This window comes from Streptomyces sp. TSRI0281 (assembly GCF_001905125.1).
Classification (GTDB): Bacteria; Actinomycetota; Actinomycetes; order Streptomycetales; family Streptomycetaceae; genus Streptomyces.
This window is the reverse complement of record NZ_LWLE01000007.1, coordinates 111,321-165,599: the sequence shown is the minus strand read 5'-3', so window position 1 is coordinate 165,599 and position 54,279 is coordinate 111,321. Positions and strand designations below refer to the sequence as shown.

At 71.0% G+C, this 54,279-nt stretch carries 55 protein-coding genes and 7 pseudogenes (2 of these 62 running past the window's edge); 31 read left to right on the top strand and 31 right to left on the bottom strand.

What is annotated here, in order from left to right; translation table 11 throughout:
- The 10 genes and pseudogenes from pstC to A6A29_RS14605 all read right to left on the bottom strand — a co-directional run.
- A protein-coding gene (gene pstC / locus A6A29_RS14650) for a phosphate ABC transporter permease subunit PstC (RefSeq protein WP_073720501.1) crosses the window boundary here: on the bottom strand, positions 1–306 show its 5' portion. The gene continues 690 nt to the left of window position 1, outside the view; the window shows 306 of its 996 coding nt (coding positions 1–306); it begins with the start codon at positions 304–306; the stop codon falls past the left edge of the window.
- Between the two features lie 273 nt (positions 307–579).
- Positions 580–1,719: a phosphate ABC transporter substrate-binding protein PstS gene (gene pstS, locus A6A29_RS14645; RefSeq protein WP_073720500.1), complete on the bottom strand. Its 1,140-nt coding sequence runs from the start codon at positions 1,717–1,719 to the stop codon at positions 580–582.
- A 298-nt stretch (positions 1,720–2,017) separates the two neighbouring features.
- The gene (locus A6A29_RS14640; protein WP_073720545.1) at positions 2,018–2,419 is read right to left on the bottom strand and encodes an NUDIX hydrolase; all 402 of its coding nucleotides are present in this window, start codon (positions 2,417–2,419) and stop codon (positions 2,018–2,020) included.
- Between the two features lie 167 nt (positions 2,420–2,586).
- Positions 2,587–3,636, bottom strand: a complete 1,050-nt coding sequence (locus tag A6A29_RS14635; protein WP_073720499.1) for a CHAD domain-containing protein — start codon at positions 3,634–3,636, stop codon at positions 2,587–2,589.
- Positions 3,602–5,848 (bottom strand): RNA degradosome polyphosphate kinase, encoded by a 2,247-nt coding sequence (locus tag A6A29_RS14630; protein WP_073720498.1) that lies wholly within the window; start codon positions 5,846–5,848, stop codon positions 3,602–3,604. Before A6A29_RS14630 ends, A6A29_RS14635 begins: the two co-directional genes overlap by 35 nt.
- Positions 5,849–6,300: 452 nt before the next feature.
- A pseudogene (locus tag A6A29_RS43960) lies at positions 6,301–6,420 on the bottom strand (ABC transporter permease); the annotation flags it as partial.
- Between the two features lie 173 nt (positions 6,421–6,593).
- Positions 6,594–6,817 (bottom strand): annotated as a pseudogene (locus A6A29_RS46480) (ATP-binding cassette domain-containing protein); the annotation flags it as partial.
- Positions 6,814–7,225 (bottom strand): annotated as a pseudogene (locus A6A29_RS14615) (GntR family transcriptional regulator). The pseudogenes A6A29_RS46480 and A6A29_RS14615, both read right to left, overlap by 4 nt.
- 93 nt (positions 7,226–7,318) lie before the next feature.
- Positions 7,319–8,242: a mycothiol synthase gene (gene mshD, locus A6A29_RS14610; protein WP_073720544.1), complete on the bottom strand. Its 924-nt coding sequence runs from the start codon at positions 8,240–8,242 to the stop codon at positions 7,319–7,321.
- 35 nt (positions 8,243–8,277) lie between these two features.
- On the bottom strand, positions 8,278–9,348 hold the full coding sequence (locus A6A29_RS14605; protein ID WP_073720496.1) for a PDDEXK nuclease domain-containing protein: 1,071 nt from the start codon (positions 9,346–9,348) through the stop codon (positions 8,278–8,280).
- 224 nt (positions 9,349–9,572) lie between these two features.
- Here A6A29_RS14605 and A6A29_RS14600 point away from each other — a divergent pair, with 224 nt between their 5' ends.
- Positions 9,573–11,396, top strand: a complete 1,824-nt coding sequence (locus A6A29_RS14600) for a bifunctional metallophosphatase/5'-nucleotidase (protein WP_073720495.1) — start codon at positions 9,573–9,575, stop codon at positions 11,394–11,396.
- Between the two features lie 380 nt (positions 11,397–11,776).
- Here the strand turns inward: A6A29_RS14600 and A6A29_RS14595 are convergent, their stop codons facing one another.
- Complete coding sequence (locus A6A29_RS14595) at positions 11,777–12,229, bottom strand: ATP-binding protein (RefSeq protein ID WP_073720494.1); 453 nt, start codon at positions 12,227–12,229, stop codon at positions 11,777–11,779.
- Between the two features lie 250 nt (positions 12,230–12,479).
- On the opposite strand from A6A29_RS14595, the gene A6A29_RS14590 reads away from it, so the two are divergent.
- The 8 genes and pseudogenes from A6A29_RS14590 (at position 12,480) to A6A29_RS14555 (ending at position 17,740) form a co-directional block, all read left to right on the top strand.
- A complete protein-coding gene (locus A6A29_RS14590; RefSeq protein ID WP_073720493.1) occupies positions 12,480–13,331 on the top strand; it encodes a helix-turn-helix domain-containing protein in 852 nt (283 codons plus the stop codon).
- A gap of 10 nt (positions 13,332–13,341) precedes the next feature.
- Positions 13,342–13,539 carry a DUF397 domain-containing protein gene (locus A6A29_RS14585; RefSeq protein WP_073720492.1) on the top strand — a complete coding sequence of 66 codons (198 nt, stop codon included), beginning with the start codon at positions 13,342–13,344 and terminating at the stop codon, positions 13,537–13,539.
- 93 nt (positions 13,540–13,632) lie between these two features.
- Positions 13,633–13,854 (top strand): annotated as a pseudogene (locus A6A29_RS46475) (Scr1 family TA system antitoxin-like transcriptional regulator); the annotation flags it as partial.
- A gap of 13 nt (positions 13,855–13,867) precedes the next feature.
- Positions 13,868–14,062 (top strand): DUF397 domain-containing protein, encoded by a 195-nt coding sequence (locus A6A29_RS14575; RefSeq protein ID WP_073720490.1) that lies wholly within the window; start codon positions 13,868–13,870, stop codon positions 14,060–14,062.
- A gap of 203 nt (positions 14,063–14,265) precedes the next feature.
- Complete coding sequence (locus A6A29_RS14570) at positions 14,266–15,372, top strand: hypothetical protein (RefSeq protein WP_073720489.1); 1,107 nt, start codon at positions 14,266–14,268, stop codon at positions 15,370–15,372.
- 363 nt (positions 15,373–15,735) lie between these two features.
- Positions 15,736–16,134, top strand: coding sequence for a hypothetical protein (locus A6A29_RS14565; RefSeq protein WP_073720488.1), 399 nt, complete (start codon positions 15,736–15,738; stop codon positions 16,132–16,134).
- Positions 16,135–16,188: 54 nt separating this feature from the next.
- Positions 16,189–16,797 carry a GNAT family N-acetyltransferase gene (locus A6A29_RS14560; RefSeq protein ID WP_079182757.1) on the top strand — a complete coding sequence of 203 codons (609 nt, stop codon included), beginning with the start codon at positions 16,189–16,191 and terminating at the stop codon, positions 16,795–16,797.
- A 40-nt stretch (positions 16,798–16,837) separates the two neighbouring features.
- Positions 16,838–17,740 (top strand): phosphatidylinositol-specific phospholipase C, encoded by a 903-nt coding sequence (locus tag A6A29_RS14555; protein ID WP_073720486.1) that lies wholly within the window; start codon positions 16,838–16,840, stop codon positions 17,738–17,740.
- 52 nt (positions 17,741–17,792) lie between these two features.
- On the opposite strand, the gene A6A29_RS14550 is transcribed toward A6A29_RS14555, so the two are convergent.
- The 5 genes from A6A29_RS14550 to A6A29_RS14530 form a co-directional block, all read right to left on the bottom strand.
- Positions 17,793–19,154, bottom strand: coding sequence for a HAMP domain-containing sensor histidine kinase (locus tag A6A29_RS14550; RefSeq protein WP_107468212.1), 1,362 nt, complete (start codon positions 19,152–19,154; stop codon positions 17,793–17,795).
- Positions 19,155–19,204: 50 nt separating this feature from the next.
- Positions 19,205–19,936 (bottom strand): response regulator transcription factor, encoded by a 732-nt coding sequence (locus tag A6A29_RS14545; protein ID WP_073720485.1) that lies wholly within the window; start codon positions 19,934–19,936, stop codon positions 19,205–19,207.
- A gap of 75 nt (positions 19,937–20,011) precedes the next feature.
- Positions 20,012–21,109 carry a S1C family serine protease gene (locus A6A29_RS14540; RefSeq protein ID WP_073720484.1) on the bottom strand — a complete coding sequence of 366 codons (1,098 nt, stop codon included), beginning with the start codon at positions 21,107–21,109 and terminating at the stop codon, positions 20,012–20,014.
- 146 nt (positions 21,110–21,255) lie between these two features.
- Entirely contained in the window at positions 21,256–22,296 is a 1,041-nt protein-coding gene (locus A6A29_RS14535; RefSeq protein ID WP_073720483.1) for a LacI family DNA-binding transcriptional regulator, read from the bottom strand.
- A 24-nt stretch (positions 22,297–22,320) separates the two neighbouring features.
- Positions 22,321–23,154: a response regulator transcription factor gene (locus tag A6A29_RS14530; RefSeq protein ID WP_073720482.1), complete on the bottom strand. Its 834-nt coding sequence runs from the start codon at positions 23,152–23,154 to the stop codon at positions 22,321–22,323.
- A 273-nt stretch (positions 23,155–23,427) separates the two neighbouring features.
- Between A6A29_RS14530 and A6A29_RS14525 the strand changes: the two genes are divergently transcribed.
- From A6A29_RS14525 to A6A29_RS14495, 8 genes are all read left to right on the top strand, one after another.
- The gene (locus A6A29_RS14525; RefSeq protein WP_079182748.1) at positions 23,428–24,387 is read left to right on the top strand and encodes an alpha/beta hydrolase; all 960 of its coding nucleotides are present in this window, start codon (positions 23,428–23,430) and stop codon (positions 24,385–24,387) included.
- A 41-nt stretch (positions 24,388–24,428) separates the two neighbouring features.
- Positions 24,429–24,683 carry a MoaD/ThiS family protein gene (locus tag A6A29_RS14520; protein ID WP_073720481.1) on the top strand — a complete coding sequence of 85 codons (255 nt, stop codon included), beginning with the start codon at positions 24,429–24,431 and terminating at the stop codon, positions 24,681–24,683.
- A gap of 10 nt (positions 24,684–24,693) precedes the next feature.
- Positions 24,694–26,205, top strand: a complete 1,512-nt coding sequence (locus A6A29_RS14515; protein ID WP_073720480.1) for a hypothetical protein — start codon at positions 24,694–24,696, stop codon at positions 26,203–26,205.
- 201 nt (positions 26,206–26,406) lie between these two features.
- Positions 26,407–27,096 (top strand): LmeA family phospholipid-binding protein, encoded by a 690-nt coding sequence (locus A6A29_RS14510; protein WP_073720479.1) that lies wholly within the window; start codon positions 26,407–26,409, stop codon positions 27,094–27,096.
- 274 nt (positions 27,097–27,370) lie between these two features.
- The gene (locus A6A29_RS48015) at positions 27,371–27,451 is read left to right on the top strand and encodes a putative leader peptide (RefSeq protein ID WP_350310325.1); all 81 of its coding nucleotides are present in this window, start codon (positions 27,371–27,373) and stop codon (positions 27,449–27,451) included.
- A gap of 164 nt (positions 27,452–27,615) precedes the next feature.
- Positions 27,616–28,455 carry a sulfurtransferase gene (locus A6A29_RS14505; RefSeq protein ID WP_073720478.1) on the top strand — a complete coding sequence of 280 codons (840 nt, stop codon included), beginning with the start codon at positions 27,616–27,618 and terminating at the stop codon, positions 28,453–28,455.
- A gap of 55 nt (positions 28,456–28,510) precedes the next feature.
- Positions 28,511–28,798: a DUF1416 domain-containing protein gene (locus A6A29_RS14500; RefSeq protein WP_003968135.1), complete on the top strand. Its 288-nt coding sequence runs from the start codon at positions 28,511–28,513 to the stop codon at positions 28,796–28,798.
- Between the two features lie 139 nt (positions 28,799–28,937).
- The gene (locus A6A29_RS14495; RefSeq protein ID WP_385730094.1) at positions 28,938–29,309 is read left to right on the top strand and encodes a DUF3099 domain-containing protein; all 372 of its coding nucleotides are present in this window, start codon (positions 28,938–28,940) and stop codon (positions 29,307–29,309) included.
- Between the two features lie 24 nt (positions 29,310–29,333).
- Here A6A29_RS14495 and A6A29_RS14490 read toward each other — a convergent pair whose 3' ends face one another.
- The gene (locus tag A6A29_RS14490) at positions 29,334–29,696 is read right to left on the bottom strand and encodes a DsrE family protein (protein ID WP_073720476.1); all 363 of its coding nucleotides are present in this window, start codon (positions 29,694–29,696) and stop codon (positions 29,334–29,336) included.
- Between the two features lie 225 nt (positions 29,697–29,921).
- Here A6A29_RS14490 and A6A29_RS14485 point away from each other — a divergent pair, with 225 nt between their 5' ends.
- From A6A29_RS14485 to ygfZ, 6 genes are all read left to right on the top strand, one after another.
- A complete protein-coding gene (locus A6A29_RS14485) occupies positions 29,922–30,629 on the top strand; it encodes a hypothetical protein (protein ID WP_241838465.1) in 708 nt (235 codons plus the stop codon).
- Entirely contained in the window at positions 30,626–31,618 is a 993-nt protein-coding gene (locus A6A29_RS14480; RefSeq protein ID WP_338012873.1) for a hypothetical protein, read from the top strand. The genes A6A29_RS14485 and A6A29_RS14480 overlap by 4 nt, the downstream gene beginning before the upstream one ends.
- On the top strand, positions 31,615–32,544 hold the full coding sequence (locus A6A29_RS14475; RefSeq protein WP_073720474.1) for a hypothetical protein: 930 nt from the start codon (positions 31,615–31,617) through the stop codon (positions 32,542–32,544). Before A6A29_RS14480 ends, A6A29_RS14475 begins: the two co-directional genes overlap by 4 nt.
- A gap of 235 nt (positions 32,545–32,779) precedes the next feature.
- The gene (locus A6A29_RS14470; RefSeq protein ID WP_073720473.1) at positions 32,780–33,352 is read left to right on the top strand and encodes an FABP family protein; all 573 of its coding nucleotides are present in this window, start codon (positions 32,780–32,782) and stop codon (positions 33,350–33,352) included.
- 46 nt (positions 33,353–33,398) lie between these two features.
- A complete protein-coding gene (locus tag A6A29_RS14465) occupies positions 33,399–33,839 on the top strand; it encodes a Fur family transcriptional regulator (RefSeq protein ID WP_073720472.1) in 441 nt (146 codons plus the stop codon).
- A gap of 110 nt (positions 33,840–33,949) precedes the next feature.
- The gene (ygfZ, locus tag A6A29_RS14460; protein WP_073720471.1) at positions 33,950–34,915 is read left to right on the top strand and encodes a CAF17-like 4Fe-4S cluster assembly/insertion protein YgfZ; all 966 of its coding nucleotides are present in this window, start codon (positions 33,950–33,952) and stop codon (positions 34,913–34,915) included.
- Positions 34,916–34,977: 62 nt separating this feature from the next.
- Here the strand turns inward: ygfZ and dtd are convergent, their stop codons facing one another.
- Complete coding sequence (dtd, locus tag A6A29_RS14455; RefSeq protein ID WP_073720470.1) at positions 34,978–35,427, bottom strand: D-aminoacyl-tRNA deacylase; 450 nt, start codon at positions 35,425–35,427, stop codon at positions 34,978–34,980.
- Positions 35,428–35,542: 115 nt separating this feature from the next.
- Here dtd and A6A29_RS14450 point away from each other — a divergent pair, with 115 nt between their 5' ends.
- The 3 genes from A6A29_RS14450 to A6A29_RS14440 are packed head-to-tail and all read left to right on the top strand — an operon-like array spanning position 35,543 to position 38,537.
- Positions 35,543–36,223, top strand: a complete 681-nt coding sequence (locus A6A29_RS14450; RefSeq protein ID WP_073720469.1) for an RsiG family protein — start codon at positions 35,543–35,545, stop codon at positions 36,221–36,223.
- Positions 36,224–36,272: 49 nt separating this feature from the next.
- Positions 36,273–37,259 carry an asparaginase gene (locus A6A29_RS14445; protein WP_073720468.1) on the top strand — a complete coding sequence of 329 codons (987 nt, stop codon included), beginning with the start codon at positions 36,273–36,275 and terminating at the stop codon, positions 37,257–37,259.
- Positions 37,260–37,283: 24 nt separating this feature from the next.
- Complete coding sequence (locus A6A29_RS14440; protein WP_073720467.1) at positions 37,284–38,537, top strand: GNAT family N-acetyltransferase; 1,254 nt, start codon at positions 37,284–37,286, stop codon at positions 38,535–38,537.
- 108 nt (positions 38,538–38,645) lie between these two features.
- On the opposite strand, the gene A6A29_RS14435 is transcribed toward A6A29_RS14440, so the two are convergent.
- Positions 38,646–39,419, bottom strand: a complete 774-nt coding sequence (locus A6A29_RS14435; RefSeq protein ID WP_073720466.1) for an ABC transporter permease — start codon at positions 39,417–39,419, stop codon at positions 38,646–38,648.
- On the bottom strand, positions 39,412–40,425 hold the full coding sequence (locus A6A29_RS14430; RefSeq protein ID WP_079182747.1) for an ATP-binding cassette domain-containing protein: 1,014 nt from the start codon (positions 40,423–40,425) through the stop codon (positions 39,412–39,414). The genes A6A29_RS14435 and A6A29_RS14430 overlap by 8 nt, the downstream gene beginning before the upstream one ends.
- A 98-nt stretch (positions 40,426–40,523) precedes the next feature.
- Here A6A29_RS14430 and A6A29_RS14425 point away from each other — a divergent pair, with 98 nt between their 5' ends.
- Positions 40,524–41,294 carry a TetR/AcrR family transcriptional regulator C-terminal domain-containing protein gene (locus tag A6A29_RS14425; protein WP_073720465.1) on the top strand — a complete coding sequence of 257 codons (771 nt, stop codon included), beginning with the start codon at positions 40,524–40,526 and terminating at the stop codon, positions 41,292–41,294.
- 111 nt (positions 41,295–41,405) lie between these two features.
- Positions 41,406–42,059: a TetR/AcrR family transcriptional regulator gene (locus tag A6A29_RS14420; protein WP_073720464.1), complete on the top strand. Its 654-nt coding sequence runs from the start codon at positions 41,406–41,408 to the stop codon at positions 42,057–42,059.
- A 170-nt stretch (positions 42,060–42,229) separates the two neighbouring features.
- Here the strand turns inward: A6A29_RS14420 and A6A29_RS14415 are convergent, their stop codons facing one another.
- The 7 genes and pseudogenes from A6A29_RS14415 to A6A29_RS14385 all read right to left on the bottom strand — a co-directional run bounded on the left by A6A29_RS14415 (position 42,230) and on the right by A6A29_RS14385 (position 48,792).
- On the bottom strand, positions 42,230–43,036 hold the full coding sequence (locus tag A6A29_RS14415) for a phosphotransferase (protein ID WP_073720463.1): 807 nt from the start codon (positions 43,034–43,036) through the stop codon (positions 42,230–42,232).
- A complete protein-coding gene (locus A6A29_RS45800; protein ID WP_385730125.1) occupies positions 43,033–43,731 on the bottom strand; it encodes an HAD-IA family hydrolase in 699 nt (232 codons plus the stop codon). The genes A6A29_RS14415 and A6A29_RS45800 overlap by 4 nt, the downstream gene beginning before the upstream one ends.
- Positions 43,711–44,373 (bottom strand): annotated as a pseudogene (locus A6A29_RS46470) (HAD family hydrolase); the annotation flags it as partial. The gene A6A29_RS45800 and the pseudogene A6A29_RS46470, both read right to left, overlap by 21 nt.
- Before the next feature lie 208 nt (positions 44,374–44,581).
- Positions 44,582–44,998 (bottom strand): annotated as a pseudogene (locus A6A29_RS46465) (pyridoxamine 5'-phosphate oxidase family protein); the annotation flags it as partial.
- Positions 44,999–45,175: 177 nt separating this feature from the next.
- Positions 45,176–46,531 (bottom strand): annotated as a pseudogene (locus A6A29_RS46460) (MFS transporter); the annotation flags it as partial.
- A 317-nt stretch (positions 46,532–46,848) separates the two neighbouring features.
- Positions 46,849–47,337 (bottom strand): MarR family winged helix-turn-helix transcriptional regulator, encoded by a 489-nt coding sequence (locus A6A29_RS14390; protein WP_073720462.1) that lies wholly within the window; start codon positions 47,335–47,337, stop codon positions 46,849–46,851.
- A 150-nt stretch (positions 47,338–47,487) separates the two neighbouring features.
- The gene (locus A6A29_RS14385) at positions 47,488–48,792 is read right to left on the bottom strand and encodes an MFS transporter (RefSeq protein ID WP_073720461.1); all 1,305 of its coding nucleotides are present in this window, start codon (positions 48,790–48,792) and stop codon (positions 47,488–47,490) included.
- Between the two features lie 65 nt (positions 48,793–48,857).
- Between A6A29_RS14385 and A6A29_RS14380 the strand changes: the two genes are divergently transcribed.
- Entirely contained in the window at positions 48,858–49,364 is a 507-nt protein-coding gene (locus A6A29_RS14380; RefSeq protein ID WP_079182744.1) for a MerR family transcriptional regulator, read from the top strand.
- Positions 49,365–49,411: 47 nt separating this feature from the next.
- Here A6A29_RS14380 and A6A29_RS14375 read toward each other — a convergent pair whose 3' ends face one another.
- The 3 genes from A6A29_RS14375 to A6A29_RS14365 form a co-directional block, all read right to left on the bottom strand.
- Complete coding sequence (locus A6A29_RS14375; protein ID WP_073720460.1) at positions 49,412–50,008, bottom strand: DUF4240 domain-containing protein; 597 nt, start codon at positions 50,006–50,008, stop codon at positions 49,412–49,414.
- Between the two features lie 174 nt (positions 50,009–50,182).
- Positions 50,183–51,061 carry an ABC transporter permease gene (locus A6A29_RS14370; RefSeq protein WP_073720459.1) on the bottom strand — a complete coding sequence of 293 codons (879 nt, stop codon included), beginning with the start codon at positions 51,059–51,061 and terminating at the stop codon, positions 50,183–50,185.
- Entirely contained in the window at positions 51,058–51,957 is a 900-nt protein-coding gene (locus A6A29_RS14365) for an ABC transporter ATP-binding protein (protein WP_073720458.1), read from the bottom strand. The genes A6A29_RS14370 and A6A29_RS14365 overlap by 4 nt, the downstream gene beginning before the upstream one ends.
- A 290-nt stretch (positions 51,958–52,247) precedes the next feature.
- Between A6A29_RS14365 and A6A29_RS14360 the strand changes: the two genes are divergently transcribed.
- Both A6A29_RS14360 and A6A29_RS14355 read left to right on the top strand, forming a co-directional pair.
- On the top strand, positions 52,248–53,204 hold the full coding sequence (locus tag A6A29_RS14360) for a GbsR/MarR family transcriptional regulator (RefSeq protein WP_073720457.1): 957 nt from the start codon (positions 52,248–52,250) through the stop codon (positions 53,202–53,204).
- 226 nt (positions 53,205–53,430) lie between these two features.
- Positions 53,431–53,886: a DUF3995 domain-containing protein gene (locus A6A29_RS14355; protein ID WP_198953067.1), complete on the top strand. Its 456-nt coding sequence runs from the start codon at positions 53,431–53,433 to the stop codon at positions 53,884–53,886.
- Positions 53,887–53,897: 11 nt separating this feature from the next.
- Here A6A29_RS14355 and A6A29_RS14350 read toward each other — a convergent pair whose 3' ends face one another.
- Positions 53,898–54,279, bottom strand: the final stretch of a protein-coding gene (locus tag A6A29_RS14350; RefSeq protein WP_073720456.1) for a saccharopine dehydrogenase family protein. 650 nt of this gene lie beyond the right edge of the window; the window shows 382 of its 1,032 coding nt (coding positions 651–1,032); the start codon falls outside the window, past its right edge; it ends in the stop codon at positions 53,898–53,900.

Here is a 54,279-nt window from a genome sequence, read left to right as displayed (position 1 = left end):
GAGCATCGCGATGATCGAGCTGACGACGGTGCCGAAGAGCAGGACCGCGATACCGAAGACCGGCGGGTCACCGGCCGGGTTCCAGTCGAAGGTCGTGAGGAAGTTGCCCTCGTCCTTCGAGACGGCCAGGACGGCGCGGTAGCTGAGGAACACGGCGATCGACGCCATGAGCACGAGCAGCAGAATGCCCGAACCCCGCGAGAGGCCCAGGAAGATCTTGTCGCCTGCGCGCCCGGTGGACTTGGCGGGGGGCGTTCGTCGGACCGGCGGGGCCGGTGGCGTGTCTATCGGTGTGGTGGAAGCCATGGTTTTTCCGGTCTGTGTGGGGGAGCGGTGCGCTCCCCTGGCGGCGGTGCACCGGATGGAGTGGGGCGGATGGAGAGGGGGGGTGGAGCAGGTGGAGCGTGTGGGGCGGGTGGTGCGGTGGGGCTGGTGTCGCGGTGTTGCTGCTGGAGAGGGGGTGGCGGGCCGGTCCGGAGGGGTGCGCCGGACCGGCCTGCCGGGTGGTGCGTGTCGTGCAGGTCGTGCAGGTGGTTCAGGTGGTTCAGGTGGTTCAGGTGTTGCGGGGGTGCCGTTCGGTTAGGAAAGGCTGCCGATGGTCTCGCGGACCTTGGCGTTGATCTCGGCGGGGATCGGGGCGTAGCCGGCCTCGGTGAGGACCTTCTGGCCCTCGTCGGACGCGGTGTAGGTCAGGAAGGACTTGACCGTGCCGAGGGTGTCGGCCTTGTTGCCGGTGTCGCAGACGACCTCGTACGTCACCAGGACCAGCGGGTAGGCACCCTCGGCCTTGGTGGTGTAGTCCAGGTCGAGCGCCAGGTCCTTGCCGGTGCCCTTGACCTTGGCGGCGGCGATGGCCTTGGAGGCGTTCTCCGAGGTGGCCTTGACCGGGGCGGTGCCGCCGGTGTTGATGTCGACGGTGGAGATGCTCTGCGAGGCGGCGTAGGAGAGCTCGAAGTAACCGATCGCGCCGTCGACCTGCTTCACCTGGGCGGCGACGCCGGAGGAGCCGGACGCGGCCTGGCCACCGGGGGCCGGCCACTTCTTCTCGGCCTCGTACTTCCAGTCGCTCGGGGCGGTGGCGGCGAGGTACTTGCCGAGGTTCTGCGTGGTGCCGGAGTCCTCGGAGCGGTGGAAGGCCTGGATGGCCTTGTCCGGGAGCTTGGCGCCGTCGTTGAGCTTGGCGATCGCCGGGTCGTTCCACTTCTTGATCTTGTTGTTGAAGATCTTGGCGAGCGTGGGGGCGTCCAGCGTGAGGCTGTCGACACCCTCCAGGTGGAAGCCGATCGCGATCGGGCCGCCGACCATCGGGAGGTTGATGCCCTGGCCGGTCTTGCAGGTCTTCTTCGAGTCGGCGACCTCTTCGGGCTTCAGCGCCGAGTCGGAGCCGGCGAAGCCGACGGTGCCCTGGTTGAAGGCGATGATGCCTTCGCCGGAGGAGGAGGACTTGTAGTTGATCTCCACACCGGAACAGGCGGCCATGTAGTTCTTGACCCAGAGGTCCATGGCGTTCTTCTGTGCGCTGGAGCCGGACGCGCGCAGCTGGCCCTTGGCGTCGTCGCACTTGATGTTCGACGCAGCGCTCGTCTTCTCGCCGCTGCCGCCGGTGCTGCCGTCGCCGCTGTTGTTGTCCGAACCGCACGCCGTGAGGACCAGGGCGCCGGAGACGGCGAGGGCACCGAGCGCGGTGGCACGAAGCCGGTTCTTGCGCTGAAGCTTCACTTTCGGGTGTTCCTTCCAGGAGCCGCCGTGGTTTGTTCGTTCTACGACGGCGTGCGATGAGGATCGGTGTTGCGGCTTGGCGCCGCGCACCTTGTACGTCCGAAATTAGGCAGAACAGGTGAAGCGGCCCACGGAAGGGAGTGAACGGAAGGTGAACCGTGTCGGACAGACGGGGGGCGGCCCACGAGGAGCCGGTCCGAGGCCGGTCAGGAATCGGCTCAGGAGCGGCTGAGCAGCTGCCCAGGAGTGCGGCCCAGGTGCGGGTCGGGAGCGGGTCAGGTGCGAGGTCAGGCGCGGGTCAGGCGTGCCGGAGGAGGTCCGGGAGGGCCGCTTCCAGCTGGTCCCGGTCCCGCGGGCGGGTCAGGCGGTTGCGCGCCGCCGTGGGGGAGAGCCAGGCGAGGCGGTCCACCTCGTCGTTGGGGGCGAAGGCGCCATTTGTGGCCTCGGCCGCCCAGTACGCGACCTCCTTGGGCCGGCCGTTGACCAGGTACCGCGACGTCGGGAGCCGGGTCCCCGGGGTGCAGTGGTGGCCGGTCTCCTCCAGGACCTCGCGCAGGGCGCCGTCCAACGCGGCCTCGCCCCGCTTCAGCTTCCCTTTGGGGAACGACCAGTCGTCGTATTTCGGCCGGTGCACGAGACAGATCTCCGGCCCACCGTCGTACGGGGACCGGCGCCACAGCACACAGCCCGCGGCCAGCACGGGCGCCGGGTCCTGCGCCGGGCCCGCGTCGCCCGCCGCGTGGTCACCGTCGCCGTCCGGCACCCGGCCCGCGTAGCCCGCCGCGTGGTCGCGGTCGCCGTCCGGTAGCGGCCCCGCGTAGCCCGCCGCGCCGTCACCGCCGTCGTCCGGGTGGGACGCCGCCCCGCTCATGGCGCGGTCGCGGCCGCCGCGTACGGCCAGGCCCCCCGGAACACCCCGCGTGCCGCCTCCACCTCGTGCCGCTGGTCCGCGTGGAGCACCCCGAGGGCGTACGCCGTCGCCGGGGCGATCCGCGGGGTGCGGGCCGCCGCTGCCGCCGCCGCTGCCGCCGCCGCCGCGTCCCGGTGCAGATCGAGGGCGTTCCCCGCCCCGGCCAGGACCGGATCGGGCGCGCCCAGCACCACCTCGTGGGCGTACCGGTGCAGCCGCAGCAGCAGGCGGGCCTGGTGCCAGGGCGCGTCCTGCGCCTCGTTGTACGGCTCGGCCGTCTCGTCGGGCGGCAGCGCCGCCACCGCACCGAGCAGCCGCTGCTCGGCCCGTTCGGCCGACTCCAGGAGGGCTTCGGTGGCCGGACCCGTGGCCCCGGCCGCCAGCGGGACCTCGGAGGCCAGCAGCGCGACGGCGTCGGCGACCGCGTGGAAGCGGGAGGAGCCCAGCGCCTGGAGGGCGGCGGAGTGGGCGCGGGTCCGGGCCAGGGTCAGCTGGCGTTCCAGGAGCGCCCCGGCCCGTGCCGCCCCGACGCCGAGCGCGGCCCGTTCCTGGCCGGGGGCGGCCGGGGACGCGGATGCCGGGGCCGTGGCGGAGCCGGCGGAGGAGCGTGCCGCGGGCAGGGCGGCGCCCGAGAGCTGGTGCAGGGCTTCGAGCAGCCGGACGAGCCGGGTGGAGTAGGCGTGCTCGCGGGCGAGCGTGCCGGAGAGCCAGGCCAGTTCCGTACGGAGCTGGTCGGCCCAGACCGGGTCGAGCACCCCCCGGAAGGTGTGCAGCGAGCCGCTGATCCGGCGGGCGGACCGGCGCAGCGCGCTCGCGGCCGCGTCGGCTCCCCCGGTACCGGGGTCCGTGGGGGCGCTGTGCTCGCGGTGCAGGCGCAGGCTGCGCAGGAAGTCCGCGGCCTGCGCCCGGAGGTAGGGCGCGAGGGCCGCCTCCGCGCTCAGGTCCGCGGGGTCCCGCGTCGTCGTCTGGTGGTCAGGGCGTCGCACGCCGGCGCCTCCGGGCATCAATGAGCATTTCCTGTACGTGCCGCAGCGGCTGGCCGTCCACGTCCGTGGCGTGCCGGGTCCAGTTGCCGTCGGGACCCAGGTGCCAGGAGGCGGTGGTGTCGGCCATGCCGGTCTCCAGGAGCCGGCTGAGCGCGGCGCGGTGGGCGGGGTCGGTGACCCGGACCAGTGCTTCGATCCGGCGGTCGAGGTTGCGGTGCATCATGTCGGCGCTGCCGAACCACACCTCGGGTTCGCCTCCGTTGCCGAAGGAGAAGACCCGTGAGTGTTCGAGGAAGCGGCCCAGTATCGAGCGGACCCGGATGTTCTCGGAGAGGCCGGTGACACCGGGGCGGATCGCGCAGATCCCGCGTACCCAGATGTCGACCGGCACGCCCGCCATCGCGGCCCGGTAGCAGGCGTCGACGATCGCTTCGTCGACCATCGAGTTGACCTTGAAGCGGACGTAGGCGGGGCGCCCGGCGCGGTGGTGGGCGATCTCCTTGTTGATGCGGGTGATCAGTCCGTCGCGCAGGGACTTCGGGGCGACCAGCAGCCGGCGGTAGGTCTCGCGGCGGGAGTAGCCGGAGAGCCGGTTGAACAGGTCGGAGAGGTCGGCGCCCACCTGCGGGTCCGCGGTGAGCAGGCCGAGGTCCTCGTACAGCCGGGCGGTCTTGGGGTGGTAGTTGCCGGTGCCGACGTGGGAGTAGCGGCGCAGCGTGTCGCCCTCCTGGCGGACGACGAGCGAGAGCTTGCAGTGGGTCTTCAGCCCGACGAGGCCGTACACGACATGGCAGCCGGCCTCCTCCAGCTTGCGGGCCCACTTGATGTTGGCCTGCTCGTCGAAGCGGGCCTTGATCTCGACGAGGACGAGGACCTGTTTGCCGGACTCGGCCGCGTCGATCAGGGCGTCGACTATCGGGGAGTCGCCGGAGGTGCGGTACAGCGTCTGCTTGATCGCGAGCACGTCCGGGTCGCCCGCCGCCTGTTCCAGGAACGCCTGGACGGAGGTGGAGAACGAGTCGTACGGGTGGTGCAGCAGGACGTCGCGTTCGCGCAGGGCGGCGAATATGTCGGGCGCGGAGGCGGATTCGACCTCGGCGAGATCGCGGTGGGTGCCCGCGATGAACTTGGGGAACTTCAGCTCCGGCCGGTCCAGGGACGCGATGGCGAAGAGTCCGGTGAGGTCGAGCGGGCCGGGCAGCGGGTAGACCTCGGCGTCGGACACCTTCAGCTCGCGGACCAGCAGATCCAGGACGTACGGGTCGATGGACTCCTCGACCTCCAGCCGGACCGGCGGGCCGAAGCGGCGCCGCATGAGCTCCTTCTCCAGGGCCTTGAGGAGGTTCTCGGTGTCGTCCTCCTCGACCTCCAGGTCCTCGTTCCTGGTGACCCGGAACATGTGGTGGGCGAGGACCTCCATGCCCGGGAAGAGCTCCTCCAGGTGGGCGGCGATGATGTCCTCGATGGGGACGTAACGCTGCGGGGAAGCCTCCAGGAAGCGGGTCAGCAGCGGCGGCACCTTGACGCGCGCGAAGTGGCGGTGGCCGCTGACCGGGTTGCGTACGACGACGGCGAGGTTGAGCGAGAGGCCCGAGATGTACGGGAAGGGGTGCGCCGGGTCGACGGCCAGCGGGGTCAGGACCGGGAAGACCCGCTGGCGGAAGAAGGTGAACAGGCGGGCCTGTTCCTTCTCGGTCAGCTCCGGCCAGCGGATCAGCTGGATGCCCTCGTCGGACAGGGCGGGCGCGATGTCCTGCTGGTAGCAGGCGGCGTGCCGGGCCATGAGTTCGCGCGAGCGGGTCCAGATCAGTTCGAGGACCTCGCGGGGCTGCAGCCCGGACGCGGAGCGGGTGGCGACGCCGGTGGCGATGCGGCGCTTGAGTCCGGCCACCCGGACCATGAAGAACTCGTCCAGGTTCGAGGCGAAGATGGCGAGGAAATTAGCCCGTTCGAGTACCGGTGTCGTCGGATCCTCGGCCAGTTCGAGGACGCGTTCGTTGAAGGCGAGCCAGCTGCGCTCCCGGTCGAGGAAACGGCCCTGGGGAAGTTCGTCGCCGTCCCGGTCGGGCTCGTACGCGTCCGCGTCGGCGTCGAGGTCGGGATCCAGGTCGGCGGCGGTGGAGAAGCCGACGTTGTGGGACGTGGCGGTGGCATGCGGCCGGTGCGCGGCGAGGGAACCGACGGACGGCTGGGCGGGCTGGGCGGGGACCTCGGAGCTGGGCTGCTGGCTCATGTACCTATTGTTCCGCGCGGACGGCCCTCCAGGCTCGTCGGAGCCGGGAAAGATCGCGGAAGGTCCGGGGAAGCCGGGTTCGGTTCCGCGCGCTGTTCCGGGCGCTCTCCCGGGTTCCTTCCGGGGGACTCTCCCGTTGCGGGGGGTGGGCACAGCTGGCTGCATCCCGTGAGGGTCGCAAGCGTGTCTGAATGGCCGGTAACGGCGACATGACATGCAGGATGCGGTGTGCCTGCCGGTGGGGCTCGGACGCACGGTACGCGGAGGCCGTGCGGCTCGAATCCACCGTACGCGGCGGCGGCCGTGCGGCGGTCCGCGCGGCTCGAATCCACGGTACGCGGCGGAGGCCGTGCGGCGGTCGGCCGGGGGCCAGCGCCCACCGCACGCGCACCGGTCCGGGCCCTCCCCTCGTGGGGGCCCTGACCGGCCCGCGGAACGGGTGGGCGCTCTCCTCAGCCGTGCAGACGGCGCAGCACCCGGAAGGCCACGAACACGGCCAGGGCGGAGAGGGCGAGCAGGATGCCGGTCTCGACGAGCTGGAGCGGCCAGAAATGGGAGGAGGGGTGGACATCGGTGAACGGGGTGACGCCGCCGCGCTCGCGCATGCACACGGACATGTCCCCGCCGGGGGACGCCTCGTGGGCGCAGTCGTTCCAGTACACCGCTCTGCCGGTGGCGGTCAGCATGCCCGAGTCGATGAACCAGGCGAAGTCGTCCGGGTTCGGCTTCCCCGAGAACCGGACGACCGGACCTCGGCGGGGGACGAGCCCAGGACGCGCAGGGTGCCCTCACCCGGTGTGCGCAGCCCTGCCGCCAGTGCGAGCAGCGCGGACTTGCCGGCCCGTTGGGCCCGACGAGCGCGCAGACCCGTCCGGCGGGTAACCGGAACGTGAAGTCGCGCAGGGCTCATTGCCTCCTGCGCCCGTACGTCATTCCGAGGCCGTCCGCCTCGATCGCAGCGCCAGTCATGCGTGCTGGTCCCCCTTGAATGTGCTGTCCAGTACGGCGGTGAAGAGGGCGCTCACGTCGTCCCTCTCCAGACCGGCCTTCCGGGCCCGGCGGGCCCAGTCGGTGAGTTCGGCGCGCAGCGGCGCGTCGGTGTCGGCCGCGGCGCCGCCGAGGGTCCGGCGCACGAAGGTGCCGAGCCCGCGACGGGCTTCCACGAGCCCTTCGCGCTCCAGTTCGCGGTAGGCCTTGAGCACGGTGTTCGGGTTGATGGCCGTGGCTTCGACGACCTCCCGAGCGGTGGGCAGCCGGTCGCCCGGCTCCAGCACGCCCAGCCGTAGGGCCTGCTTGGTCTGCTGGACGATCTGGAGGTAGGTGGCGACGCCGCTTGGGCCGGTCGATGCGGAACTCGACCGCTGCGGGCTCTGCCATGTTCACCGCCCTTTCACTAATTGAGTAGTGAAAGGGCGGTGCAAAGAAGGGGCGGCGTCAAGTGACGCCGCCCCTGCCGGAGATGAGGCCGGGTCAGGACTCCGTGCGGTACATCAGGTCCACCTCGTGGGTGGTGAAACCCATCCGCTCGTACACCGTCACGGCCGCCGTGTTGTCGGCGTCGACGTAGAGCATCGCGGTGGGCAGCCCCTCGGCGGCCAGGTGGCGCAGCCCGATCGCGGTGAGCGCCTTGCCGAGGCCGCCGCCCTGCGCGTCGGGCCTGATGCCGACGACGTACACCTCGCCCAGCTGCTCCTGGGCGTGCACCTTCGTCCAGTGGAAGCCGATGATCTCGCCCTCGCGCTCGGCCAGGAAGAAGCCCTTCGGGTCGAACCAGGACTCCGCCTTGCGGTCGTCCAGGTCCTGCTGGGTCAGGGAGCCCTGCTCGGGGTGGTGGGCAAAGGCGGCGCTGTTCACGGCGAGCCAGGCGGTGTCGTCCTGTCCGGGCACGAAGGTGCGGACGGTGACGCCCTCGGGCAGGACCGGGTCGGCGAGGTCGAGGGGGATCAGCGTGCGCCGGAGCTGGCGCAGCTCGCGGAAGAGGGAGAGGCCGAGGACCTGGGCCAGATGCCGGGCGGCGGACCCGCCGCCGTGCGCCCACACCCGCAGCCGTTTGCCGGTCGTGGCGAGGAGGGCGGCGCCCAGGGCCCGCCCGTGCCCGTGGCCCCGGTGGGCGGGGTGCACGACGAGTTCGGCGGCGGGGGCCTCGACGGGGTCGGTGTCCTCCAGCTGGGCGTACCCGGCGAGGGTGCCGCCGGTGGTGAGCAGGAGGTGGCGCACGCCCGCGCGGTGTCCGCCCCCGAGCCGGAGCCGCCCCTGCTCGGAGACCGCTTGCCTGCCGTCGGACCGGGCCGCCTCGCCGAGCAGGCCGAGGACGGCTTCGGCCTGCGCGGGGTCGAGCGCGTCGAGGGTCTGAATCTCGCGTCCGGGGGCGGGGAGGGGCACATCAGTCGTCATGCGTACGAGCGTACGGCGGACAGCTTCGAGGCGGGTCACATGGCTCCGGGCGGGGCGTGCAGCACCTGATCCGCGATCCGCGACAGGTCCTCGGCACTGGGCAGCAGCCCGCGGACCCGCTCGGGCAGACCGGCGTACGTACTGACGGCCAGTGGCTGGTGGGAGCCGCGCAACGCGTACTCGACCATGGCCCGGTCGCGGCTCTCCGCGATGAGGATGCCGATGGTGGGCTCGTCGCGTTCCTTGTCCCGGACCAGGTCGTCCACCACCGCCACGTAGAACCCGAGCTGCCCGAAGTGCTCGGGCCGGGCCTTTTGGGTCTTGAGCTCCAGCACGACGTAACAGTGCAGCTTGCAGTGGTAGAAGAGCAGGTCGATGCGGTACTCGCTGTCGCCCACCACGACGGGGTACTGACGCCCGACGAAGGCGAACCCGACGCCCAGCTCCGTCAGGAACCGGATCAGGTGGGTGACGAGTGCGTCCTCCAGCTCCCGCTCGGCCGGCCGGCCGTCCAGTTCGGTGAAGTCGAGGCGGTACGGGTCCTTGAGGATCTGCTTCACCGCGTCGGAGGTGTCGGGCAGGCTGACGTCGAAGTTGTTGGCCGCAGCGCCCTGGGCGAGGTGGAACTCCGTGTGGATCATCGAGCCGAGCTCGTCCCGGGACCAGCCGTGGTGGACCGCGTGCTGGGCGTAGAAGTCCAGCTCAAAGCGGGTTTTGCACTTGCTCATGAGGAGGACGATGTGGCCCCAGGGCAATTGTCCAACAGCTTGTTGGACAATTGAGCCGGGCCAGGTCCGGGCCATCTGCTGCATGTAGTGGAGATTGCTGCGGCTGAACCCCCGCTGGTTCGGGAACTCCGTCCGCAGCTCGGTGGCGATGCGGTCGATGACCTTCGTCCCCCACCGCTCCCCGCTCTGCCGCTCCAGGATCGTCCGCCCGATCTCCCAGTACATCAACAGCATCTCGGTGTTGACCTTGAGCTGTGCGCGCACATGCGCGCCCCGCACGATCGACTTCAGCTGGTCGACCATCTCGTTGAAGCCCGGCGGCAGGTCCGGCGTCCGTGCGCCCGGTACGACGGCCTTGGCCGTGAGTTCGCTGTCCATGCCGTACAGGCTTGCGCCACACGTGCGTGCCGTGACGTTTCTGCCTGCATATGTAAGCCAAACGAGTTATATGCACCCTTAGGCCCTCCGTGCGGCCTCAAGGGCAACCAGCTCGTAACCCGAAAGCCCCTGTTGCGCTACGCGCGTTGACTCTAGGCTGCGGCAGGCAGGATTCAGACTTTTGACCACTTCCCAACCCTCCCGCTGAACTCACAAGGGGACCGATGTCAGCGACTCCGCAGAAGAACCGTGCGTCCCGGCGGGTGCTCGCCGCCGCAGCCGGGCTGGCCACCGTGGGCGCGCTCGTCGCCGCGCTGCCGGCCGGCGCCCAGGACCGGGGCAACGGCCACGGTCATGGCCACGGGCACGGGCACAAGCCCCGCACCGTCGACGTGCAACTGCTGTCCTTCAACGACCTCCACGGCAACCTGGAGCCCCCGGCCGGTTCCGCGGGCACGGTCTCCGAGACGCAGGCCGACGGCACGGTGAAGTCGGTTCCGGCCGGTGGCGTCGAGTACCTGGCCACCTCGCTGCGCAAGGCGCGCGAGGGCAACCGCTACTCCGTCACGGCTGCGGGCGGCGACATGGTGGGCGCGAGCCCGCTGCTGTCGGGGCTCTTCCACGACGAGCCGACGATCGAGGCGCTGAACGGGCTCGACCTCGATGTCACGTCGGTCGGCAACCACGAGTTCGACGAGGGCGCCACCGAGCTGGCCCGTCTCCAGAACGGCGGCTGTCACCCGACCGAGGGCTGCTACGAGAAGGGCAAGAAGTTCAAGGGCGCGGACTTCCCCTACCTCGCGGCCAACGTGACGAAGGAGAAGACGGGCAAGCCGCTTCTCAAGCCGTACACGGTGTGGAAGAAGAACGGCGTCAAGATCGGCTTCATCGGAGTGACCCTGGAGGGCACCCCGAACATCGTCACGGCCAACGGCGTCAAGGGCCTGAAGTTCCACGACGAGGTCGAGACGATCAACAAGTACGCCAGGGAGCTGGACCGCAAGGGCGTCAAGTCGATCGTCGCGCTGATCCACGAGGGCGGGGCCCCGGCCTCCACCTCGTACAACTACGACTGCGACAGCCCCGGGGCCGGTGACGGCATCTCCGGGCCGATCGTCGACATCGCCAAGGGCATCACGCCGAAGGTGGACGCGCTCGTCACGGGCCACACCCACCAGGCGTACGTGTGCACCGTCCCCGACCCGGCGGGCAAGCCCCGCATGGTCACCTCGGCGTCCTCGTTCGGCAAGGTCTACACCGACACGACGCTCACCTACGACCGTCGCACCAAGGACATCGTCCGTACGTCGGTGAAGTCCGCGAACCACGTCGTGAGCCGGGAGCAGTCCAAGGCCACCGACATGACGAAGCTGATCGCCCGCTGGAACGCCCTCGCGGCTCCCATAGCCAACAGGCCGCAGGGCTGGATCACCGCCGACATCAACGGCCGCGGCTCCACGGCCCCCGAGAAGCCGCTCGGCAACCTGATCGCCGACGCCCAGCTGGAGGGCCTGGCCCCGGCCGACAAGGGCGGCGCCCAGATCGCGTTCATGAACCCGGGCGGCATCCGCTCGGACCTGGTGCACAAGGCGTCCGGCAGTGAGGGCGACGGGGTGGTGACGTACGGCGAGGCGTTCACCGTGCAGCCGTTCACCAACATGATGAACGTGGTCGACCTGACCGGCGCACAGCTGGTCGAGGCCCTTCAGCAGCAGGTCAGCGGCTCCAACGAGGCCAGCCCGAAGATCCTCCAGGTCTCCAAGGGCCTCACCTACACGCTGGACATGACGAAGACGGGCGCGGCCCGCGTGGTCACCGACACCATCAAGCTCGACGGTGCGGCGATCGACCCGGCGAAGAGCTACCGCGTCGCGATGAACGAGTTCCTCGCGGGCGGCGGCGACGGCTTCGCGGCCCTCGGCCAGGGCACGAACAAGCTGGTCGGCGCGTCCGACCTGGACGTGTTCAACACCTACCTGGCGGCCCACTCCACGGCGACGGCCCCGCTGGCCCCGCCGGCCACGGACCGGATCACGATCATCAAGTGACCCCGTGACGCGGGTGACCGCATGAGTGCGTGAGTGAGTGGGTGGGGGCGGTGGCCGGAAGGCCTGCCGCCCCCACCTTCTTGGTCTCCGTACGTCCGCCGCTTGCCCCGGCCGTGGCGGCGGAGCCCAGGCCCGCAGGGCGTCCGCCCCGCACCCCGCCAGGACCCGGGACCGCACGTGCCCGGCTCCCGATCTGTCTGACGGCCATAACTCGGATCCGCCCCGCCTGCGCGGTGGTCGCCGTCCGCGCCCTCCGGCCGCGTCTTCCGGTTGCGTACGCGGCACCGGCGCGAAGGCCAGCGCTGCGGCGAGCGCGCCGAGGACGACGGCGACGACCACGAAGTCCCCGTGCGGTACGCCGCCGCAGGGTGCGGGAGGCGTCACGGCTGCGGATCGGGCCGGCCCAGCGTGAACCAGACGGCCTTGTGCCCCGGCAGGCAGCCGTCCAGCGTGTCGGTGCCCCACGCGAGCGCGAGGCTCTCCACCAGCAACAGGCCCCTCCCGCCACTGTGTTCAGTCCCCGGCCGCAGTGCGGCGAGCGCGTTCCCGGCGCAGGCTTCATCATCCGCGACGGAGACGGTGACCCGCTTCCGGTTGACCGCGACCTGGACGCGGATCAGCGACGTACGGGTGTGCCGGTGTGCGTTGGTGACCACCTCCGAGACGCAGAGGCGTGCGTCGTCCACGAGGCTGAGATGCCGGCTCACCCGCAGCAACGAACCGACGAAGTCCCGCGCGATCCTGGCGGCGTTGGCGGTACTGGGAAGGGTGAGGCGGTAGCTCTCCCCGCCAAGCGGGTTGATGGGAACGGGAGTGGTGGCGGTAGCGGTCATGTCGTTCTCCCCACACGGTCTGGTGTGTCCGAGCGTGTGCGCTGCGCGTCGGCCCGTGGCGGTGGCCGCACGGACGCACGCCTCAACGCACGCCTGTACGGCTGCACTTCGGGCTTCCCGATGTGTAGCGCGTGGTGGGAGCACCGTAGCGCAATGTCTAACGCGTTAGCCGTGAATCTGTATAGCGTTAGCCCTTTTGGATAGGGTCTCAGTCAGGGGCCACACTGGGACCCGACAAGAGGAGGGCCCGATGCCATCGAGGAAGGCGCCCACGGCACGACAGCGCCGCCTGGGTACTGAGTTGCGTCGGATTCGTGAGCGCACCAGTCTGTCGCTCACCGAGGCGGCGGCCATGCTGGGCACCGATCGCACCACTATCAGCAACGTCGAATCCGGAAGGTTCGGCGTGAGCGCCGAGCGGGTGAGAGCGTGGGCCGGTCACTACGGATGTCCCGACGATGTGTATGTCGACGCGCTGGCCGACATGGCTACCGAGCGCATAAGCGGCTGGTGGGAGGACTACCGGGGCCATCTGACCAGTGACGCTCCCGACCTGGCCGAGTTGGAGCACCACGCGGTGGCCATCAGGTCGGTGCAGATCATGTATATGCCTGGCCTGCTCCAGACCGAGGACTACGCGCGTGCGGTCTTCGGCGAGAGCGTGCCGCCCCCGAGCCCTGCCCGTCAGCGGCGCCAGTTGTCGCATCGGCTGCGGCGCCGCGACGTGCTCGATCGGGACGACCTCGCCTCGTGCACGTTCCTCATCCATGAGGCCGCACTCCGAATGACGTATGGCGGCGCAACGGTTGCCCGCAGTCAACTCGACTACCTGATGAGGCAGTCGGAGCGTGAGAACGTCACCGTTCGTGCGATCCCGTTCGCGGCAGGCGGTTTCCCGTACGCGAGCAGTTCGGCACACTACCTCTACGGTGTGGTGCCGCAGCTGGACACGGTGCAGACGGATACGTCGACCGGGTCGGGATTTCTGGATTCCGAGACGAGTCTGGAGAATTGGCGAGTCGCTCTGGACCGGACCGAAGAGAAGTCGCTTGATCCGGTGAGCTCGCGGGACTTCATTCGCCAAATCGCACAACAAGTATGAAGGCGTGAGAATGTTGGAAATTCAGTGGCGCAAATCCTCGAAATCCTCCAATGCCGAAGGCTCTGACTGCCTTGAGCTCGCCGAGGTCGGTGGCGAGATCCTGATGCGTGAGAGTGACAATCCCGACGTGATCATCCGCACCACGCGTGCCAAGCTGCGCGCGTTCCTGGGTGGGGCGAAGGGCGGCGAGTTCGACGATCTGGCCTAGCCGGCCGCGTCTCGCTTGCTTCGGGCGGCACCCACCGCGCAGGGTGGGGGCCGCCCGTTCGGCTGTGGGTGTCGTTTCCTGCCCCTCGGGGGCGCGGCAGGCGGTCACCTGGAGACCGGCAGTTCGACGCACCATGTGTACGGGCCCGCGCCGCAGCTCGACACCGTGCAGACGGACTCTGCAACCGGGCCCGCGTATTCGGATGCCGAGACTCGGCTCGTGAACTATCGGGCAGTGCTGGATCGGGTCGAGGAGTTGTCGCTCGACCCGAAGATGTCGAGAGACTTCATTCGAAAGATCGCACAACAAGTGTGAAGGCGTGAGAACCATGGAAATTCAGTGGCGCAAGTCCACGAAGTCCTCGGGAGCCGAGGGCAACAACTGTCTGGAGCTTGCTGAGTTCGGAGGAGAGATCCTGATGCGCGAGAGCGACAACCCCGACGTCGTCATCCGCACCACGCGGGTCAAGCTGCGCGCGTTCCTGGGTGGGGTGAAGGACGGCGAGTTCGACGATCTGGCCTAGCCGGCCGGTCGCGTTCGCTTCGGGCGGTTCCCGCCGCGCAGGGTGGGGGCCGCCCGTTCGGCCATGGCACGGCACAGGGTGGACTTGCCGACGCCGGGGCTGCTTCCCGATCACGGAGACGAGATGCGCGGTCCTGACGGCAGTCTCTCCTTCTCGGTGCGGGCGCGTGAACCATCGGTATCCGAACCGGAAGAATGCGGAGGGTGAGCACGCGCAGAAAGTTCCTCGGCTCCGCCACCGCAGCCGGTGCCATGGCATTCCTCGGCGCTCCTCAGGCCGCAGTCGCAGAGGGTGGGAGCACGTCTCCGGGGCCGGATCCGGTGGCCTGGAAGCTCCCGGCCCGCGACACGATCCTTGCGGCCGAGACCGGAACGCAGAAGCATTACGGCGCGCTCCGGGCCGAGTTGATCAACCACCTGAGCCCGGTCATCGTCATTCAGAACGACGACCAGGGCGGCCTGTACACCCTGGTCCACAACGGAGAACAGGAGTCGTTGCACCCTGTCTCCGAGATCTTCGAGCTGGCCAAGTCCATCGCCCACATTCCGCTGGGCATCTACTCGATCATCGCGCCGTACCTCGGCCGCAGGCTCCCGGACCTCCCCAGCTCCGCCCGTCTCGACCAGCACGACGTGGACATGGTGGCGTTCAAGGGGCCGGAGGCGAAAGACTGGATCGGTCCGCTCCGGGATTTCGGTACGACCCTGACGACAGCCAGGCAGCAGCTCGGCAACGCGGACCTGGCGCAGCGGCTGGAAGCGTCGAGTGCGCAGATCCTTGACGGCGCGCTCGACTTCATCCACCGGTCCGTGCGGCACGGGCAATTCGACATGGAGTCCTTCGAGAACTTCACCGGCCCGTTGAGCGACGCCATCCGCACCAACATGTGGCACGCGTCCAAGGCGCAGATCGAAGGCGTGGAAAACCTCATGGGGCGGTGGCGGGAGAGGATCGGCGAGGAGGACTGGCCCGGCCTGTACGTCGTCGTTCTGTCGATCTGGACGACGTCCGCCCTGAACCAGAACTCGATCATCGTCAGACAGCTCATGGATCCCGCGAAGGCGGACTCGCACCTGATCGACCTGCCGACGGCCCAACTGCCCGCCGACCCCGTCTTCGTCGCTTTCGACAACCTGGCCCGGATCGTGCAGGACAACGTCGCGGCGGAGATGGTGTTCCCCGTCGACCAGGACCTGGCGGACGCGCTGAAGGGGCCCGAGGATCTGCTGGCGCAGGAGATCCTGCATCAACTCGCCTGCCCCTACCGGAGCGCGACAGCGGCGAGGAAGGCCGCAGGAGCGGCGTCGTAGGCCGCAGTGTTTTCGCGGCCCCGTCGCCCTGTCGCCCTGTCGCCTCGTCGCCCCGTCGTCCTGTCCGTTTCCGGCGGCCTCCGTCAGCATGGTCGGGGGCCGCTCAATCCCCTGCGTATCACTTGTCGGCAATCATCGCCTCACTCGTTAGACGTCAAACACTTGATACGGCTCGGCATCACGCGCTAGCTTCGTGACGTAGCGCCAGGCGGCGCGTGCCCTGTCCGGGACGCGTCAATGGTGCCCAACTCCCTTTGCCTCTGCGCTGGTTGAGGGATTCCGAAGGGGCTCCCCTTGTTCGCCGCTCGTCACGCCGGCTCTGTGGACAAGGGGTGGTCCTGACGTGACGCCAGGAGGCAACGCATGCCCGACGACCCTGAACCGTCGCCCTTCGCCGTACAGGCTTTCTGGAGCGAGAGGGTCACATACCGGTCGATGGAGGCGGACGAGATCGCGGACTTGGCCCGGTGCTCCGTAACTGTTCCCGGAGAGGCGATCCGGCGGGTCCGTTCGGAGGTACGTGCGCTGGCCGTCGGACTGTCGCCCATCGAGCGGCACCGTGCGCTGTCCTGGTTGGACGGGGGCGGCTGCATCGGGGCGTTGGCATCCCTGCACCGGGGCGAACCCTGCGGGTTCTCGCTGAGCCATCGGGGCGCGTGGATCGAGTGGACCGTACGCCCCTACCTCGCGTTCCACATCGGTGACAGGACGCGGCTCCCCGCCCCGTCCGAAGTGGCAGACGCGGCGCGGTCCGATGCGTGACCGGTAGGAAAACGCGTGTGCGGTCCGTCCGTGGTGCGTGATAGGCACCAGGGCATGGACGACCTTGAGACAGCGCGGCTCCTCCTCCATCCGCTGAGCGCCGATGAGGCCCATGAACTGGTGGCGTACGCCGAGGGCGGGCCGGACGGGCCGGGACGGCGCGACTCCTGGGCGGCCGGGTATCCCCTGGACGGGGACGTGTCCGCCGCCCGGCGTTTTCTGAACTCCCGCACGGGCGACGGTGATACCCGGACCCGGTGGCACCCCGGGGTGTACGAGATCCGCCGTCGTGACGACGGGGCGGCCATCGGCGGTATGGACTTCCACGGTCCCGCCGACGACACCGGCAGCGTCACGATCGGGTACGGGCTCGTTCCGGCGGCGCAGGGCAGGGGGTACGCCTCCGAAGCGCTGCGCGCGCTGCTGGAGTTCGCGCGGGTGAGCGGTATCGCCCGCGTGAAGGGTGACGCCGACCACGGCAACATCGCGTCCCGGCGCGTCATGACGGCCGCCGGTATGTGGCAGGCCGGGGAGGACGAGCGCGTGACGTACTACGAGGTCTCGTGGGGCGACGGCGTCCTGGCCGACGGGAGCCCGGCCGCTCCTGTCGCTCGGCCCTCGTCTCTCCGGCCTTGTTCCTCTAGTGACGTGCACCCGTCATAATTCGTGGGCTGACCCCCACGGCATACGGAGGCACCCCCGCATGAGCCCGTACACCGCTACCCGCAGGAACTTCCTGGCGGGCGCGCTCGCCGTCTCCGCCACCGCGCTGGTCGGCGTCGCGCCCGCCGTCGCCGGGGCGCGTGCGTCCCGTACGGTCCGCACCCCGCAGGACTGGATGGGCTCCATCCCCGACGCGACCGGCCTTCAGCGGCTCACGATCCCGGGCTCGCACGATTCGGGCGCGCGGTACGGCGGCCCCTGGACCGAGTGCCAGAACACGACGGTCGCCGAGCAGTTGAACAGCGGCATCCGCTTCCTCGACGTGCGGTGCCGGATCACCGGGGACTCGTTCGCCATCCACCACGGGGCCTCGTTCCAGAACCTGATGTTCGGCGATGTCCTCGGCGCCTGCTGGGACTTCCTGGCCGCGCGGCCGAGCGAGACCGTGCTGATGCGGGTCAAGCAGGAGTACTCGGAGGAGAGCGACGCCGCGTTCCGGCGGATCTTCGACCTCTACCTCGACACCAAGGGCTGGCGGCCACTGTTCCGCCTCGACCCCACGCTGCCCACGCTGGGCCAGGCGCGCGGCAAGGTGGTGCTGCTCGCCGACAACGGAGGGCTGCCCGGGGTCCGGTACGCCGATCCGGAGGTCTTCGACATCCAGGACGACTACATGGCCGAACCGTTCGGGAAGTACCCGAAGATCGAGGCCCAGTTCCGCAGGGCCGCCGAGCGGCCGGGCAAGCTGTTCATGAACTACGTGAGCACCGCCGCCCTGATGCCGCCCCGCTGGAACGCCGACCGGCTCAACCCTCAGGTGCACTCCTTCCTCGACGGCTCGGGAACCGCGGGCTGGACGGGCCTGGGCATCGTCCCCCTGGACTTCCCCGCGACCCGGTCCGGGCTGGTGGAATCCCTGATCCGGCACAACCCGGGGGCCTGAGGCACGGGGCGCGGACCGCGCACGTCGCCTGAGTAAGGTGCGACGCGCCCGGTCACAGCTCCGGCGGCGGTTGCGGTGCCCCCGGCACCCGGATCGACGCGACCGTGCCGGGGCCGTCGTCCGTCGCCGGGGTCAGGGTGATGGTGCCGCCCGCCTGCTGGACCGTGCGGGCCACGATGGACAGGCCCAGGCCCGAGCCGGGGAGCTGGCGGGCCGACGGGGAGCGCCAGAAGCGTTCGAAGACGTGGGGGAGTTCGTCGGCGGGGATGCCGGGGCCCCGGTCCCGTACCGTCAGCTCGCCCCGGTGCAGGATCACGTCGATCGTCGCGCCGGGCGGGCTGAACTTCACCGCGTTGTCCAGGACGTTGACGACCGCCCGTTCCAGCGCGGCCGGTTCCGCCCGTACATACCAGGGGGCCAGCTCCGCCGTGATCGTCAGCTCGGGGCCGCGCAGCCTGGCCCGTTGCAGGGCGGTGCGGGTGATGTCGTGGAGGGCGACCACCTGGAGCGGGCCGGGCTGGGCGGCGTCCGGGCGGGCCAGTTCCTGGAGGTCGCCGATGAGCGAGGCCAGCTCCGTCATCTGGGCCTTGACCGACGTCATCAGGGCCTTGCGGTCGTCCGGCGGGATCGCCCGGCCGGTCTCCTCGCTGCGGGCGAGCAGTTCGACGTTCGTACGCAGCGAGGTGAGCGGGGTCCTCAGTTCATGGCCCGCGTCCGCGATCAGCTGGGCCTGGAGGTCGCGGGAGGTGGCGAGCGAGGCGGTCATGGAGTTGAAGGAGCGCGAGAGCCGGGCGATCTCGTCCTCGCCCTCGACCGGGATACGGACGGTGAGGTCCTCGGTACGGGCCACGTGCTCCACGGCCTCGGTGAGCTCGTCCACCGGGCGCAGCCCGGACCTGGCCACCCACAGCCCGGCGGCGCCCGCGCCGACGACGCCGATGCCGGAGACGATGAGCAGGACCAGGGCCAGCTGGTTGAGCGGGTCGGTGACCTGGTCCATGGGGATGGCCACCGAGACCGCGACGCCGCGCCGCTCCTGGTTGGGGATCGTCGTCGTGTAGACGCGCATGGCCGTGCCGTTGTCGGCGTCCGTGGTGTGCGTGGCGCTCTTGCGCACACCCGCCGCGACCACCCGGTCGGCGGGCTGCACCGGGATCGCGGACTTGTCCGGCTGTGTGCAGGGCTCCGTACCGACCGCCGTCACCAGCTGGATCGTGTAGGGGCCGGTCACGATCTGGACGTCACCGGGCAACTGGTTCGTGCAGGACGCCGTGAGCAGCCTGATCGCGTCGTCGTTCGGCTTGACCTGGCTCAGGGTCGTGTCGAGCTGCTCGGTGAGCCGTTCTCGGGTCGTCACCCAGCAGGCCAGGGCGACCGCCGCCACCGCCACCGCCACCGCCGTCGCCACCAGCATTGCCAGCCTCGACCGCAGGGGCAGCGCCCGAAGCCGCCGCAGCGGGCCGCTCACCCCTCACCGCCGCCGGACCGCAGCGCGTATCCCACGCCGCGCACCGTGTGGACCAGACGCGGTTCGCCGCCCGCTTCCGTCTTGCGGCGCAGGTACATCACGTACACGTCCAGGGAGTTGGAGCTCGGTTCGAAGTCGAAGCCCCAGACCGCCTTGAGGATCTGCTCCCGGGTGAGGACCTGGCGCGGGTGCGCCAGGAACATTTCCAGGAGGGTGAATTCGGTACGGGTCAGCTCGACCCGGCGCTCTCCCCGGGTGACCTCGCGGGTGGTGAGGTCCATCCGCAGGTCGGCGAAGGACAGGACGTCGTCGTCGGTGATGTCCGCGCCCGCCGCGGCCGCGTAGGAGCTGCGGCGCAGCAGGGCCCGGATGCGGGCGAAGAGCTCGTCCAGTTCGAAGGGCTTGACCAGGTAGTCGTCGGCGCCCGCGTCGAGGCCGGTGACCCGGTCACCGACGGTGTCGCGGGCGGTGAGCATGAGGATGGGGGTGGTGGTGCCGGTGGACCGGATGCGGCGGGCGGCGGTGAGGCCGTCCATGCGCGGCATCTGGATGTCCAGGACGATCAGGTCGGGGGCGTACGCCTCCGCCTTGGTGAGGGCGTCGTAACCGTCCACGGCGACCTCGGTCCCGTACCCCTCGAAGGCGAGGCTGCGCTGCAGCGCCTCGCGCACGGCGGGCTCGTCGTCGACGATCAGGATGCGCTGCGGATCGTCTTCGGCGGGGCTCATCGCTGCTCGTCCTCTTCTCGTTCCGGCCTGATACGGATGCTCTCAGCCTCGCACGGTCAGCACCTGGACCGGTGATCAGGAGCCGGCGCCGGACCGCAGGGTGTCCAGGTCGGCCTTGACCGTGTTGACGGGGATGGCGAAGCCGAGGCCCACGCTGCCCGCGGCGGAGCCGCCCGTGCCGCTCGCGGAGCTGGGCGAGTACATCGCGGAGTTGATGCCGATGATCTCGCCGTTCATGTTGATCAGCGCGCCGCCGGAGTTGCCCGGGTTGAGGGAGGCGTCGGTCTGGAGGGCCTTGTACGTGGTCTTCGACGTACCCGTGTCGCCGTTGAACTGCTGCCCGCCGAACTCGAACGGCCACTGCCCGCCGCCCTGTTGACGCTGGTCCTGCCCCTGGCCGTTGCCGGAGTCGTCGTCCTTGGCCACCGTGACGTCGCGGTCGAGCGCGGAGACGATGCCACTGGTGACCGTGCCGGTCAGGCCCTCGGGGGAGCCGATCGCCACGACCTGGTCGCCGACCTTCACAGCGGAGGAGTCGCCGAGCGAAGCCGTCTTCAGCCCGCTCGCGCCCTGGAGCTTGATCAGCGCGAGGTCCTTGTCGGCGTCGGTGCCGACGACATCGGCGGTGTACGTCCTGCCGGTGGAGAGCGTCACCTTGATCTCGGAGGCGCCGGAGATGACGTGGTTGTTGGTGACGATCTCGCCGTCGCCCGTGATGACCACGCCGGAGCCGGTGGACTGGCCCGCCGTCGAGGTCGCGCCGATCTCGACGATCGCCGGGGACACGGCTGCCGCGACTCCGGAGACGGTGCCCGCGCTGCTCTGCGAGACGGTGGTGCCGTTGACGACGCCGGAGGAGCCGGAGCCGGTCGTACCGCTGTCGGTCAGCTGTCCGACCAGGGCCGCGCTTCCGCCGCCGACCACCGCCGCGACGATCGCCACCGCCGCCAGGAGCGCGACGGGCCGCCTCGCCCGGCGACGGGGCTTCGGCTGCTCGGGCTCGTACGCGGGCGGCGGCGGGTAGGACGAGGCCCCGCCGGCGTACCCGTGCGAGGGGTCCGTCGGGTACGAGGGTGACGAGGGTGACGAGGCGGAGGACGAAGGTGACGAGGGGTCCGTCGGGTACGAGGGGTACGTCGGGTATTCGCCGCTCGGGCGGTGGCTCTCGGTCATGTCTACGAGAGTGGCCAGCGAACATGAGAAGAGCCTGAATACGTCCTGAGAAGCCCGGCAGAACCGTGTATGTCCGAAATAAAGGGCCCGCCCCGGACCGCCTGCCTCCCGGGCCGCCCGCCCCGGACCGTCGCCTCCCGGTGGGTCTACCGCTCGGGCGTCGGTTCCCCGCACCCGCACGAGCGCCGCACCACCAGCGCCGACGGGAACTGCTTCAGCCGCTCCCGGCGCGAGCCCGAGACCCGCAGCGCGTCGTCCAGGACCAGGTCCACGGCCGCCCGCGCCATCGCCGGGCGGTCCGAGAAGACCGTCGTCAGCGGCGGGTCGGTGAGACCGGCTTCCTTCACGTCGTCGAAGCCCGCGACCGCGAGCTCCCCGGGCACATCGATCCGCAGCTCGCGGGCCGCCCGCAGCACCCCGATGGCCTGGTCGTCCGTCGCGCAGAAGATCGCCGGGGGCCGGTCCGGGCCCGCCAGCAGCCCGAGCGCCACCTGGTAGGCGTCGTAACGGTTGTACGGGGCCTGGAACAGCCGGCCCTCCGTCGAACGCCCCGACTCGTGCATCGCCCGGCGCCAGCCCTCGACGTGGTCGGCGACCGGGTCACCGACCGCCGGGGTCGACTCCACACCGCCGAGGCAGGCCACGTACGCGTTGCCGTGCTCCAGCAGGTGGCGGGTGGCCAGCTGCGCGCCGCCGACGTCGTCCGTCACCACCGCGACGTCATCGATCGCCTCGGGCCGCTCGTGGAGCAGCACGACGCGGGCGTCCCATGCCTCGATCTCGGCCGCGGCCCGCTCGCTGGGTCCCTGGCTGACCAGGATCAGGCCGGAGACGCGCATACCGAGGAAGGCCCGCAGATAGTGGACCTCGCGCTCGTCGCGGTAGTCGGAGTTGCCGACGAGGACCATCTTTCCGCGTTCGGCGGCGGCCTGTTCGACCGCGTGCGCCATCTCCGCGAAGAACGGCTGGCGCGCGTCCGGAACGATCATGCCTATGAGGTCGGTGCGCCGCGAGGCCATGGCCTGGGCGACCCGGTCGGGCCGGTATCCCAACTGCTTGATCGCGGCGAGCACCCGCTCGCGCGTGGCCGGGGCGACCGGCCTGGGTCCGTTGTTGATGACATAACTGACGACTGCGGTCGACGTACCCGCCAGTCTCGCCACATCGTCCCGCGTCACCTTGGCCACGCGCGGCAGTCTACGCGGATGGACCTACCTCTTGGCAGGTCGGACCGGGGCTTCTTCCGGGAGCTCCGATTTGGGCGGCTGAGCCGAACGGGTCACGGCTTCGGTGGCCGTCACCACCGCCGCCCGGACCTTCGCCGCGCGGTCCTTGGCCTCCTGCGCCTTCGCCTCCTCGGCGGCGCGCTCCACCTTCTCCGGGGCGACGAAGCGGTAACCGACGTTGCGCACGGTGCCGATCAGCGACTCGTGCTCGGGGCCCAGCTTGGCGCGCAGCCGCCGGACGTGGACGTCGACCGTCCGCGTACCGCCGAAGTAGTCGTAGCCCCACACCTCCTGGAGCAGCTGGGCGCGGGTGAAGACGCGGCCCGGGTGCTGGGCGAGGTACTTGATCAGTTCGAACTCCTTGAAGGTCAGGTCCAGGACCCGGCCCTTCAACTTGGCGCTGTACGTCGCCTCGTCGACCGAGAGGTCGCCGTTGCGGATCTCCATCGGGGAGTCGTCGGAGGTGATCTGCCGGCGACCGGTGGCCAGCCGCAGCCGGGCCTCGACCTCCGCCGGGCCCGCCGTGTCCAGCAGGACGTCGTCGATGCCCCAGTCGGCGGTGACGGCGGCGAGACCGCCCTCCGTGACCACGAGGATCAGCGGACAGCCGGGTCCGGTGGACCGCAGCAGCTGACAGAGCGAACGCACCTGTGGAAGGTCGCGGCGCCCGTCGATGAGGATCACGTCGGCACCCGGGGTGTCGACGAGAGCGGGTCCTTCGGCGGGGGCCACCCGCACGCTGTGCAGCAGGAGGCCGAGGGCGGGGAGCACCTCCGTCGACGGCTGAAGTGCGTTGGTCAGAAGCAGCAGTGAACTCATCGCCGCCCACCTGCCCGGTTCGTCGGTCGATCGTCTTGCACGGTTCGCTCGCCCATTACGTCGGTCCTCCTCGTTCCCTGCGAGAGGGGCACTCCCGGGTCGGACCCGGGGGAGTATGCGGCACTGCTTCGTACGGTCATGCGGGTTTTACGGTGCGGTCCCGCGCCCTGGGACCGCTGAGCTTGTTGAAACGTCTGCGTAACAACGGGTGGAAAGCACAAAAGGACCCGGGGGCTGCATTGCCCGGATCCTCATCGCAGCAGAATAACCCACATGAGTTCTGTGTCCGAGGGTCGATTCCTGAGTTCTTCTGTTTCCTTCCTCACGCCGAACCCCCGCCGCACCACACTGCTGACCGATGACGGGGTCGCGGTCGAGGCGGTGTACGAACCGTGCACGGCGGGTTTCGCGGCTGCGGGGGAGGGGGCGGGGGACGGTGCGCGGGAGCGGGTTCGGGCCACTACGGCGATCGTCGTCGCGCACGGCTTCACCGGCCATCTGGACCGGCCCGCCGTGCGGCGGGCGGCTCAGGTGTTCTCCCAGCGTGCGGCCGTGATCACGTTCTCTTTTCGGGGGCACGGGCGGTCCGGCGGGCGCTCGACGGTGGGCGACCGGGAGGTACGGGATCTGGCCGCCGCGGTGGCCTGGGCGCGCTCGCTGGGACACCGGCGGATCGTTACGGTCGGCTTCTCGATGGGCGGCTCCGTGGCGCTCCGGCACGGTGCCCTGTACACGGATGACGCGACCCCGATTCAGGCCCGGAATGCGGGACCGGATTCCGTCCACGATGTGATACGAAACGATTCGGCCGTTCGAGTACCGGCGTGCGAGCGGCGCATGGAGGCGCACGCCGACGCGGTGGTTGCGGTGAGTGCCCCCGCGCGCTGGTTCTACCGGGGTACGGCCCCGATGCGGCGCCTGCACTGGGTGGTCACGCGTCCCACGGGCCGGCTCGTCGGCCGCTACGGCTTCGGCACCCGGATCGACAGCGCGGCCTGGGACCCCGTACCGCTCTCCCCGGTCGGCGCGGTCCCGCTGATCGCCCCCGCCCCGCTGCTGGTCGTGCACGGCGACCAGGACCCGTACTTCCCGCTCGACCACCCGCGGGCGCTCGCCGCGGCGGCCGGTGAGGGCGGCGCGGACCTGTGGCTGGAGCGGGGGATGGGGCACGCGGAGAACGCGTCCGACGACGCCCTGCTCGCCCGTATCGCCGACTGGGCGGTCGCGGCGTGACCCATCATGGACAGCTGACGCACGAGGAAAGGGGTGGCGCCATGGCGACGGGAACGATCCGTTACTGGGCTGCGGCCAAGTCCGCCGCGGGGACCGCGGAGGAACCGTACGCGGCGGCGACACTCGCCGAGGCGCTCGACGCGGTGCGCGAACGGCACCCCGGTGAGCTGGCCCGCGTACTGCGAAGGTGTTCGTTCCTGATCGACGGTGACCCCGTCGGGACCCGTGGCCATGAGACCGTACGGCTTGCCGAGGGCGGCACGGTCGAGGTGCTCCCGCCGTTCGCAGGAGGGTGAACCGCAGACCATGAGCAGCAACGATCAGCAGTATCCGCATCCGTACGGTGAGCAGCCGTACGACGGGCAGCAGTCCCCGCCGTACGAAGGACAGCAGCCGTACGACGGACAGCAGCCGTACGAAGGACAGTCCTACGGCGATCCGGCCCAGGGCGCCCCCGTGTACGGGCAACAGCCGCAGCAGTTCCAGCAGCACCCCCAGCCGCAGCACCCCCAGCACCCCCAGCCTCAGCAGTCGTGCGGTGGCCAGGCCCCGTACGGCGCGTACGAGCCCCACGCGGGCGACACGGGCGCCACCGGGGCCGCAGCGGCCCAGTGGCCCACCGGGCAGTCGGAGCCGGGGGCCTTCGACCAGGGCGCGACGCAGACCTGGCAGGCGCAGACCTGGGACACCCAGTACCAGCCGACGATCCAGCCGCTTCAGCCTCAGCAGCCGCTTCAGCACCAGGCTCATCAGGAGTACCCGGAGCAGCGCCCCCAGCCTCAGCCCCAGCAGCCCCAGCAGCCCCAGCAGTCCCAGCAGCAGTACCAGGGGCAGCAGGGACACCCGCAGCACCAGCACCAGCACCAGCACCCGGCCGCCGCCACGGATGCTGCGTATCTGCCGCCGCAGGGCGACTCGGGCTCGTACCCGCTGCCGCCCGAGGTACCGGACACATCGGTTGCCGCCCCGGCTCCCGCGCCCGCGCCCGCTTCGCCCGCCGGAGCCTCCGCGCCGCGGGACGCCTCCGGGTTCAGCGCGCCCACCACCCTCGGCAACAGCCGGGTCACCGACGCCCAGCGGGCCCGCGCCGAAGGCCGTTCGCCGATCATCGCGCCGGGCATGCAGCCCGCCGCGATCACCGCGGGGCTCGGCCTGCTCCTCGCCCTCGGTGCCGCGATCGGGCAGTACGCCCTGGTCGTCCCCCTGGTCCTGCTCCAGGCCGTGACGGCCGCCGGGTGGTTCCGGCTCAACGGCATGTGGCCGGCCCGCCAGGGCATCGCGCTCGCCTTCGCGGGCGGGTTCGTCGCGGACGTGGCGCTGCTCGCGGCCGGCCGGGAGAACGGTCCCGCCGCCCTGCTGGGCACCCTGGGTGTCTGGGTGCTGCTCACGGTCGTCCTGCAACTGCGCAGCCACGCGGGCGCCGACGAGCGGATGTACGGGCTGATGGCCACCGTCGTGTCCGCCGCCCTCGCCGTGCTCGCCGCCGGGCATCTGGCGGCCGTCCCGGACGCCGTGACGGTGGGCGGGGTGGCGGTCGCGGCCGCCGTGCTCGTCAGGGCGCTGCCCCTGCCGGGAGCCGCGTCGGTCGTGGTGGCGCTGCTCGTCGCCGCGGGAGCCGGTCTCGCGATGGGCGGGTTCACGGACTTCGGTACGAAGGCCGCGTTCCTCGGGCTGGTGGCCGGTGGCTGCGCGCTGATCGGGCTGCGGGTGGCGAGCTACGACTACCCGTCCCGGTTCGTGCACATGACGGCCGGAGTGGCGCTGCCGCTGACCGCCGCGGCTCCCGCGGTGTATGTGATCGGCCGCGTGATCGTTTGACGGTGATCCCGTGCGTACGGGCGGGGCCATGAGTTCGGCGGGCGCCGTGTGTACGGGGGCGATGCCGCGGGAACCGATGGGGGGTCTTTGAACGTCGATCACCCCGGGTGTCCCGTGCGGCCGCAAGTAGGCTCACGGGCGCCAGGGGTCCGATCGGGGTCCCACGGGGGTCCGGTCGGGTCAGGGTGGGGAGCAACGGGCATGCGTGCACTGCGAATACTGCTGATCGTCCTGGTGGTGCTGGGCGGTGCCTTCGTCGCCGTCGACCGTGCCGCCGTGTACTTCGCGGAGTCCGAGGCCGAGGGCCGGGTCCGGATCACCGGGGGCAGCGCCGGTTCGACGGACGTCTCGATCAAGGGCTTCCCGTTCCTGACGCAGGTCGCCGGTTCACGGTTCGACCAGGTGGACGTCAAGCTCACCGGGATCAGGGCCAGCGCCGGTGGCCGCGCGATCCGGATCAGCGAGATGCGGGCCCAGCTGCACGACGTGACCCTGGGTTCCGGCTACTCCAGCGCCACGGCCGCCCGTGCCACCGGTACGGCCGTCGTCAACTACGAGGACCTGACCTCGGCGGCCAACGACGACGTCGCCGTCGAGTACGGCGGCGACGGCAAGGTGAAGGTCACCGGCACGGTCGGCATCCTCGGCCGCCCGGTCTCGCGCAGCGTCCTCTCCACCGTCACCCTCGTCGACGGCAGGACCATCCGGGTGCACGCGGACAAGGTCCCGGGCGAGGGCATTCCCGGTCTGGAGGATCTGGTCCGCGGGAAGACCGACTTCGAGCGGGAGATCGGCGGGCTGCCGGACGGTCTGAAGCTGGAGAAGGTCGAGGTGACCCGGGACGGCCTGGAGATCTCGGTCACGGGCTCGAACGTCGCGCTCACGGGCTGACGGACCGGCGACGGCAGCCCCGGACCCGCAGTCCGTGGTGGCCCAGGCGGCCCCGGACCCGTAGTCCGTGGCGGCCCAGGCCGCCCCAGGCCCGCAGTCGATCCAGATATTGAGACGTTCCTGTCCGGTCCTCAGATGGACGCCGGGCGCACACCGCCGGAGCGTGGCTCCGATCCCTCGGTCACGCTGCTCACGTCTCGGATGGCGGACGATCCCGTCTCATCATCCGACACGACGGTGACATCTCCGCCCGTACCTCCCTACGATCGGACACATGAAGCGACAGGCGGATCTCACGAAGCGGCGGGCAGTGGACCTCTGCCGCGTCGCCGCCATGCTCTGTCGCACCTTCTGAGCGGGACGTTCCCGGCGTCCTGTTTCCCCCCGGCTCCTCGACCACGGTCAGGGCCGAGCCCGCGCCTCGTACGCGCCGCGCTCCGTGCATGTCGCGCGTACATCCCGCACCCGCACTCCGCACTCCGCACCACCCCGCCGCAGACTGCCCCGGAGGAGAACCACATGAGCCGCAGTGACGTCCTGGTAGACGCCGACTGGGTCGAAGCCCACATCGACGACCCGAAGGTCGCCATCGTCGAGGTCGACGAGGACACCTCCGCGTACGAGAAGAACCACATCAAGAACGCGATCCGGATCGACTGGACCACGGACCTCCAGGACCCGGTCCGCCGTGACTTCATCGACCAGGCCGGCTTCGAGAAGCTCCTGTCCGAGAAGGGCATCGCGAACGACACGCTCGTCGTCCTCTACGGCGGCAACAACAACTGGTTCGCCTCGTACGCGTACTGGTACTTCAAGCTGTACGGCCACGAGGGCGTCAAGCTCCTCGACGGCGGCCGCAAGAAGTGGGAGCTCGACTCCCGCGACCTGGTCGACGCCGTTCCGTCCCGCCCGGCCACCTCGTACAAGGCCAAGCCCCAGGACGAGTCGATCCGCGCCTACCGCGACGACGTCGTGAAGGCCATCGGCAGCCTGAACCTGGTCGACGTGCGGTCGCCCGACGAGTTCAGCGGCAAGCTGCTCGCACCGGCGCACCTCCCGCAGGAGCAGTCGCAGCGCCCCGGCCACGTGCCCAGCGCCCGCAACATCCCGTGGTCGAAGAACGCCAACGACGACGGCACCTTCAAGTCGGACGACGAGCTCAAGGCCCTCTACGAGGCCGAGCAGGTCGACCTGGCGAAGGACACCATCGCGTACTGCCGCATCGGTGAGCGCTCCGCGCTCACCTGGTTCGTGCTGCACGAGCTGCTCGGCCAGGCGAACGTCAAGAACTACGACGGTTCGTGGACCGAGTACGGCTCCCTCGTGGGCGTGCCGATCGAGCTCGGCGCCGCCAAGTAGTTCCGCAGGACCGCTCAACCGTTCAGCAGGACCCCGACCAGAAGGACAGAACACCATGTGTGGAGCACAGGCCGGCGGCCCCGACGCTTCGACGATCAAGCCCGGCGAGACCACCATCCAGGGCAGCGTGACCCGTGACGGCGAGCCCGTCACCGGCTATGTGCGCCTGCTGGACTCGACCGGCGAGTTCACCGCCGAGGTCCCGACCTCGGCGACCGGGCAGTTCCGCTTCTACGCGGCCGAAGGCACCTGGACGCTTCGCGCCCTGGTTCCGGGCGGCAGCGCCGACCGTACGGTCGTGGCGCAGACCGGTGGCCTCTCCGAGGTCGCGATCGCCGTCTAGCTCCGGCCGACGCGACGCACGACGCAGTAGTGCCACGCGACGCACAACGCGGTAGTACGCGGCGATACGACGCAGAAGTACGCGGCGGTACGACGCAGAAGTACGCGGTGGTACCACGCGGCGGTACGACGCACGACGCATGACCGGCCGAAGGGCCGCACCCCAGGGGGTTGGACGCCACCTGAGCAGGGGTGCGGCCCTTCGCGCCGTTCGCCTGGGCCGCGCACCGGATCGGGCCTACGCTGGAGACATGTACGCCCGGCGCCGTCGCGGCTATTTCCTGATGATGGGCGGATGCATCGTCCTCTTCGTCTCCGCCTGGGCCGTCGTACGCCTCTGGTCGATGCCGGTCGCCATCGGGATGTGCGTGGTCGCCATGGTCATCCCGCCGATCGCGGCGATAGTCGCCAACCGGCGAGGCCCGGAGGACCGTTGGTGGGACGACCCGTCCGGCGATGCGAAGTCCGACGAGTGGTGGGACGAACTCGACGGCAAGAAGCGCCGCCGGTAGGAGCCTCCCGGCGGCGGTGGGACCTCAGTAGACGAGGGCCTGGGTGCCGTCCGCCATGGCCTCCTGCACGAAGACCTGGGCGCCCGCGATCCGTACGCCCTCCAGTACGTCCTTCTCACTGATGTCGCGCCGGGCCGCGCACTGCGTACAGAGCGTGACGCGACCGCCCGCCAGGATCGAATCGATCAGGTCGGGCAGCGGCGCGGCGTGCGGCAGCTCGAACTCGGCGGCGCGCCCCGGCAGGGCGAACCAGGAGGATTCTCCGGTCAGCCAGAGCGAGACCTCCACACCGCTGGCGACGGCCACGGCCGCCACGGTGAAGGCCTGGGAGCAGCGCTCGGCGGAATCGGCCCCGGCGGTCACCTTGATCACAAGCTTCTTTGGCATATGCCGAACTGTAATCGTCGGGTGGGCAACCTCTTTCGGTACCTGTGGGTCAGTTGTGTGCGCAGGTAACGGAATCTGCGCCTCAGGTCTCGTGGGGGGACCCTTTTGGAACTGAACAACACCATTCCTGACGTACCGACCGAGCCACCTTCCGCTCCCGTCGCTCCTGTCACTCCCGTTGTTGCTGACACTGCCGTACGCCCACGTCCGCGCGGACGTACGACCTTGCTCATCGCCGCCGCCGCGCTGCTCGGCATCACCGGTGGCGCCGCCGTCGGTTACGGCATCCAGGCCGAGCGCGCACCGACCCCGTTGGCCGCGCTGTCGCAGTCGGGCCTCGGCTACCCGGCGAAGCCGCTGCCCGCGGACAAGGTCCCGGCCCCGCTGCCCGTCGCGCAGGACCGGCAGGTCACGACGGACGGTGACCTGCGCAAGCTGCTGGTGGACCGGCCCAAGGGCGCGAAGAGGTCGGTCCTGGAACTGCGCATCGACGACGGCTGGACGCCGTTCGACACGTATGCCCGGGACTTCGACAGCGAGGACTACATGTTCGAGACGATGGCCGAGGGCGACTTCCGCCGGGTCGCGTCGGCCGCGTGGCGCCAGGGGCAGTACCGGGACACCGCCGTCAACCTCGTCCAGTTCCGCTCCGGATCGCAGCTGGGCGCGAGCGATCACTTCTACGGTCAGCTGGAGTACATGCCGTTCGACAAGGACGGCGCGGGCAACGAGGGCGACCCGATCAAGGGCAGCGGCAAGGGCCGCTACTACCTGTTCAAGGTCGAGCGGAAGGCGGGCTACATGCCGTCCTACCGCGCCAGGGCCCTGGCGCTGCGCGGCGACATCATGCTCGACATCAACATCTTCGACACCACGCCGATCAGCAAGAAGGACATCCGGAAGCTGGCCGAGCGACAGCTGGAGCGGCTGTGAACGACGAGATGAGCCGCGGCACGAGCCCGGACAACGACCCGACGACTCCCGGCCCGAGCCCGGAGAACGGTGCCGTACAGAGCGGTGCCGTACAGAACGGTGCCGTACAGAACGGTGCCGTACAGAACGGTGCCGTACAGAACGGTGCCGTACAGAACGGTGCCGTACAGAACGGCGCCGAGCGGAATGGCTCCGAACTGAACGGTGCCGAGCGGAATGGCTCCGAACTGAACGGCCTTCCGGCCCCGCCCCGCAGGGCGCGGCGGCTGGTCCTCACCGCGCTGCCCTTCGTCCTGGTCCTCGGCGCGGTCGGTGGCGCCGCCGCGTACACCAAGAGCACCGTGGACGGCGCCGACCGCACCGTCACCACGTCCGTCTGGGCGAAGACCGGGGACAAGCCCGCCGAGGACCCGGCCGGCGGCCCCGACCGCGGCCGGGCCACCACCGAACTCAGCAAACTGCTGCTCCCGGTCCCCAAGGGGTACCGGCTCGGCCCGGACATCGGCGAGTTCGGCAACGACAGCGAGACGAGCGGCAAGAAGGCCACGGCAGCCATGAAGGAAATGGGCCGCGGCCTGGCGGGCAAGCAGCGCCGGGAGCTGGACAAGCGCATCGACCGCCTCCGTATCCGGGGCGTCGCGCAGCGCTCGTACACCTCGGACGCCAACGACCTGACCGTCGAGATCCGCATCTCGAAGATGCGGGACAAGAAGGCCGTCCACGACACGTACGCAGGTCAGAAGGAACTGATGGACTCCTTCGGGGGCTTCCGGAAGGGGCCGAGGATCGAGGGCCACAAGAAGGCCACCTGCTACCGGATGCCGAAGGACGGCAAGAACAAGCTCGACGGGGTGTTCTGCCTCGCCTACGACGGGGAGGCGTACGTCTCCGTCACGACGAACGGCAGCGAGCCGTTCAGCATGTCCGACGTCGCCGATCTGGTGAAGGACCAGCTCGACCACATCAAGTCTCCGGGGGAGTACGTATGACCGAGCAGACGGTGACGGCGACACCGGAGCCCGAGGCGCCCGCGTCCGCGCCCGAGGTGCCCGTGTCCGCGCCGGAGACCGCTGCGGGGATACCCGCTGCGGAGATACCCGCGACGGCACCTCCCGTACCGGGGGCCCCTCCCGCCGCCCCGCCGCAGGGGCCGAAGCCGCCGCGGCGTGTGCTGCGGGCCGTGGCGCGCTGGACCGCCGCCGTGCTGGTGCTCGGCTCGGTCGGCACCGGTACGGCCCTCGGTCTCGCGTCGATGGAGCGCACCGACGTGCCGGGGCTCGCCACCGAGGGCGACGGGCGCTGGGACTACCCGACGCTGTCGCTCCCTGCGCTCCCGGCCGGTTCTCCGCGACCGTTCAGCGACGGCAATCCCGCCGAGGTGCACCACGCGGACCTGCGGAAACTGCTGCTGCCCGCCCCGGCCGGAGCGACGGCGGACAAGAAGCTGACCGGGGACTGGGTCCCCACCGGGCAGTTCCTCGCGGAGTTCCGGGAGGACAAGCGGGACGCGCTGTCCCAGCTCCTCAAGGACTCGGCCCTGCGGCACATCGCGGCCCGGGGCTGGACCATGCCGGACGGCACCGTGTCCCGGACCTATCTGCTCCGGTTCAACTCCGCGGGCTTCGCGGGGGCGCTGCGAGACGACCTGTACGTCGGGGTCTCGGCCGGCATCCCGATCGCCGGCACCGACGTGATGGAGCTGGACGAGTCCTGGAACGCCGCGGACAAGGTCCCGGGCGTCACGCCGTATGTGTTCAGCGAGAAGGCCCCCTTCGGCGGTGAGCACGTCCGCCAGGCGTACTCCGTCGCGGGCGACACCCTCGCGCTGGTCATCCACACCCGTAAGGGCAAGGAGGAGACGGCACGCATCCCGTTCCAGCAGTCGCTGATCCTGCAGAACCAGCTGCTCGGCTGAGGACCTGAACGAGAGAGCCGGGCCCCTACCCATTAGGCTGGGGCCCGGCCCTGTACTGCCGCCATTCGCTCGTTCCGAGGAGCCCCCGTGCTTGAGGCATTCTTCTCCGCCCTGCTGATCCTGGTCTGCGTCGGCGTGCTCGCGTTCGCCGGTGTGACCGTGAAGAAGCTGTACCAGGGCCAGCGCTGACCCTCGTAGAACTCCTCCGCTCCCTCACAGATCGTCTGAGACGCCCATGATCTCGATTCCGTCCGACCTCCACCCGGACCTCGTCCCGCTGGCCTTCCTCCTGGGCAACTGGGCGGGCGCGGGTGTGTCCGACTTCCCCGGTGCCGAGAAGTGCAACTTCGGCCAGGAGGTCACCTTCAGCCACGACGGCCGGGACTTCCTGGAGTACGTCTCGCACACCTGGGTGCTGGACGAGGAGGGCAATCAGGTCCGGCCGCTGGAGTCCGAGTCCGGCTACTGGCGCATCGACAAGGACCGCAAGGTCGAGGTCGTCATGGTCCGTGACCAGGGCATCGTCGAGATCTGGTACGGCGAGCTGGCGAACCAGAAGCCGCAGATCGACCTGGTCACCGACGCGGTGGCCCGTACGGCGGCCTCCGGCCCGTACAGCGGCGGAAAGCGTCTCTACGGGTATGTGAAGAGCGACCTGATGTGGGTCGGCGAGAAGTCCACCCCCGAGGTCGAACTGCGCCCCTACATGTCGGCGCACCTGAAGAAGGTCGTCACCCCGGAAGAGGTCGCCGAGATGGCGCGGAACCTCGAAGACATGCCGGACGACGGCATCGCGTTCTTCAAGTAGTCCGCGAAGCTGCGGGAAGGTGCTCACCCGGACCTACACTGGCCCTGTGGTGAGCACCGACTGGAAGACCGATCTTCGGCAGCGTGGCTACCGGCTGACGCCTCAGCGTCAGCTCGTCCTGGAGGCCGTCGACGCACTGGAACACGCGACGCCCGACGACATCCTCTGCGAGGTGCGCCGGACCGCGTCCGGCGTGAACATCTCCACCGTGTACCGGACCCTGGAGCTCCTGGAGGAGCTCGGGCTGGTCAGCCACGCCCATCTCGGGCACGGCGCTCCGACGTACCACCTGGCCGACCGCCATCACCACATCCATCTGGTCTGCCGGGACTGCGCGGACGTCATCGAGGCCGATGTCGACGTGGTCGCCGACTTCACCGCCAAGCTCCGGGACAGCTTCGGCTTCGAGACCGACATGAAGCACTTCGCGATCTTCGGCCGCTGTGCCGACTGCACCGCGAAGGCGAACTCCCCCGCCGCCGAATAAATCCTGGCCGGGTCCTGGGCACAGCCGAATAGATCCTGGTCGGGTCCTAGGTACAAAGGCCCGGTGCCCGGCCGGGGTGGCCGTCCGCCGCCGGGTCGTAGGCTGGGCGCATGAAGAGCCCCCTGCTGTCCCTGCCCGGCGCAGTCCCCGCCGAGGGCCGCGACGAAGGTGTTGCCGCGCACTACGGCGACCTGTTCCGCGAGCAACGCGCCCTCGCCGACGGCAACGGTTTCGTCGACCTCTCCCACCGGGGCGTCGTCACCGTCAGCGGCGACGACCGGCTGAGCTGGCTCCATCTGCTGCTCACCCAGCATGTCAGCGACCTCGCCCCCGGTCAGGCCACCGAGGCGCTGATCCTGAGTTCGAACGGGCACATCGAGCACGCCATGTACCTCGTCGACGACGGCGAGCGGGTGTGGATGCATGTCGAACCGGAGACGCAGGGCGAGCTCATCGCCTACCTGGAGTCGATGAAGTTCTACTACCGGGTCGAGGTCGCCGACCGTACCGAGGACATCGCCGTCGTCCATCTGCCGGCCGGTTCCATCGCCGAGGTGCCCGAAGGCGTCGCCGTACGGGAGACGCCGCACGGCCGGGACCTGTTCCTGCCCCGCGCGGACCTGGAGACGTACGCCGCCGGGCACGGTCCGGCGGCGGGCATCCTGGCGTACGAGGCGCTGCGCGTCGAGGCGCACCGCCCGCGCATCGGCTTCGAGACCGACCACCGCACCATTCCGCACGAGCTGGGCTGGATCGGCACCGCCGTCCACCTCCAGAAGGGCTGCTACCGGGGCCAGGAGACCGTCGCCCGCGTCCACAACCTGGGGAAGCCGCCGCGCCGGCTGGTCTTCCTGCACCTGGACGGCAGCGAGGTGCACCTGCCCGGACACGGCACGCCGGTGCGGCTGGCGGCCGACGGGGCGGAGGGGCGGCAGCTCGGCTTCATCACCACCTCGGCCCGCCACCACGAGCTGGGCCCGATCGCCCTGGCACTGGTGAAGCGGAACGTGGCCGTGGACGCGGAGCTGATCGCGGGGGACACGGCCGCCGCCCAGGAGACGGTCGTCGAGCCGTAGTTCCCCTACGCACCGGCGTCCACCGCCGCCGGTGCGGGGGGTGCCCCCGCACCCCCGTACCGCTACACCTCGATCAGTACGGTGAACGGGCCGTGGTTCGTGAGCGAGACGCGCATGTCCGCACCGAACCGGCCCGTCTCCACATGTGCGCCGAGCGCCCGCAGTTGCGCCACCACCTCGTCGACCAGCGGTTCGGCGATCTCGCCGGGCGCGGCGGCGTTCCAGGTGGGCCTGCGGCCCTTCCGGGCGTCCCCGTAGAGAGTGAACTGGGAAATCACCAGGAGGGGGGCATTCGTATCCGAACAGGACTTCTCGCCCTCCAGGACACGCACCGACCAGAGCTTGCGGGCGAGCTGCGCGGCCTTCTCCGGGGTGTCCCCATGGGTGACCCCCACCAGCACACACAGTCCTTCGCCGACGATCTCGCCGACGATTCCGGTCCCCGACGGGTCGTCCGCGGCGCCTGCCACGGTGACGCTCGCGCCGTCCACTCTCTGTATCACTGCACGCATACAGACCAACCTATCTTGGGCTGAACGGGTACAGATCACCAGCGTGGGCCCCCCGGCAGGTGGCACGATGCACGATGGCGGTGTGCCGACGCACCGGTTGAGGGGACGGAACAGCATGAGTACATATGGAGCCGGACAATCTCCCGGTGCCGTACCGGTGCCACGCGCCAGCACCATGCGGCCACCCGTGCAGCGGAGCGTACCGGGGCCGGGCCCCGTGCCCCCGCCCCCGGCCGGACCGGGGGCCGTGCCCGCCGGGTCCGTACCCGAACAGGCGGTGTCGCCGGTGGCGACGGCCGCGGCCGGGGAGGACGGCCCGCCCGCCGGGTTCGCCGGGCTGCGGCTGCCGGAACTGCGGGCGCTGCGCCGCGACGCGCAGCGCGACGAGGCCGACCTCAGCTACGTACGCCGGCTGGTGCAGGGCCGCATCGACATCCTGCGGGCCGAGCTGGCCCGCCGCAGGGACCCCGAGACGCCGGTGGTGGACCGGCTCTCCGAGATCCTGGCAGACGCCCCGTCCCGGCACCGCACCTCCGCCCGGCACGTCACGCTGACCACGCCGCGCAGCGACGAGTACCGCCGGCTGGCCGCGGAGACGCTCGCCGAGGTCGAGCTCTCCGACCTGGACGCCCGGACGGACGAGGAACTGCACACGGCGATGGGGCGGCTCATCCGCTATGAGCAGCAGGTTTCCCGGCGCCGTCACCAGCTCCAGCGCACCGCGGACGATTGCAGCGCGGAGATCGCCCGCAGGTACCGTGACGGGGAAGCACAAGTAGACGACCTGCTCGCCTGAAGCGATCCTTCCGGGCGCGGGTCCCGCACCCCGTCCCCGGAAGGCCACCATGACGTCGATCGGCGCCACCTCCGACACCGTCCCCGCCATAGCCCCCGCCCCGCCCGTACTGGCCGAGGTCGTACGGTCCGGGTTCACCGAGGGCCATCACCGGGGCTCGCTGGTCGTGCTGGCCGCCGACGGCAGTGTGGAGTGGACGCTCGGCGATCCGGCGGCGCCGGTCTTCCCGCGCTCGTCCAACAAGCCGATGCAGGCCGCCGCGATCCTGCGGGCCGGGCTCGACCTGTCCGGGGAGCGGCTGGCACTGGCCGCCGCGAGCCATTCGGGGGAGCGGTTCCACCTCGATCTCGCCCGGACGATGCTGGCCGAGCACGGGCTGAGCACCGATGACCTCCGGACCCCGCCCGATCTTCCGCTGGACCCGGTGGAGGCGGAGGCGTATCTCGCCGCCGGGCACGTCCGGGAGCGGATCACGATGAACTGCTCCGGCAAGCACGCGGCGATGCTGGCGGTCTGTGTACACAACGGGTGGGACACCGCGACCTACCTCGATCCCGCGCACCCGCTCCAGCGTCTGGTGCACCAGGTGATCGAGGAGGCGGCGGGCGAGCCGGTCGCGGCGGTCGGCACGGACGGCTGCGGGGCCCCGCTGATGGCGATCGGCCTGGTCGGGCTGGCGCGGGCGTTCCGGTCGTTCGTGCTGGCGGAGCCGGGGACGGCGGAGCGCCGGGTCGCGGACGCGATGCGCGCGCACCCCGAGTACGTCGCGGGTACCCGGCGTCCCGACACCTGGCTGATGCGGGAGGTGCCGGGGACGCTCTCGAAGATGGGGGCGGAGGCGGTGCAGGCGGTGGCGCTGGCGGACGGCCGGGCGCTGGCCTTCAAGATCGACGACGGCTCGGGGCGGGCACTCGGCCCGGTGCTGGCCCGCACGCTCGAACTGCTCGGCGTGGACGCCCCGGTGGTGTCCCGGATCGGCCGGGCGCCGCTCCTGGGCGGGGCGGCGGAGGTCGGCGAAATCCGTGCGACATTCTGACGGCCGTATGCCTAGCGTGGGGGCATGAGCCCTGAGGTCCGTACCGTTACCGCCACCGAGTACCCCGACTGGATGCGTGCCGTGGGCATCGGCTTCCTGCGCGCCGCGAAGCCGTCGGAGGAGGAGATCGCGGGGCGGCTGGCCCGCACCGATCTCTCGCGTGTGCGGGGGGCGTTCGACGACGGGCGGTGTGTGGCGACGTTCCGCTCGTTCGCCCAGGAACTGACCGTTGTCGGCGGTGCGACGGTGCCGGCCGACGCGATCAGCGGGGTGACGGTGACGCCCACCCACCGCCGCCGCGGGCTGCTGAGCCGGATGATGGCGGCGGACCTGGCGGCGGCGAAGGAACGCGGTGAGCCGGTCGCCACGCTGATCGCCGCCGAGTATCCGATCTACGGCCGGTACGGGTTCGGCCCGGCCACCTGGACCGCGGAGTGGGAGATCGACGTCCCGAGGGCCGGTCTCGACCCCCGCTGGGCGGGCCCGTCCGCGGCGGACGGCGGCGGCAGGATCGAGATGGCCGACGGCGCGGAGATACGCAAGGTGGGCCCCGCACTGCATGCCCGCCTCGCCGCCCAACGGCCCGGTGTCATCAGCCGGGACGAGCGCTGGTGGGAGCTCGGCACCGGCGTGGACGTCCCCGCGTACGAGGGCTGGACCGAGCCGTTCTACGCGGTCCACCGTGCCGCCGACGGTGAGGTCGACGGCCTCGTCGTCTACTCCGCCGACGACAACTGGGGCGATGGCAAGCAGCCGTTGAACAAGGCGACCGTGCGGCAGCTGATCGCGGCGACCCCGGCGGCGGAACGAGCGCTGTGGCACTTCGTCTGCTCGATCGACTGGATCACCACGGTCCGCTCCGGCTACCGGGCCCCCGACGATCTGCTGCCCCTGCTCCTCCCGGACCCCCGCGCCGCCCGCATCGTCACCCTGGCGGACTGGCTGTGGGTGCGTGTCCTGGACGTCACCCGCGCGATGGAGGCCCGTACGTACGCCGCCGAGGCCGATCTGGTGCTGGAGATCCACGACTCCGCGGGCCTGGCGGGCGGCCGTTTCCGGCTGGACGTCTCACCGTCCGGTGCGAGCTGCGCCCCGACCACGAGGAGCGCCGATCTGACCCTGGACGTAAGGGAGTTGGGTGCGCTGTACCTCGGTGACGAGTCGGTGCGGCGCCTGGTGGACCTGGGCCGGGTCGAGGAGAACCGGCCGGGCGCCGCGGACACGGCGGAACTGGCGCTGCGGACGGGGCGGCGGCCCTGGTGCCCGGACGTGTTCTGAGACGCGGTACGGGCCCGCGGCGCTGAGCGTGGGGTCCGGGCCCGCGGCGGTGAGCGTGGGGTGCGTGCGGTGCCGGTGTCCTGTCGGGGTGCGTACGGTGGCCGTGTCCTATCGGGTCCGGGCCCTGAACAGCACCCCCGAGAGTGCCACCGCCACCACCAGGATGCCCGCCGCCCAGGTCAGCGCGATCCAGGGGGTGTTGCCCACCGGCTGGTTCAGCAGGAGGCCGCGCAGGGACTCGATGGCCGGGGTGATCGGCTGGTGGTCGGCGAAGCCGTGCAGCCAGCCGGGCATCGAGTCGATCGGCACGAACGCGCTGCTCGGGTACGGCAGGAACGACATGAAGAACGTGAATCCGCCCGCCGCCTCCGGGGTCCGGGCGAGCAGGCCGATCGCCGCCGAGATCCAGGACAGCGCCACGATGTAGGCCAGGAGTACGGCGGCCACGGCGAGCCAGCCGGTGGCGGTGGCCGCCGGACGGAAGCCGATCAGCACGGCCACGCCGAAGACCAGTGTCGTGGAGACGAGGTTGCGTACGGTGCTCGCCACCACATGACCGGCGAGCACCAACGTACCGCCCACGTCCAGTGAGCGGAAGCGGTCGATGATGCCGCCCTTCATGTCCTCGCTGACGGCCACGGCGGTCGTGGCGGAGCCGAATCCGGCGCACAGGAGCAGCACTCCGGGGACGACGTACATGACGTACGAGTCGTACCGCGTGCCGGTGTCGATCGCACCGCCGAAGAAGTAGACGAAGATCAGCATCAGCATGATCGGGAGCATCATCGAGGTGATGACCGCGTCGATGTTGCGGCGGCTGATGCGCAGGCTGCGGCCGGTCATGACCGCCGCGTGGCCGAGGGCTCCGGATGCGTCAGACATGGGCCGGTACCTCCGTGGTGAGGGCCAGGAAGACGTCGTCGAGGGTGGCGGTGTGCACGGTGAGGCGGGCCACTTCCGTGCGGGCGGGGTCGATCTCGTCCAGCAGGGCGCGGACATGGGCCGCCGTGCCGTCCGTGGGCAGGCCGAGGGTGAGCGTCTCGGGGGAGTGGTGGACGGCCCGTCCGGCCAGCCGGAGATACGCCTCCCGGCTGGTGAGGACGAGATCGAGGCGGTGCCCGGCGACGCGTGACTTGAGGCTGTCGGCGGTCCCCTCGGCGACGATCCGGCCCTTGTTCAGGACGGCGATCCGGTCCGCGAGCTGGTCCGCCTCCTCCAGGTACTGGGTGGTGAGCAGGATCGTCGCGCCGCGTTCGGCGAGCCCGCGGACGACCTGCCAGAGCTGCTGGCGGCTGCGCGGGTCCAGCCCGGTCGTCGGCTCGTCGAGGAAGAAGACGCCGGGTTCGGGCGATCCGACGAGACCGGCCGCCAGGTCGAGCCGGCGGCGCATCCCCCCGGAGTACGTACGCGCCTGACGGCGGGCCGCGTCGGTCAGGTCGAAGCGGATGAGGAGTTCCTCGGCCCGGTGCCGGGCGGCGCTGCGGGAGAGGCCGGTCAGCCGGGCCATCATGCGCAGGTTCTCCTCGCCGGTCTGTGTCTCGTCGACGGCGGCGAACTGCCCGGTGAGGCTGATGGAGCGGCGTACCCGGTCGCGCTCGGCGACGATGTCGTACCCGGCCACGCGTGCGGTGCCGGAGTCCGCCGCGGTGAGCGTGGCGAGGATGCGGACGGCGGTGGTCTTGCCCGCGCCGTTGGGGCCGAGCAGGGCGAACACGGTGGAACGTTCGACGCCGAGGTCGATGCCGTCCAGGACCCGTACCGCCGGTTTTCCGTAGGACTTGGTGAGGCCGTGGGCCTCGATGGCGTACCGGCCCGTGGCCTGTGCGCCGCTCCGTCGGCTTCTGTCGCTCTCGATGATCACGATCGGTCCCCCTTCTGCGTATGTCATACGCGTTACTGTGTAAGCATTACGCAAAACTAGGATGGTGGTCAAGCGGGGGACCGGGGCCGGGCCGGGAATCGGGAAAAAAGGGAAATGGGGATTCGGTGGCGGAGAAGAGTGACGTGCCCGGAGCGGGCGACCTGCCGGCCAGCATCGAGGCCGCCTGGGGGCTGCGCGAGCGCCCGGTCAAGGGCCCGAAGCCGGGCCTGAGCCTGGAGCGGATCGTGGCCGCGGCGGTGGCGGTGGCGGCGTCCGAGGGGATCGCCGCCGTGTCGATGGGGCGCGTGGCCAAGGATCTCGGCGCGTCGACGATGTCGCTCTACCGGTACGTCTCCGCCAAGGACGAGCTGTTCCTCCTCATGCAGGAGGCGGCCATGGGCCCGCCCTCGCCGCTGCCCGCCCTGGAGGCTGGGGCGGGCTGGCGCGAGGCGGTCTCCGAGTGGGCCTGGGCGCAGCGCGGGATGTTCCACCGGAACCTGTGGATGCTGCGCATCCCGATCGCGGGCCCGCCCGCGAGCCCGCACTCGGTCGCCTGGTGGGAGCAGGGGCTCCAGGCGCTGGAGAGCAGTGGCCTGCCCGAGGGCGACAAGATCTCGGTGATCCTCCTCATCGCCGGATTCGTGCGGAACGAGGCGCTGTTGATGAGCGAGATCGCCGCCGCCGTCGAGGCGCGCGGCGTTCCGCCCGAGGAGGTCATGGCCGGGTACGAGCGCACCGTGAAGCGGCTCGTCGATCCCGTACGGCATCCGGCGCTCTCCCGGCTGCTGGACACCGGCGTGATGAGCGAGCCGGACGAACCCGACTACGAGTTCACCTTCGGCCTCGCCCGGCTGCTGGACGGGATCGAGGCGCTCGTCCATCAGCGGGGGCGATAGGGGCGGGGAGGGTGCGGTGGGCAGGTGCGGTGGGCAGGCGGGGTGGGGGGCGGCAGGTAGTCGTCCGCTACGTCAAGTCCGCTTGAGGTAAAGGGCGTAGGCTTTGTCGTCATGAGTGGAGAGAAGGCCGGAACCGGGCCGTCGGCGCATGTGCCGGTCGGTCTGCGGGAGCGCAAGAAGCAGCTGACCTATCAGGCGGTCTCCGACGCCGCGATCGCGATGTTCCTGGAGCGGGGCTTCGACAAGGTCTCGGTGGCGGAGGTGGCGGCGGCGGCCGACATCTCCAAGCCGACGCTCTTCCGGTACTTCCCCACCAAGGAGGACCTGGCGCTGCACCGGTTCGCCGACCATGAGGACGAGGCGGCCAGGGTCGTCGCGGGGCGGGCGCACGAGGAGACACCGCTGACCGCGCTGCGCCGCCACTTCCTGGCCGGGCTGGAGGAGCGGGACCCGGTGACGGGCCTCTGCGACGCCCCGGCGGTGCTCGCCTTCCACCGGCTGCTGTACGGGACGCCGGCACTGGTGGCCCGCCTGTACGCGTACCAGGGGCGCTCCGAGGCGGCGCTCGCCCACGCCCTGGGCGGGGACGGGGTCGCCGAGCGGCTCGCCGCCGGGCAGATCATCGCCGTACTGCGCATCCTCGCCGAGGCGAACTGGCGGCGGATCGACGCGGGGGAGAGCGCGGGGCAGGTGTACGCGGGGGCGGTACGGGCGGCCGATCTGGCGTTCGCACAGCTACGGGCGGGGCTGGAGCGGGAGCGGTAAGGGCGGGTGCGCCGAGGCGGGTGGCTGAGGCGGCGGTGCTGAGGCGGTGCGCCGAGGCGGTGGGGCTGTTTGCCGGGCGGGTGGTCAACCTTGTCGGTCAGCAGGTCAGCAGGTCAGCAGGTCAGCAGGTCAGCAGGTCGGAAGGTCGGGCCGGTCATTTGGTCGGCCCGTCAATCGGTCAGTAGCGCCGTGGTCAGGTTCTCCCGGTGGGCGGACAGCCACGCCTGGTGGCGGTCCCAGCGTTCCCAGCCGCCTTTTCCCTCAAGTGCCTCCGTATACGCGGGATCCCCGCCCGCCACGCGCCGCTCGACGAAGGCCCGGCAGACCCCGGTGGCCTCCTCGATCACGCCCGGCAGCGCGACCCGGTCCTCCCGAGTCAGCCCGTAGCCTTCGGCGAGCACACGGAGCCGGTGCGGCGCATCGAGACCGTCGCGCCCCGACATCGGCACCCAGTAGCGCGCCGTCATCGCGACATCCCACAGCGGTCGGCCGGGGGCGGCCAGGTCGAAGTCGATGAGGGCGGCGGCGCGGCCGTCGCGGAACACCACGTTCTCCAGGCACACGTCGTTGTGGCAGAGCAGCGCCCCGTCCGCCGCCCCCTGCGGATCGGCAAGTTCCGTCGGCCACCCGGCCGTACGGTCGAGGGGCACGGCCGCGGTCGCCACATGCAGAGCCCGGAGCAGCGCGCCCACCGAACGCAGCGCGCCCTCCGTCCACGCCCAGGACGGATACGGCGGGACAGCGACGTCCCCGGCTACGTAGGAAAGCCGTTCGCGACGGCCGGAGCCACCGATGTCCAGGGGCGCGCCGATGCTCAGAGGTGTGGGTACCCCGTCGAAGCCCCGTGCGGCCAGTGCCCGCAGATGGGCGTGCAGGGCGGTGGCGTGCGGCGGTGCGGGCCGTTCCACGACGTCCCCGTGGCGGATGACGGCACCGGCATGGGCCAGACCGCCGGACAGCACCTCGGGGCAGCTCATGCGTTCCGCCGCGGCGCACTCTTCAGGACGGGCCCCAACGCCCGTTCCAGATCGACCGGTTCGTGAAAGAGCACGCCGGTCATGCCGAGGGCGACGGCCGCCTCGACATTCTCGCGCCGGTCGTCCACGAACAGGCAGCGCTCCTTCGGTACGCCGGCCCGCGCGGCGGCGATCTCGTAGATCGCCCGGTCCGGCTTGGCCATGCCCTCCACGGCGCTGCTCACGACCTGGTCGGCCAGGTCCGTCAGTCCCAACGAGACGAGGTCCTGGTCCAGTTGGGGCGAGGCGTTGGTGACGAGCACCAGCGGGACGTGGGCCCTGGCCCGCCTCAGCAGCGCCACCACTTCGGCGTCCGCCCGGAACGGGGCACGCGCGAGCGCCCGGCCCAGCTCGCGGGCCCGCTCGCCCGTCACCCGGCCGTCCGCCGGAGCCTTCGCGGCGTCCGTCCCCCGATCCGTTCCCCGGTCCGTCAGCCCTTGCGCGATGGCTTCCGCCCACTCGTCCGTGGTGATCCGGCCGAGGAGGAGGGGGAGATCGACCTCGGGGGCGAAGGCCACCTCCATGGTCGTGCCCTCCGGAAGGCCCGAGGCCCGCTCCAGCTCCGCCAGCCGCGTTGTGTCGTAGAACCGGATCACGTTGTCCAGATCGCAGAGCACCGCGTCGAAGGGGCGTCCGCCGGACCGGAAGGCGCGGATGTCGTCCACCGCGTCGCGCAGCGTGGTGAAGTGGCGGTGCGCGCCGGTCGAAATACCTTGGTTGGCAGGGGAGTTCACCGACCATACGGTCATCCCGGCCGCCAGCCCCGCCCGCACCCCGGACGGGGCGTCCTCGATCACCAGGCAGTCCGCCGGGTCGGCGCCCAGCCGCTTCGCCGCCAGCAGGTACGGCACGGGGGACGGCTTGCCCTCCTCGACCGAGGCCGCGTCCACGATCACCTCGGGCAGCGGCAGCCCCGTACGGGTGAACCGGCCGCGCACCCGGTGCTCATAGTTGGAGGTCACCAGGGCCCAGGACCCGGCAGGCAGGGCGGCCAGGAGGTCCGCGGCGCCGTCGAAGGCGCTGTACGCACCGTCGCGTACGTCGTCGTCCTCCAGGGTGTGCAGCAGGTCCAGACACGCGTGCGGGTCCCGGTCCGGCGCGACCTCGGCGAAGGTCTCCATGGGCCGGGTACGCAGGGCCGTGCGGTACACCGTGTCGGGGTCGAGCCCGTATCGCCGGGCCCAGGTGCCCCAGATCCGGCGCTGGTTGTCGAGGGCGTCGATCAGGGTGCCGTCGACATCGAGGAGGACGTACTTCGCGGTCACTTCAGGTCTCCGTCCGGCGCTTCGGGTCCGCATCCAGGGGGTCCAGCAGGTCCAGCAGGTCTGCCGGGTCCGCCAGGTCCGTCAGGGCCGGCAGCTTCGTCGGTCCGGCCCGTCCGGCAGGTCAGATTCCCATCCGGGGGTGATTCCGTCGAGCGGCCGGCCGGCCGGGTTCCGGGTCCGGGGTCCGGGTCCGGGTTCCAGGTCCGGGTTCAGGACCCGGCCCATGACGCCGGTCCGGTTCTCAGTCCTGGGCCGGAAGGTCCAGGGCCGTCCCGTACAGCCGGGAGACCTTGATCCGGATCACCACGCGACGCTCCTCCACCACCTGTTCGAGGAAGGCCGCCTCCTCCGCCCGGCCCTCGAAACCCGGGGTCAGGGAGAGCAGCTCGCGGCCGACCGCATCACCGGGTGCCGTGGTCGGCCGCGACACCTCCGCCTCTCCTTCGGCCACGGCGAAGGACCAGACGTCGGGACCCTGGACATGGAGCGCGGCGCGTGGATTCCGGCGCAGTTGGCGGGCCTTGAGGCGGTCGACGGTCGTGGAGACGCGCAGGACGCGTTCGTCGGCGTCCCAGCGGTAGAGGACGGTGGACAGGTGCGGGTGTCCGGTGGACCGGACGCCCGCGAGGACTCCGAACTGCTGCTCGCCCAACAGCCGGGAGAGTTCGCTGTCGGTGAGGACGCGCGGGGCGGGCCCGCTCCGCGGTGTCGCCTCGCCCTGACCCGGACCCTGTGCCCCGGTCGTGGTCGTGGTCGCGGTGTCGGGCGCGGGCGCGGCCCCGGGCTCGGCGTCTGCCTCCGCCCCGGCGTCTGCCTCCGCTTTCGTGCCCGCCTTCGCGGCATCCGCGTTCGGGGTGTCCCGCAGCAGGACGAACGCGACCGCGAACGCCGCGACCAGGAGCCCCGCGCCGACCGTGAACGCCAGGTGGTAGCCGCCGGTCAGCGCCTTGGCCCGGCGGTGGCCTTCGCCGAGAAGGCTGTCGGTCCGGCCCGCCGCCAGCGTGGACAGGACCGCGACACCGAGCGCCATGCCGATCTGCTGGGTGGTGTTGAAGAGTCCTGAGGCGAGGCCCGCGTCGTCGTCCCGCGCCCCTGACATGCCGAGCGCGGTCAGTGCCGGGAGGGCGAGCCCGAAGCCTGCCGCCAACAGCATCACGGGGAGCAGATCGGTGACGTAATCCGCTCGCACCGGCACCCGCGCGAGGAGACCGAGGGCCCCGATCAGCAGGACGAGACCGGCCAGCAGAACGGTGCGCTCCCCGAACCGGGCGTTGAGCCGGGCCGAGGCGCCCAGCGATACGGCTCCGATGGCGACGGCGGCCGGGAGCATCGCGAGTCCGGTCTCGGCGGCCCCGTATCCCAGCACCTTCTGGAGGTGGAGGGCGACGAGGATCTGGAACGCGAACAGGGCCGCCACCATGAGCACTTGGACCAGGTTGGCGCCGGAGACGCTGCGCGACCGGAGGATGCGCAGCGGCATGAGCGGCGTCCGGGCGGTGGTCTGGCGGACGACGAAACCCGCGAGCATGGCCAGGGCGAGCGCGCCTTCGCCGAGCGTGGGCGCCGAGGTCCACCCGTACTCCCCGGCCCTGACGACGGTGTGGATGCCCAGCATCAGCCCGGCGGTGACGAGCAGGGCGCCGATCAGGTCCGCCCCGGCGGCGAGCCCGGAACCGCGGTCGGCGGGCAGGACGCGGAGCGCGATCACGAGGGCGGCCAGCCCGATCGGCAGGTTGATGAAGAAGATCCAGTGCCAGTCGAGGGCATCGGTGAGGACGCCGCCGAGCACCTGTCCGATCGATGCCCCGGCCGCACCGGTGAACGAGAACACGGCGATGGCCCTGGCCCGTTCCCGGGGTTCGGTGAACAGCGTGACGAGGATGCCCAGGCCGACCGCGGAGGCCATCGCGCTGCCGACGCCCTGGAGGAACCGGGCGGCTATCAGTACCGCCGGGCTCGCGGCCGCGCCGGCCATCAGCGAGGCCGCGGTGAACACGGCGGTCCCGGCCACGAACATGCGCTTGCGCCCGATCAGGTCGCCCAGCCGCCCGGCGAGCAGCAACAGGCTGCCGAACGCGATCAGATACGCGTTGACCACCCAGCTCAGTCCGGCGGGGGTGAACCCCAGGTCGCTCTGGATGGCCGGCATCGCCACGGTCACGATCGAACCGTCGAGGACGATCATCAGCATCCCCGTGGCGATCACCCCGAGGGCGAGCTTGCGGGCGCGTGGTGTGGGCGGTGCGGAGGGTGAAGACGGTGCGGAGGGTGAAGACGGTGCGGAGGGTGAAGACGGTGCGGAGGGTGCAGGCAGGGCGTCGGTGGTGGTGGTGGTGGCGGCGGAGGGGGGCGGTGCGGGGAGGGGAGGAGCGGAGGCGGGGCGCGTAACGACGGCGGACATCGGTCTTCTCCTGTCGGTTGAGGCGACAGGTTTGACCGTAGCAGATGGTTTTGTTGCGGACTATTTCTTTCGGTTCTTCTTTCGGGTGTTCCCCCGGGGGTCGCTCTCTACTTCTTGTTCTGGCGTGCCCTTCGTACCGGCCGGGGGTTCTCCGCGGGCGTGGCCAAGTGGTCGTCGGCCAGTTCGTTCAGGGCCCGGAGCAGGACCTCGCGGTCGGTGGCGGCGAGCGCGGCCAGCGCTTCCCGGTGAACCCGGTCGACGATCGCCTGACTCTTCTCGGCGAGCCGGGCGCCCTCCTCGGTGACCGCGATGATCCTGGCCCTCCGGTCCCGGCTGGAGGGACGGCGTTCGGCGAGACCGGCGCTCTCCAGGGCGTCCACCGTCACCACCATCGTGGTCTTGTCCATGTCGCCGATCTCGGCGAGCTGGATCTGGGTGCGCTCCTCCTCCAGGGCGTGGACCAGTACGCAGTGCATGCGAGCCGTGAGGCCGATCTCGCCGAGCGCCGCCGACATCTGGGTCCGCAGTACGTGGCTGGTGTGGTCCAGGAGGAAGGACAGGTCGGGTGCGGTGCGTGCGGGTGTCATGGCGGTCATGTCTGCCAGCGTAACAATTCGGTCCGTGGCGGATCGTCCGGAAGGGGATGTTCCTTCGGTCGGAGTCAGGGTCGGAGCCGGTGTCGGGGGTCGGGGTCGGGGGTCGAGATCTGGGGCGGCGCCGGGGTCGGGGCCGGACCGGGGGAGCGCTCATCCGCGCGGTGCGTGGCCGCGTACGGCGGGAAAGCCGTGGACGCGAGCGGCGATCACCACGATCAGCACCGGAAGCATGAGGGCGAGAGCGCTCCAGGCCAGCGAGGCCGGGCCGAGGGGCCCGAGCAGCAGGCCGCCGACGACCCCGCCGCCCGCCATCGCCACGTTCCACAGGGTGACGAGCATGGCCTGCGCGGCGTCCGCCGCGTCGCCTCCCGCGTCACCCGCGGCGGTCTGGAGAAGGGTGGGGGCGCCGCCCCAGCCGAGCCCCCACAGGGTCACCGCGGCATAGACCAGCGCCGGACTGTCGGCCGGCAGGGCCAGGGCGGCGGCCGCCACGGCGACCAGGAGCGCACCCGCGACGGTGAGCGCCCGCAGCCGTCGGCCGATCGTGGCCCCCACGACCCAGATGCTCACCAGTGAGGCGGCGCCGAAGACCAGGAGTACGAGGTCGGTGGAGCCGCCCATGCCGAAGCGGTCGAGGTACGAGGCGATGTACGTATAGAGGACGGTGTGGGCGAGGACGAACATCAAGGTGACGGACAGGACCGGTGTCACGCCGGGAACGCGGAGCGCGTGCAGGACCGGTGCCTGTCCGCCGCCGGGCCTGCCGGGCAGATCCGGGGCGGACACGGTGATCCAGCCGAGCAGCGCCACGGTCAGCACGCTCATGGCGAGGAATGCCACCCGCCAGCTGAGTACGGTGCCGAGGAAGGTCCCGGCGGGTACGCCCAGCGACAGGGCGACCGGAATCCCGGCCATGGCGATCGCGACGGCCCTGCCACGCAGATGCGGGGGCGCCATGCGGCGGGCGTACCCGGCCAGCAGTGCCCAGGCGAGACCTGCGGCCACCCCGGCGGCGAACCGGGCCGCCAGGGTGAGGGGGTAACTGCCGGAGAGCGCGGTGACCGTGTTGGCGACGGCGAACCCCGTCATCGCGGCGAGCAGCAGCCGCTTGCGCCGCCACCCCGCCGTGGCGGCGGTCAGCGGGATCGCCGTGAGCGCGGTTCCGACCGCGTAGACGGTCACGGTCTGGCCCGTCGCGGACTCGCCGACGCCGAGGTCGGCGCTCATGGCGGGCAGCAGTCCCGCGGGCAGGGTCTCGGTCAGGCTGGTGATGAACACGGCCGTGGCCAGCGCCAGTAGTGCGGACAGGGGGAGGGCGCGCTTCCCGGCGGCACCGGTCTCGGCGGCCTCACCGGTCTCGGCGGTATCGGCAGCGGGACCGGCGTGACGGGCAGGTTCGGCGGCGGTATCGGTGGCGGTATCGGCAGGGATTCGGGTGGTGTTCCGGCTTGTCATGCTGCGTATGCTCGAACCTTCACACTGATGTGAAGGTCAATGTGGCGCGATGTGAGGTGGGACACATGCGTATCGGGGAGCTGGCGGAGCGCACCGGCACGTCCAGGCGGCTGCTGCGTTACTACGAGGAGCAGGGCCTGATCGTCTCCGACCGTTCCCCGAACGGCTACCGCGACTACGACGAGTTCTTCGTGGACCGGGTGCAGCAGATCAGGGGGCTGCTCGACGCGGGGCTGCCCACCCGGATCATCAAACAGATCCTGCCGTGCCTGAACAAGCCCCGGATCATCCACTTCCCCGACGCGACGCCGGAGATGCTCGCCACGCTGGAGCATGAGCTCGACCGCATGACCGAACGCATCGCGTGCCTCGCCCGGAACAGGGACGCCGTGGCCGAATACCTGGACGAGGTACGCCGCGACGAGGCGGGCCGCGACGACCGTCCGGACGGACGGCCGCGCGACCGTACGGAGGGGAGCCCGGACCGACCGCGAGGGTGCCGCCGTCGCCGACCACGTACCGGAGACGGTGAACTGACCCGACGTCACCCGACCCGACCCGACCTGAACTGACCCAACGTCACCGGACCTGCCCCGATGCCGTCCGGACCGACCCGACGTCAGCCCGCGTCGCGCTCCGGCAGCGGGAACATTTTGCTCAGGCGGGGCAGCCGACGGGCCGCTTCCGCCGGGTCCCGTACGTCCCACTCCTCGCCGCTCGGCTCGGGGTTGCAGGGGAGTGCGATGCCCTTGGCGTCCAGCGCCTCCTCAAGGCCCTCCTCCTCGCCCGTCAACTCCTCGAACGCCTCGGCCGCGACGTAGTCCAGGCTCTCCCAGTCGGGCCACTCGTCGTCCTCCCAGTCGCTCATGGGCCGGCCGGTCAGCTGCTTCAGTTCCGGTTCGTCCGCCAGCGCGTCCGGGTCGGCCAGCACCCTCTCGTAGCCCTCGCGGCCGAGCCCCACCACCCAGAACTGGAAGTACCAGAAGCTGTCGTCGGAGCACCAGCCGCCGTGTATCTGCTCGGCGACCGCCCACATGTTCCAGGTGTCGACCCGTTGCCGCACGCGGTACAGGTCGATCTGGAACCGCACGACGTCCTGCGCCGACCGTTGCGCGAGCCGCTCGCGCAGCAGGTCCGCGCGTGCGTCACGGGTGTCCGCCCGCTGCCGGGAATCCTCGATCAGCGACCAGAAATCCTCGATGCTCTCCTCGTTCATGGCAGCACTCTGACAGCCGGGTACGACAGTGACCGGGCTGCGAGTACGACACTGACCGGGTGCGAGCGTCGGCAGCGACCGGGCGTGAGCGCCGGCACCGACTGGTGCCGACACCGACCGGCGCCGACACCGACCCGGGTGCGAGCACGGCGGTGGCTTCCCGGCCTGCGCGGCCTACCCGACCCGTTGGAGGGCCTTCTCGCGGCGCTCGGCCACCCGCGACCCCGATTCCCGCCGGGCCATCCGGCGCAGCACGACCGGTGCCACGGCCAGACCGGCCACGGCCCACGCCCCCAGGACCGCGACGGTCTCCACATGCCGCCACGACTCGCCGATTTCGACACCGGCCGCGCTGTCCGGCAGCAGGGCGGACCGCATGCCGAGACCGAGCCAGTAGACGGGGAGGGCCTGGGCGATCCCCTGTACGGCCCCCGGCAGCGACGTGATCGGGTAGAAGATCCCGGAGATCGCGATCATGCCGAGGATCGGCAGCGTCATGACGCCCTGGCTGCGGGCGCTGGTGAACACCGAACCGAGCACCGCGCCGATCGGCAGGGTCGCCACGAGCCCCATGACCAGGACCCAGGACAGCGTCAGCCAGGCCCACGGATCGCCGACCGCGAGACCGGGGACGAGAAGCAGGCCGGGGACCAGGAAGATCGCGAGGTCGGCGAGCAGACTGCCGGAGACCGAGACGATCTTGCCGGTCAGATATCCGGCCACTCCGTTCGGGGTGGCCTTCGCCCGCAACAGGGTCCCGTCCTCGCGGTCGGCGGTGAGCTGCTGGCTCATGCTGACCATGGCCATCGCGGCGTTCATGCCGAGGATGCCCGGCAGCACGAGAGTGCCGAGCGGGAATCCGCTGCTCCCGAAGGACACGTCACGCAGGAAGAACGTGACGATCAGCATCAGCGTCGGCCAGAAGAAGTGGCCCCACAGATCGGCGCCGTTGGTGAACGACTGCCGCAGTTCGATCAGACCGCGGGTCCATCCGGCGCGCACCGCGGCCACGAGCGGGGCGTTCGGCCGCGACGGACGGCCGGTCGGGTTCATCGGGCGGCCTCCACCAGGGAGAGGTACGTGTCCTCCAGCGAGGACCGGCGGACTTCGAGGTTCTCGATGGATTCCCCGTACTGCCGCAGGAGTTCGCGTACGAAGCCGGTGGAGTCCGGGGTCGTCCGCACCCAGGGCTGCCCGTCGCACGTCCAGCGCACCTCGTCCTCGCCCGCGATGTGCCGGGCGAGCTCCGTCGCCGTGCCGTCGGCGATGAGCCGTCCGCCGTTGAGGATCATGATGCGGTCGGCGAGCTTCTCGGCCTCGGCCAGGTCGTGGGTGGTGAGCAGGATCGTGGTCGCGTGTTCCGCGGCGAGGCGGCGTACGAGGTGGTGGAACTCGCGCCGGGCCTCCGGATCGAGCCCGGCGGTGGGCTCGTCCAGGAACAGCAGCTCGGGACGGCCCACGATGCCGATCGCCACGTCCAGCCTGCGCCGCTGCCCTCCGGAGAGCATGCGGATCTTCTGCTCCGCGTGCGCGGTGAGGCCGACCGCCGCGACGAGTTCGTCCGGGTCCCACGGCCGGGTGAGGTGCTCGGTGGCGTAACAGGCGTAGTAGGAACCGAGATGCGCGAGCAGTTCCCGCACCCGCCATTTGCCGTGGTCCCGCCAGGACTGGAGGACGACACCCACCCGCGCCCGCCATGCCTCGGTGCCGTGCGCCGGATCCGTACCGAGCACCTCGACCCGGCCCGCCGACCGCATCCTGAACCCCTCCAGGATCTCGATGGTGGTGGTCTTGCCCGCTCCGTTGGGGCCGAGGAGCGCCAGGACCTCTCCGTGGCGGGCCCGGAACGTCACGTCGTGCAGGACGTCGTTCCCTCCGTGGCGCATACGCAGCCCGTCGACATCGAGCACGACGTCGTCACGGGTCGGTGCGGTCGGTGTGGCTGGCATGGGTGGCATGGGCGGACCCCCTGATTCGCTCCGTCGAGCATCTTCACTCAGGGCTGAAGCTACGTAGCCTTTCCCTCACCGGCAACGCTGGAACACCCCAACTGGCCAATATTTCCGGCGTTCTTCGACAGAAATTGCAATGACTCTGCCGCTGAATGCAACCCGGTCGGCCGGCCCGTTGCAATGGTCCGGCCGTGAACGCACACTGTCCCCGGACGCTCGATCGGCAGCGGCAGGCAGCGGCAGTGGCAAGCGTCAGCGGCAGTGGCAAGCGGAGGAGGGTGGTGCGGATGCCGGGGGGCAGGCTGACCCACGAGGACCGTCGGAGCATCGCGGCGGGACTGACCGAAGGACTCGGGTACGCCGAGATCGCCAGGCGGCTCGGCAGGCCGACTTCGACCGTGAGCAGGGACGTCGGCCGCAACGGCGGGCCCGAGGGCTACCGCGCGGACCACGCCCACCGGTCCACCGAGAGGCGCGCGCGCCGCCGCGGACCGGCGGCGGTCCAGGAGCCGCGTGCCGCCGCCGGTGCCTACGGGCGTGACCCCGAGGCGGTACGCGGATTCGTGGAGGAGTTCGCGGGTCTGATGGCCCGGACCGGCGTACCGCGCATGGCGGCGCGCGTGCTCACCTGCCTGTTCACCGCCGACTCCGGCAGCCTCACCGCCGCCGGACTGGTCCAGCGGCTGGGGGTCAGCCCCGCATCGGTCTCCAAGGCCATCGGCTATCTGGAGGAGCTGGGGCTGGTCCGCCGCGCCCGCGACCCACGGGGGCGGCGCGAGCTGTACGTGGTCGACGACGACGTGTGGCTCCGGGCGTGGACGCAGAGCGCCGGGAAGAACACGCTGTGGGCGGACGCCATCCGCCAGGGGGCCGCGATCTTCGACGCCGCCACACCCGCCGGGGCCCGGCTGGACCGGATGAGCCTGTTCTTCGCCCGCCTCGGCGACGACATGGCGGGCGGCGGGCTCGACACGGTCGCGGGCGAGAACGCGCTGACCGTGCTCGCCGCTCTCGCCCAGGCGGGCACGCCCCGTACGGCGGATCAGCTGGCCGCCGCCCTGGGCTGGCCCACGGACCGCGTCGCCGCCGCCCTGCTCGATGCCGAACAGCACCCGGAGGTGGCCGACCCGGTGGCGCTCCTGCGTACCGCACCCGGCACGTACACCGTCACGGCGGGACCCCATCGGCTCACCGCGGCTCAGCGCGAGGCGCTCGGCGGGCCCGAGGAGAGCGAGGACGACTGAGCGGCCCCCCGCCCGCTGTACGTGGGGGAGCCGCCGGGGGACCGCGGTACGCGGGGGAGCCGTCGGGTGGCCCGTCGAGGGACCGCGGTACGCGGGTGAGCTGTCGGGCGGGCCGCTGAGGGACGCGCTGTACTCGGGCGAGCCGTCGGGGGGCCGCTCCACGCGGCGGGTGGCCGAGCCCCGACCGCTGTACGCCGGGGGAGGGGGCGCGCGTAGCTTGGGAGCCATGACTGTCGAGCGCGCTGCCACCCGGATGTCCGCCACCACGCTGACCGCTCTTGCCGGTCTGCACGTCGCCTGGGGCGTGGGTTCGTCGTGGCCGCTGCCCGACCGTGAGGCGTTCGCGGACGCGGTGGTCGGCCGTTCGAACCCGCCCGGCCCGGGGGCGTGTTTCGCGGTCGCGGGTGCGCTGGGGGCCGCCGCGCTCCTGGTCGCGGGCCGGCCCCGGAGCCGCCCGGCACTGTCCCGCCTCGGTGCGGCCGGGGTCGCGGGCGTACTCGGTCTGCGCGGCGCGGCGGGGCTCTCGGGCCGGACCGATCTGCTGTCCCCGGGATCGTCCTCGGCCCGCTTCCGCCGCTTGGACCGGCTCGCCTACTCGCCGCTGTGTCTGGCGCTGGCGGCCGTGACGGCGGTCGCCGCCGGTTCGCACGGCCGCCCGGAGGCCGGGGCGACCCGCCCCTGACACCCGGCCGGTCAGTGCGGAAGCCCGACCGACAGGTGCGGGGCCAGCGCCCGGAGGAAGTCCGGCGCGTCGAACATCGCGCCGGCCGAGGCCACGCCCGTCGTCCGCGTGCGCCCGGCCAGGATGCGCCGGACGGCCTCCACCACGAGTGGGGCGGTGACCGCGTAGATGTCCTGGCCACGGGCCGTGGCGCGTCGCTCGACACCACCCGCGCGGACCACGACGTCGACGACGAAGGTCTGGTCCGACCGCCCCAGAGCGTCGACGGCCTCCGGTGCCGGTGTGTCCTCCCCGGCCAGGTCCCGCGCGGCTTCGACGGTCATGTGGGTGCGGACCTCCGGCACGTCCAGGTGGCTGGGGACGGTGACGACATCGGCCATGGTGAACTCCGAG

Excerpts from the sequence above, each read along its gene's own strand:
- A6A29_RS14630 (WP_073720498.1), bottom strand. The coding sequence starts at position 5,848 with ATGAGCCAGCAGCCCAGCTCCGAGGTCCCCGCCCAGCCCGCCCAGCCG.
- mshD (WP_073720544.1), bottom strand. The coding sequence starts at position 8,242 with ATGACGACTGATGTGCCCCTCCCCGCCCCCGGACGCGAGATTCAGACC.
- A6A29_RS14605 (WP_073720496.1), bottom strand. The coding sequence starts at position 9,348 with ATGGACAGCGAACTCACGGCCAAGGCCGTCGTACCGGGCGCACGGACG.
- A6A29_RS14600 (WP_073720495.1), top strand. The coding sequence starts at position 9,573 with ATGTCAGCGACTCCGCAGAAGAACCGTGCGTCCCGGCGGGTGCTCGCC.
- A6A29_RS14595 (WP_073720494.1), bottom strand. The coding sequence starts at position 12,229 with ATGACCGCTACCGCCACCACTCCCGTTCCCATCAACCCGCTTGGCGGG.
- A6A29_RS14590 (WP_073720493.1), top strand. The coding sequence starts at position 12,480 with ATGCCATCGAGGAAGGCGCCCACGGCACGACAGCGCCGCCTGGGTACT.
- A6A29_RS14585 (WP_073720492.1), top strand. The coding sequence starts at position 13,342 with ATGTTGGAAATTCAGTGGCGCAAATCCTCGAAATCCTCCAATGCCGAA.
- A6A29_RS14575 (WP_073720490.1), top strand. The coding sequence starts at position 13,868 with ATGGAAATTCAGTGGCGCAAGTCCACGAAGTCCTCGGGAGCCGAGGGC.
- A6A29_RS14565 (WP_073720488.1), top strand. The coding sequence starts at position 15,736 with ATGCCCGACGACCCTGAACCGTCGCCCTTCGCCGTACAGGCTTTCTGG.
- A6A29_RS14560 (WP_079182757.1), top strand. The coding sequence starts at position 16,189 with ATGGACGACCTTGAGACAGCGCGGCTCCTCCTCCATCCGCTGAGCGCC.
- A6A29_RS14555 (WP_073720486.1), top strand. The coding sequence starts at position 16,838 with ATGAGCCCGTACACCGCTACCCGCAGGAACTTCCTGGCGGGCGCGCTC.
- A6A29_RS14550 (WP_107468212.1), bottom strand. The coding sequence starts at position 19,154 with ATGCTGGTGGCGACGGCGGTGGCGGTGGCGGTGGCGGCGGTCGCCCTG.
- A6A29_RS14545 (WP_073720485.1), bottom strand. The coding sequence starts at position 19,936 with ATGAGCCCCGCCGAAGACGATCCGCAGCGCATCCTGATCGTCGACGAC.
- A6A29_RS14540 (WP_073720484.1), bottom strand. The coding sequence starts at position 21,109 with ATGACCGAGAGCCACCGCCCGAGCGGCGAATACCCGACGTACCCCTCG.
- A6A29_RS14530 (WP_073720482.1), bottom strand. The coding sequence starts at position 23,154 with ATGAGTTCACTGCTGCTTCTGACCAACGCACTTCAGCCGTCGACGGAG.
- A6A29_RS14525 (WP_079182748.1), top strand. The coding sequence starts at position 23,428 with ATGAGTTCTGTGTCCGAGGGTCGATTCCTGAGTTCTTCTGTTTCCTTC.
- A6A29_RS14520 (WP_073720481.1), top strand. The coding sequence starts at position 24,429 with ATGGCGACGGGAACGATCCGTTACTGGGCTGCGGCCAAGTCCGCCGCG.
- A6A29_RS14515 (WP_073720480.1), top strand. The coding sequence starts at position 24,694 with ATGAGCAGCAACGATCAGCAGTATCCGCATCCGTACGGTGAGCAGCCG.
- A6A29_RS14510 (WP_073720479.1), top strand. The coding sequence starts at position 26,407 with ATGCGTGCACTGCGAATACTGCTGATCGTCCTGGTGGTGCTGGGCGGT.
- A6A29_RS48015 (WP_350310325.1), top strand. The coding sequence starts at position 27,371 with ATGAAGCGACAGGCGGATCTCACGAAGCGGCGGGCAGTGGACCTCTGC.
- A6A29_RS14505 (WP_073720478.1), top strand. The coding sequence starts at position 27,616 with ATGAGCCGCAGTGACGTCCTGGTAGACGCCGACTGGGTCGAAGCCCAC.
- A6A29_RS14500 (WP_003968135.1), top strand. The coding sequence starts at position 28,511 with ATGTGTGGAGCACAGGCCGGCGGCCCCGACGCTTCGACGATCAAGCCC.
- A6A29_RS14495 (WP_385730094.1), top strand. The coding sequence starts at position 28,938 with ATGACCGGCCGAAGGGCCGCACCCCAGGGGGTTGGACGCCACCTGAGC.
- A6A29_RS14490 (WP_073720476.1), bottom strand. The coding sequence starts at position 29,696 with ATGCCAAAGAAGCTTGTGATCAAGGTGACCGCCGGGGCCGATTCCGCC.
- A6A29_RS14475 (WP_073720474.1), top strand. The coding sequence starts at position 31,615 with ATGACCGAGCAGACGGTGACGGCGACACCGGAGCCCGAGGCGCCCGCG.
- A6A29_RS14470 (WP_073720473.1), top strand. The coding sequence starts at position 32,780 with ATGATCTCGATTCCGTCCGACCTCCACCCGGACCTCGTCCCGCTGGCC.
- ygfZ (WP_073720471.1), top strand. The coding sequence starts at position 33,950 with ATGAAGAGCCCCCTGCTGTCCCTGCCCGGCGCAGTCCCCGCCGAGGGC.
- dtd (WP_073720470.1), bottom strand. The coding sequence starts at position 35,427 with ATGCGTGCAGTGATACAGAGAGTGGACGGCGCGAGCGTCACCGTGGCA.
- A6A29_RS14450 (WP_073720469.1), top strand. The coding sequence starts at position 35,543 with ATGAGTACATATGGAGCCGGACAATCTCCCGGTGCCGTACCGGTGCCA.
- A6A29_RS14445 (WP_073720468.1), top strand. The coding sequence starts at position 36,273 with ATGACGTCGATCGGCGCCACCTCCGACACCGTCCCCGCCATAGCCCCC.
- A6A29_RS14440 (WP_073720467.1), top strand. The coding sequence starts at position 37,284 with ATGAGCCCTGAGGTCCGTACCGTTACCGCCACCGAGTACCCCGACTGG.
- A6A29_RS14435 (WP_073720466.1), bottom strand. The coding sequence starts at position 39,419 with ATGTCTGACGCATCCGGAGCCCTCGGCCACGCGGCGGTCATGACCGGC.
- A6A29_RS14430 (WP_079182747.1), bottom strand. The coding sequence starts at position 40,425 with ATGACATACGCAGAAGGGGGACCGATCGTGATCATCGAGAGCGACAGA.
- A6A29_RS14420 (WP_073720464.1), top strand. The coding sequence starts at position 41,406 with ATGAGTGGAGAGAAGGCCGGAACCGGGCCGTCGGCGCATGTGCCGGTC.
- A6A29_RS14415 (WP_073720463.1), bottom strand. The coding sequence starts at position 43,036 with ATGAGCTGCCCCGAGGTGCTGTCCGGCGGTCTGGCCCATGCCGGTGCC.
- A6A29_RS14390 (WP_073720462.1), bottom strand. The coding sequence starts at position 47,337 with ATGACCGCCATGACACCCGCACGCACCGCACCCGACCTGTCCTTCCTC.
- A6A29_RS14385 (WP_073720461.1), bottom strand. The coding sequence starts at position 48,792 with ATGACAAGCCGGAACACCACCCGAATCCCTGCCGATACCGCCACCGAT.
- A6A29_RS14380 (WP_079182744.1), top strand. The coding sequence starts at position 48,858 with ATGCGTATCGGGGAGCTGGCGGAGCGCACCGGCACGTCCAGGCGGCTG.
- A6A29_RS14375 (WP_073720460.1), bottom strand. The coding sequence starts at position 50,008 with ATGAACGAGGAGAGCATCGAGGATTTCTGGTCGCTGATCGAGGATTCC.
- A6A29_RS14370 (WP_073720459.1), bottom strand. The coding sequence starts at position 51,061 with ATGAACCCGACCGGCCGTCCGTCGCGGCCGAACGCCCCGCTCGTGGCC.
- A6A29_RS14365 (WP_073720458.1), bottom strand. The coding sequence starts at position 51,957 with ATGCCAGCCACACCGACCGCACCGACCCGTGACGACGTCGTGCTCGAT.
- A6A29_RS14360 (WP_073720457.1), top strand. The coding sequence starts at position 52,248 with ATGCCGGGGGGCAGGCTGACCCACGAGGACCGTCGGAGCATCGCGGCG.
- A6A29_RS14355 (WP_198953067.1), top strand. The coding sequence starts at position 53,431 with ATGACTGTCGAGCGCGCTGCCACCCGGATGTCCGCCACCACGCTGACC.